The organism is Lachnoclostridium sp. MSJ-17 (genome assembly GCF_018918205.1).
In the GTDB taxonomy this organism is placed as follows: Bacteria; Bacillota; Clostridia; order Oscillospirales; family Acutalibacteraceae; genus Ruminococcoides.
In genome coordinates, this window is the sequence record NZ_JAHLQB010000017.1 from 1 (window position 1) to 44,626 (window position 44,626).

Consider the following 44,626-nt stretch of genomic DNA (forward strand, 5'->3'; position numbering starts at 1 on the left):
ACTCTGGGGGCGGATTACAGCGACACAAGCCCGCTCTGGACATACTGGGAGAAGATCGCCGTCAGGTCAACAGACTCGAACGGACAGATCACGTTTGAAGGTCATATGTTCGGCACCTACGTGTTCTACGAGGTCAAGGCTCCCACGGGCTTTGAACGCGATTACACCTACAACCCGACGACCGCGGAAACTGAGACCAATAAAAACGTTCTCGGTCCCATTTATCTGGATTACCATAACGCGCAGCACGAAACAGAAACGCACAGTCTGACTCACCTCGAGCCGCGAAGCAAGGCGCATACCAACGTGCTGAAAACCGACGAAAACGGCAATCCGCTGAAGGACGCGGAGTTCAAGCTCTACAAGGACGGCGATACTCCTGTTCTTCTGACGACCTTCAAGACAGGCTACGACGGAATGGATTCCGCTGAAAATGTTTATGAGATCGACACCTCATCATACGCGTGGGGTCAGAAATTCTACCTTATCGAAACGACTCCGCCGATCGGCTACGACGCGGACAATATGCCGGAGCAGCCGACAAAGATCGAGTTCACACTCACGCCCGAGCTTGCCGAGGAAGTTGTACACGTCGTGAGAGCAAACGACGTGCGGCTCAAGGGCAAGGTCGACCTCACCCAGGTTTCGTCGTCGCAGACCACGACAGTCAGCGCGGGCGATCCTCTGGGCGGAGCGGTATTCGAGCTCTACGCAAAGGACGGCACAAAGCTGAGCCTTTATCCGCACACGACAAATATTAACACCTACCGCGTTTTCAGCGCGGCCGATGTTCCCGCCGATATCACGGCTGCGGGCTTCGACCCGAACACGACGGTCACAACGCTTACAACAAGCGCAGCCGCCGAGCTTGGCAAGCTCCATATCGAGGGTCTTGACTGGGGCGACTACTACCTGCTCGAAACGCAGGCTCCCACGGGCTACAAGATCCCCTCGGGAGAGGACGCGAAGGTTTACTTCTCCGTCGGCAGAACGAACAGCGGCGACACCGCACAGCAGCTGACAATGAAGAACGACCCCGACACGGCGGCTCTCAATATCATCAAGACTATTGACAAAAAGAACGTTTCGGCGTGGGGCAACCCGGTATTCATCTTCAAGGTGAAGCAGACCGCAGGCTATGACTACGACACTGAGAGCTTCGTTGCTCTCGCGGCGAACAAGCAGCGCACGCTGACAAAGTCGATCACTATCAGCGACGGCTTGAGCGGAACTACCGGCAAGTTCGACGTTGAACCCGGCACGTATGTCATCACCGAAATGCGCGTCGCGAGATACTCAGCAAGCTCAAACGCCGTTATCAGGGAAAATTCCTCTGACAAGGTGCTCGGAACCTACGTTACAAAGACGACAGCGACATTGAGCGTCAAGCCCGGCGGCGACGCTGAGATCACCTTCTCAAATCAGCTCAAGACCTACGAGAAGCTCAGCCACACCGACAAGAAAACCAACAGCTTCAACGGCTTCAAGGCGCTTGAGGTTCACGACAAGGACGGACTGATTCTTAGTCTAGACGTCGACGGCGTAAACTACACCGTGACGGTTCCAAAGTCAGATCTGAATCCGCAGCTTATCCGCAGCGACGGCACAAAGACTGCGATCACTTCTGATTTCAGCAAGCTCGCCGTTACAAAGAAAGCGGCGGACACCGAGTTCACGCTCATCGACAACGGCGCGTCTATAACAATAAAGGGCCGCAGAGAGGACCTCGCGGGCAGCTCGTACAAGCTCACCGCGACCTACGACGGCAAGTTCACCGATGAATTCGAGCTGAGGATTCCGCCTGTTCAGCTGTTTGACAAGACCGAGAAAACCGTTGAGTTCCGCAACGATACGCTCAACCGCTCGCACTACATGGACGGCGCCAATCAAACGAATGTCTATTCGCTGATGTTCATTCTGAAAGCGGTCGGTTCGACGACGGTTGTAAATCAGATCCTCCACAACGGAGTTGCTACAGGCAAGTTCAATGAGCAAGCGTTCCCGGCGCCCGTTATCGAGAGCGATTACAGCGACAAGTGGGAGTTCGACAAGTGGTCGTATTCCTACGACAATGCAGGCACACCTGTTACAGGCACGGCGAGCAGCGCAGAGCTGATCGATGTGATCAAAAACGCGCCGGATAACGCGAAGATAACCGTCACCGCGGTTCTCAAAGAAAAATCATCATAAGGAAAGGAGTTGATGACTGTGGCACATAAGATTCAGAAAAAGCATCTAAAGTCTTTGGCTGTTATCGCATCGGTAACGGCGCTGATAGTCATCAGCTCCACCATGGCTTACTTTACCTCAAAGGACAACACAACCAATAAATTCGTCGGCAGCCGCTTTGACGTTATGCTCCTCGAGACCAAATGGGATCCCGAAAAGGCGAAGAACGTCATTCCCGGCGAGGAGCTTGACAAGAATCCGCAGGTCACCAACACCGAACGAGCGAACTGCTACGTTTACCTGAGAGTGACGGTGCCCTGCGACACGACGATGGTCGATAACGCCGACGGCACACCGATGGATTCTTCCACCGACGCGAACGTCCCGATGTACAAGTTCATGATAAAGAATTCCGACGATACCTATGTTGCCGACGAGACCTTTTCGCCGAATCAGCGTGTAAACGACCATTGGCAGCTTATTGACAGCGAAAACAAGGGCTACACCGAATTTGACAGCGAAAACAAGGACTATGTGTACGTCTACGCCTACGCGGAGGGCAACACTCCGACGATAATGGAGCGCAACGACATCACAAATCCGCTCTTTGACAAGCTCCTGCTCTGGAACTTCAACGAGAAATTCGACAAAAACAAGCCCCACGACGTGAAGGTCGAGGCGCTCGGCATTCAGACGGATATTCCCGCAAACGACATCTACGGCGTGTGGGATATCCTCTCGGGGGAGGTAAGCGGCTAATGAAGAAGCGTAAAATCCTCATCATCGCCGCGGCAGCCGCACTGGTCGTCACTCTTGTTGCGATAGGGGTGATCAGGGCGTATTTCACCGAGGTCGAGGTAAAGGACAACAAAATCACGATAGGAAACATCAGCATCGAGCTCACCGAGGGCAGCTTTGACCCGGACACCACATATCCCGTAGTGCCGGGCAGCGTGGTCGAGAAGGCTCCCAAGATCAAAAACGACGGCACACGCGACGAGTTCGTGTTCATGACCGTCACCGTTCCGAAGGCGCAGGTCACTCTGCTCGACGAGAGCGACGCAAACAAGGGCAATCCCAAGGGGCTGGACGGCGCGCAGCAGCTTTTCAAGCTCATTGCAAATCCGACTGACCCGGATACCGCGTTGCAGGTTCCGGCAGTCAGCGGCAGGGATATCGATTTTACCTACCATTCCTGCTCGGATACCGGCAATGGCGCTGACGGCTGGGTGCTGCTCACTTCCGAGTGCGATACCAACGGCTCAGACTATGACCTCTATGTGTTCGGCTACAACAAGAAAATGCTTCCCGCAAACGAGACAGTCACCCTGTTCGACAAGGTTCAGCTCAAGAGCTTCATCGACGGCGAGAAAAAGGACGGAGTGACGATAGGCGTCAAGGCGTACGGCATTCAGGCGGATTACCTCAGAGGTGAGGCGGTGGAGGACGTGGATTTCACAAAGGCGCACTATTCCGCGGCGGATTTGAATGAAATCTATTCCATCGTCAAGAACAAGGCGGGCATATGAAAGGCGGTCGGCAATGAAAAAGAGAACTTTAATCATCATTGTTGCCGCGGTTCTGGTTTTGGCGGCGGCGACGGTCACCGTTTACGCGTACCTGCAAAACACCGCGCAGAAGTCCAACGAGTTCAGCATAGGCGAGGATAAGGCGGAGGTCACCGAGGCTTTCACCGAGCCGCCCGAAATGCACATGAGCGACACTTTTGAAAAGGTCGTAATGGTGGAGAACACCGGAAGCACCGACGAGTTTGTCAGGGTGTATCTCGACTTCTCCGACTCACGGGTGCGCGACAACGCGAAAATCGTGTACACGAAGAACGGAACCCAGACGGCAAAAAGCTGGAGCGAATTTCTAGGCGACCTGCCGGCTGACTGGGCGTATGTATCTGAGAACGACGCGACCGACGGCGAGCTGCTCGGCGGATATTTTTACTGCACGAAGAAGCTCAGCGCTGGTCAGACCACACCTCCGCTGATGGAAGGTGTGCAGACGAATTTCGCCGCTTCCGAGGGCGACTCAAACGCCGGCAATATCGACGACTTCGACATCGTAGTCTACACCGAGACCGTTCAGACGACGGAGATAGACGCCGACGGCACTGTATATACGGACAATGACTGGAAGCCCGCATGGAGAAGCTTCCTGACCTTACCTACAGAATAATACAAAAAAACGCCTTCCCCGAGGGGAAGGCATTTTATTTGCTCAGCAGCCTGTACAGACGGAAGCTGCCGGTTTTTATTAACGCGCGTTTTTTGCGCGGACAGGTTTTTTCGCTGACCTTATTCACCGTTTCCCTGAAAGAGGGGTCGCGGAAGATTTTTTGGCAGTAGCTCAATTTTTCGCGGTCGCTCTCGGTGTTTCTCTCGTCCCAGACGATATCGACGGTTTTCATGAAGCGGACGAAGGCGTCGTCGTAAAAATCCTGCATGTAGCGGCTATTGTATTCTTTTACTTGCCCCGTTACCCTCGAGGAGGTTCCCGTCTGGGAGCACGATTCAAATGTTATCACCAAGTACAACGGCGAGGACTCAGATGTTACTGTACCTTCCGAGCTTGACGGTTATACTATCACCGCAATCGGCGAGGGAGCGTTCAGTAATAACAATGTCATCAAGCGCGTAAATATTCCCGCTTCCATCACCTCGATCGAAGACGAAGCGTTTTACGAATGCGAAAATCTTTCCGTTGTCCACTTTGCGGAAGGCAGCGAACTGACGACGATCGGTCAAGGCGCTTTTTGTTACTGTCCGGAGCTTGCCGAGGTCAATTTTGAGGATCTGAAGAACCTTAAAACCATAGGCTCCTCAGCGTTCGCCGCCGAGCAATATAGAAAGAATAAGCTCACCTATGTCAACCTTCAGGAGGGCTTGACTACTATCGGCGTGGGCGCGTTCAACAACAGCGGCTCCGGTAAGGGCTTCATTATCATTCCTTCCACAGTTACAGACGCCGGCTGCGGCTATACCAACCAGACCGCGTTTTACATGGCGCGTTATAACACCATAATAATTAAACCAACAGAGAATATTTTTGATATCGACTTCGACGCCGCAATGTATATTCCGTACGCGGCATGCTATGAAGGCTCGCCGGTTGAGTATCAGCTTGAGCACGGCTCTAATACATCGCCGAGCGTAGGCTCCGCGTATCATATCAAATCACCGTACACGGTGACCTACGACGCAAACCTTCCCGACAGCGTTCCCGCGACCGTTCCCGCCGCGCAGGAGTTCACAGACGACGTTATCAACATTTCAAGCGAAGTTCCCACCGCGGGCAGCAAGCGCGAATTCCTCGGCTGGAGCACCACCCCGAATGACGCGACTCCGAGATTCCAGCCCGGAGATAAGGCGGCGTTCTGCGCGGACGTTACACTCTACGCTGTCTGGCGCGACGCCGTGACCTTTATCGACGGCGATGATACCGTTACAAATGATATCGCTCTTATGGACAAGCCCGGCTCAGGCAAGTTTACTTACGATAACGTAACCGCTGTCAAGGACAGTAAGGTGCTTATGGGCTACTTCACCGGGGAGAACGGCGAAGGCACTCTGATGTTCGTAAAGGACTACGGCGACGCAGAGGTCACTCTCGCGGACGGAGTTGCGATCGAAACCGTTATGTCTGCCGCCGACAACGAGGGCGAGGTAAAGTTCTACGCCTACTGGCTGGACGCTCCTGAAATCAAGGGCACCTCGATCTCCCTCAACGGAGACGTTACGACCAATATCTATGTAAGCCTTTCCGCGGATATCTCCGAATTCCAGTCGGCTGTAGTGAAAATCAACAGTTACACTAAGGAATTCGACCTCAAGGATCCCAAAGAATGCACTGTTGAGACCATAGACGGAAATCAGTATTACAAGGTCTCCTACAAGCAGTATTTTACCGAGATGACGTCCGACTTTGACATTGATCTTGTCTGCAACAATACCATATGCAATAATGTCGGGGGCTTCTCGGTAAAGAGTTACGCCGACGGCATCATACGCGGCGATGAGGACGATTACCTTAAAAATACCGCAGGTCTGTCGGACGAGAAGATTGAAGAGCTCAAAGAGCTGTGCAAATCCATGCTCAACCTCGGCGCAATGGCGCAGCTGGAGTTTGACGTCAACACATGGGACCTCGCAAACGAAAATATTGATTATTCCGCTCCGGCAATCGATCCCGAGACTCTTGTTGAGCCGGTTTACACTGTCGAAGGCGCGAAATGCCACGCGACGGCTATGTATCTCACCAAGGATATCACCGAATATTCCATTATGTTCATCAACAAGAAGAATTGGAACAAGGTTTATCTCCGGTATTATGACGACAACTGGAATGAAACTTCTGTCGAAATGGAAAAGACCGGCAAGCAGAAGGACGGATCCGACGTTTACTCGGCTGTGATTCCCGGCGACTATACTGGCGACATTTGGTTCACCGACGCCGAGGATGACGACAGTTGCCAAAATAAAACCGAAATGTATTATCCCTACGACTCAAAGGGCTACAGCAACTATTATTACCCCGGCGAAGGAGAAGATTATGAAGAATACTACTACTGGTATCTGGAGTATGAAGATCTCGAAAGGGAAATAAGATTCATCAATACCCTGAATTGGGAGAACGTCTATGTTCGGACAGTCGACAGCGATAAACCCGTACAGATGACTTATCTGGAAACAAACAAGGACGGCGATAAGGTCTACACCACGGAGGTACCTAACTCGGACGCGGAGCTTGTTTTCTCCGACGGAACCGAAGAGAACGCCGCATCTTCGGTCAAGCTTGTCACCTATTATCAATACCCTGACGACGAGAACGCTTCCAAGTCTCTCGGAGGCAATATGATCCCCGCGTGGAAGGCTGTGCCCGGCGATGTATTCTCGGATTACGGCATCACCTACGAGGGCTCCAACGTCGGCTTGTTCAACCAGACGGCGTACGGCATAATGCTCCGCAGCGACTCCGCCGAGGGTCTTAAGGTCTACAGAAACGGCGAGGAGGTAGCCGCTACTCAGATCATGTTCAACCTCGACGGCAGCTACAGCATGTACAGGTTATTCGATATTCCCGCGGCTGAGATCACCGACGGCGTTGAGCTGAAAATACACGTCGACAAGGTGACCGACGCTTTGACCAAAAACGAGACAACTCCCGACGATCTGACCGTGAAATTCAGTCCTGTCAGCTACATCAAGAGAGCGCTTACGCTCGGGGGCAGCAGCTACGAGAACCTGAGAAATACAGTCACCGCGCTGTATGACTTCGGTCAGAAGGCGAAAGCATATTTCGAGGCCGAATAAGGAGGGGATAGAGATGATGGAATATGAGCGTCCTGTAATGACAATAACACAAGTTAATATTGACGATGTGATCCTGACGTCAAATCAATCTCCCATGGAAAGATTCGGAGACAGCGTTATATATGATGGCAGCGAAACCACCGGCGGAGAGAACTGGACTCCGTGGCTGTACTGATAAAAAATCACAGTTGACAAATTCGCGGCTGCGGGAACGTCCTGCAGCCGTGTTTTTTCGGAAAATTTTTAAAAACCCTGCCTTTTTTCACCTGTTTGTCATAGTCTTGTTATACTCTGTATGTTATAATGTACTTGCAAAAGAAGAATCCATACTGCTTATCTTACAGGAAAAGGAGGTACGATATATGAAAAAGCTCATGGCGCTGCTGCTCGCCGCCGTATTGACGCTGACGGTCTTTACCGCCTGCGGAAAAAACGAGCAGCAGATATTTCTTAACAGCATGCTTGAGGGTACGGATTTCAGCGGAGTAGTGTATGTGACAAGGAACGGACACACGGTCTGCGAGACTGCTAAGGGCGTTGAAAACAACGACCCGAAGCGCCCGATAACTACCGACACAAAATTCTGCATAGGCTCCATATCAAAGCAATTCGCCGCCGCGGCGATACTGATGCTCAGGCAGGACGGCTTGCTCAGCGTAGACGACAAGCTGTCGAAGTTCTTCCCCGATTACAAGTACGGCAACATTCTGACCGTGCGTCACCTGCTCGAAATGCGCTCCGGAATCAAGGAGTTTTACGACGTTGAGTTTATCGACGACGCGTTCACAGAGCTTCCGACGGGCGAGCTGCGCGGACGTGTCACCAACGATAATACGATCGAGGAGAACCGCCGAATTCTCGAGGACTGGCTTCTCGATCAGGAGCTGGAGTACGAGCCTGATTCGGCGTTCGAGTACTCCAACTCAAACTACTTCCTGCTCGCGAGGATAGTCGAGATAGTCTCCGGGCAGAGCTACAGCGACTTCATGCGCGACAGGATATTCAAGCCCCTCGGAATGAACAACACCTCGTTCATCGACGACGGTGATATGAACGGGCTGCAGCACTTCGCGATGCCGAGCGTCAATCCGCAGACGGTCTACGTCGGGGTGACGATGGGTCTGGGCGACATGATATCAAACGCCCGCGATATCGACAAATGGCTCACCTCGCTGAGGACTAACAAGCTGCTCACCGAGGAGAGCATGGAGATGATGACGACCGACTACACCGACGAGTACGACGAGTACGGCGATGAGGAAAACTACGGCTTCGGAATCCGGCCGTGGGGCAAAGGTCTGTTTCATTCGGGATATTTTTCGACATATCTGACGATGGTCTACACCGACCCCGGTACAGGACTGAACGTTTTCGCCGTCACCAACGACGACAAGAACCCGAACATCAGCATTCCCGAAATAAGCTGGAATCTGGTAGATCACCTCGGGGAATAAAGCCTTCCCTTCATTGGGAGGGCTTTTTGGTTTTTAGTAGGTAGTTGGTAGTAGGTAGTAATCGTAGTGACAGGGCTTGTCCCTGTCAGCAGTAACGGCAGATATTTACCGGAATATGTTGCGTCGGAAAATGCACGTTTATCGCAGTTAAATACATATCAAGGTAAAGTTTGATTCACGTTCCCTGACAGCCGCAAGGTGATTCCCCTTTCAAGGGGAAATGTCGCCACAGGCGACAAAAGGGTTGCCGGCTGGCTACAGCTGTCGCTACGGAGTTTATCAAAATGTCGGATTCTGTTCTCTGCCAACTACCAACTACCAACTACCAACTACCAACTACCAACTGCCAACTACCCAACTACCAACTACCAACTGCCAACTACCAACTGCCAACTACCCAACTACCTAACTACCAACTACTAACTGCCAACTACCTACTACCCAACTACCAACTATAATACAAAAAATTTCGGTTTTGTAATCAAAAAATCCAAAAAAACAGTAGGCTAGCGGCGAATTATATGATATACTTAATATAAACTATATCATTTTTCCGAAATGGAGGCTGTCGTTTTGCTGTTCAACATCTCTTACACAACGCTCAATTTTCTCTGCTTTGTGTTTGTGACCATGCTGGTCTACTTTTTATTTCCCGCAAAGAAATATAAATGGACTGTGCTGCTCGCGGCGAGTATGTTCTTCTACGCCGTTGCCGGTTACAAGTACGCCTTCTTCATCTTGTTCACTACCCTGAGCACCTACCTTATCGCTCTCTGGATCTCGCGGGTCTCCTCGCATTCCAAAAAGCTGCTCAAGGAAAAGAAAAAGGAATGGGACAAGGATCAGAAGAAAAAATACAAAAACACCGTAAAAATCCAGAAGCGCCTTATCATGACGCTCGCTCTGCTCATCAACTTCGGAATCCTCGCGTTTCTGAAGTACTACGGCTTCTTCTCGGGCAGTATCAACGAGCTTCTCGGCAGCTTCGGCATGTCCTTCTCAATGCCCACCCTCAAGCTGTTTCTGCCGCTCGGTATCTCGTTCTACACCTTCCAGTCAATGGGCTACATTGTCGACGTATACCGCGAAAAAACCGAGGCTCAGCGCAATCCGTTCAAGCTGCTGCTGTTCGTATCGTTCTTCCCGCAGATCATTCAGGGACCTATCAGCATCTACGATCAGCTCGCGCATCAGCTTTTTGAGCCGCACGAGTTCGACTTCACGCGCATGAAGCACGGCATGGAGCTTATCCTCTGGGGCTTCTTCAAAAAGCTCGTCATCGCCGACAGAGCCTATATCCTCATCGGCGCGGTCGAGCAGGACTACACGAAGTTCGGCGGCACTACCCTGACCTTCACGATTTTGCTCTACGCTCTGCAGCTTTACGCCGACTTCTCGGGCGGTATCGATATCTCCCGCGGCGTTGCGCAGATCTTCGGAATCGATATGATAGACAACTTCAAGCGTCCGTACTTCTCGCGCTCGATCAACGAATACTGGCGCAGATGGCACATTTCCCTCGGCGGCTGGCTCAAGAACTACCTGTTCTATCCCGTCGCGATGTCGAATGTGTTCATCAACGCGAGCAAGAAGATGAAGAATACCCGCTTCGGCAGAACTGCCGCAGGCTCGCATATCTCTAAGGTGCTGCCTACAAGCGTCGCGTCGCTGATAGTATTCCTCGTCGTCGGTATATGGCACGGCGCCGACTGGAAATACATAGCGTTCGGTGTGTGGAACGGCGTTATCATCATGATAAGCATTCTCATGCAGCCGCTCTTTGACGGTATCATCGACAAGCTCCACATCAAGCGTCAGAATCCGTTCTTCGTCGGCTTCCAGATCTTCCGCACCCTGCTCATCGTTCTCGTGGGCTATGTGTTCGACGTAGCTCCCTCGTTCGGTGAGGGCATGCGCACCCTGACACTGTTCTTTACGGGACAGGATTTCTCAGCGGGTATGGCGGAGATCAGTAAGCTCGGTCTTGTCACGGCGGACTATATCATTCTGCTCGCGGGCGCTATCGTCATTCTCGTCGCGAGCATTATCCAGGAAAGACACCTCGACACGGATATCCGCACCATGCTCGACCAAAAGCCGCTTGCTCTGCGCTTTGTGCTGCTCTACCTCGGAATTATGACCGTCATCATCTTCGGCATCTACGGTTCGGGCTACAACGCCGCGGACTTCGTATACATGCAGTTTTAAGGGAGGGGTGAAGCGATATGAAATTTCAGAATTACGTAACACGTACCGTAAAAACAGCCTGCTTCTTCCTCGCGGTCATGATGTCCTGCCTTCTTTTGCAGCAGTATGTCCTGCGCAACGTCGACCACAACAGCCTGAGAGTTGAGGGCTTCTATCAGGAGGAGCGCGATTCGCTCGACGCGGTATTCATCGGCGCGAGCGATATCTACACGAGCTTCATGCCCGGCAGAGCCTACGAGAAATACGGCTTTACAAGCTATCTTCTGGCGTCTGAGTCGATCACCTCAGAGGGCGTTATCACCGCCGTCAAGGAGGTCGTCCGCACACAGCACCCGAGCCTTATCATCATCGAGGCGAACGCTTTTCTGTACGGCGACAGCGACAACGAGACCAACGAGGCGCATGTCCACAAATTCTTCGACAACCTGCCTTTCAGCATAAACAAGCTCAATTATATCAACAGAAAGGTGCCTGTTGACAACAAGTGGGAGTATATGTTCCCGCTGATAAAATACCACGGTCTGTGGACGGAGCTGCCCGACCGCGTCAACATGATGCAGAGCAATTTCAACCTCGACCTGCGCGGCTACAACTACCTCAAGGGCTTCCGCACCACCGCAAAGGTATTCAAGTCCGACACGCCGAGCCTCAACTCACAGCTCCCGTATGAGACGGGCGAGCTTGACCTCGACCCCGAGCTTCAGCAGAACCTGTTCGATCTGCTCGACTACAGCAAGGAGAACAATCTGAACGTCATATTTGTGCGCGCGCCGCACTATGTTACGAAGGATACCTACGACCGCGTCAAGCGTTCAAACAAGATGGAGTCGATCCTCGAGGAGCGCGGATTCGACTACTACGCGTTCGAGAACTATTCGGAGCTGATCGGAATCGACGACAGCCGCGATTTCTACAACGAGGATCATATGAACGTCTACGGCGCGATCAAATTCACCGATTTCCTCGCGGAAGGACTTGCAAACGACGACGACCTTAAAATCGGCGAACAGTCCGAAGCCCAGCAGGAGATGTGGAAAGAGGTCTCCGCGACCACGAACAGGCTCTACCGCTACTGCGACGACCTGATGACGAACGGCGAGGAAAAAGGCGCGCAGGAGGACGTTATCACGCTCGACGCGCTTGAAAACTACTCGGACGCGCCGATCGAGCGCTGATTACGGAAGGAGGAGCAATATGAGATTTCCAAAAGGATACGCGGGCGTAAATAAGCTTTTTGCGTCCGAAATAATCAACATCTTCTCGTCGGTAATGTTCTTTGTAGCGTCGGTCTTTGCCGTTTTCAGCAGTCAGAGGATAGTTAATCCGCAGTATCTCCCGATAATCGTCATTCCGCTTATCGCCGCGGGTCTGATGTCGGTAGTCGCGTTTATTTTACAGCTCGTCGGACTGGGTCAGGCTAAAAAGGACGACCAGATGTTCAAAACGGCGTTTGCATTTGTCTTTGTGGGAGTCGCGGCTTCCGTGGTGTCCTTCATGTCAGGCGGCACGCTGAGCAATATCTTTTCGAGCATCAGCGAGGTTTCCTCACTGATCGTCAGCGTGTACACTATCCTCGGCATCTACAACTTCGCTGAGAAGATGGACAACGCAAGCATCATGCTCAACGCGAAGATAACCATAATCATCGGCGCGTCGGCATTTGCCGTGGCGGTAATTCTGCGCATGGTTCCGGTTTTCTTCCCCAGAACGGAGTACATGCTCGACCTCTTTGTCTCGGTAACGGAGCTGACGGCGTACATCATATTCCTGATCTGCCTCGGCAGAGCAAGAGGTATGCTCGCGGAGAAGAAGTGATTTGGTTTGTTGTGAATCAAATTTGTAGGGGCGTGCATTGCACGCCCGAATCATCGACAAAACACAACACCCTCGGGCGACCAATGGTCGCCCCTACTCTAAAAAAAGCACTTCCAAACGGAAGTGCTTGATTTTTTTAGGATTTAATTTCTACCCTACTACCAACTAAAACTCCACTCTACCCCAAGTCCTCCAGCAGATCTCCGACAAGCCCTGTCATGCTCGGGGGATAGACTGTGTTGGACATTACTACGAGGGTCCGGTTCTTGTCTGTGTTGACGTAGTCGAAGGACGAGTAGATCTGGATCGCGCCGTAGTGACCGACGCCGCCGTTGAGCTTTAGGTACAAGCCGTAGCCGTAGTGCTCCTCGGGAGAGTAGTCGGTAGTCATCGCCTTGTACGACTCGTCAGACAGCACCTTGCCGCCGCTGAGGGCGTTGAGCCACGCGGTCACGTCCGCGGCGTTTGAGATAAGATCTCCCGCGCCCTTTGTGAGCCCGGGCTGAGTGTCGACCTGCTTGTAAATATTTCCCTGTGCCCATGCGGGATTGGCGCTGAGCTCGATGATCGCGCCTGTGTGGGTCATTCCGAGCGGCTCAAAGAATTTTTCGCGCAGGAAATCGACGTACTTTTCGCCCGAGACCTGCTCGACGATATCCGCGAGAAGGAAGTAGTTCGCGTTGGTGTAGGCGTAGCTTGAGTCCGGCTCAAAGTTCAGCGGCTGACTGAATATCCATTTCTTGATCGCCGCGACGTTCTCAGCCTCTGTCGCGTCGTCGCTGATGATATCGCCGGCTTCCTCGGTCGGTTCTGTAATGCCCGAGCGCATCGAGAGAAGGTTGTGCAGGCTGAGCTTTTTGCCGTCGGCGTATTCGGGGTAATACTTGTCGAGAGTGTCGCTGACGCTGAGCTTGCCCTGCTCCTGCAAGAGAAGAACAGCCGCGGCGCAGAACTGCTTTGATACGGAGCCGAGCGGCATAGGCGAGTCGATGGTGATCTTTTCGCCGTTTTCGAGGGTTCCGCTCGCGAACGAGGCGACTGCCTTTCCGTTTTCGACGGCGTAGATAACGCCCTCAAATTCGTTCTGCTTGATAGTGTCCGCCATGCCCGCGGGAACCGTGGGGTCTGCCGCGGCAGCAGTCGCTTCCGGGGCGGCTTCGGTCTGAGCCTGAGTCGTCTCCGTCGCGGACGGGGTGTTCTGAGCGCCGCATCCCGACGCCGCGCACACTACCATTGCCGATATGATTATTGCGAGTAATTTTTTCATATTGATGACCTCCAAAGTTATTATTACTGCAAGACGTCGACGTGTCCGAACATCGCCGCCTCGAGGAATTCCGAGAATACCGCGCGCCAGAACGGAACGCTGTGGCCGCCGTTTTCGTTGTAGTGGAACACGAGCCTGTCCTTAGGATATCCCATATCCGCGAGACGCTCGTACATCTCCTTTGCTTCCTTGCCCGTGTCGTTTTTGCCGCCGGTATAAATATATATGAAGGGCGCGGTCTCGTCAAGAGTCTTTTCCCCTAGATAACTGCGCCACGCGTCGTCGTTATACGTCCAGAACGAGGGCGACAGAGCGCCTGCGGTGCCTATCTTGTCGGGATTTTCCATTGCGATATAGAACGCGCCGAGTCCGCCGAGAGACGTGCCCGCGATTGAGGTGTGCTCGGCGTCGGCGTAAACGTTGTAGTGCTCCCTGACGTAGGGAATGAGCGTGTCCGCGATGAAATTTGAGGTCGACTTCGCGAGTTTTCTGGAGGTTCCCTCCTGATGAGCCATTTTGCCGAGGTCGGGAATCAGCTCGTCGTCGCGGCTGTAATTGTTGTTGTCGCCGAAGGTCTCGACAGCCACAACGATAGCCTTTTTGCCGGTTACGGAGGACATCGCCCTGACCTGCTCGTTAGCTACCTCGCTGTCAGAGACGGACATTCCGTCAAAGCCGAGGTACACCATCGACGTGCCGTCGAGAAGATATATAGTAGAATACTTTTCCCCGGAATTCGCGTCGTAATCGTCGGGCTTCCAGATGTGTACGGTCTTGTCATAACCGCCGCAGTCGAGGGTCACGTTATCGAAGCGGTCGTGATAATCGGTGCCCGAGCCGTAGGCGTAGGGAAGAAAGCCGAGGTCTGAGCTGAACCAGCCGCTTACGCATTTGTTGAAGGCGAACTTCTCGGTGGAGATATTATCATATGTAATATACGCCATATTGTACGCCGAAACGTCTCCCTCGCAGGAGAAGGTAATTGCCTCGCTGTCCTCGCCGCAGACGGACATCTTCACGTCCTCGGTCTTGCCGCTGTCGCTGTTGAAGAAGGTCGCGACAGCTTCCTTGCTCTTTGAGGAGTCGCGGAAATACAGGGTGTGACGCTCGCCGCTCTCTTTGGCACCGCAAGCCGTGAACAGACCTGTGACAAGTGCCGCCGCAATGATTGCCGATAATACTTTTTTCATATTAACGATTCCTTTCCTTTGTTCTGACTTCATTATAGTACGCGAATCTGAAGATAATCTAAAGATTTTCAGGTTTTGTGTAGTACGTCAAAATCAACTACCAACTACCCAACTACCCAACTGCTTCTCTCCCTTGATTTCGCGGAAATATTGACGAAAAATATTGACATACCGTCAAAAAAATCATATGATTATACATAGGAATACCCCGCAAAAAGGATGGTGCGATAATGGAGAGATATCAGTTTGACAGCGCGACCAAAGCGGCTCTCGAAAAGCTGCGGGTACCTCTCGCCGTTTATCAGTTTATAGACAAGAGGGTTGTGACGATACTGCTTTCCGACGGCTTCTGCGAGCTGTTCGGTTTTGACGACAAGGATGAAGCGTATTATCTCATGGATCACGACATGTACCGCGACACACACCCCGAGGACAGGTCGAGAGCCGCTGACGCGGCGTACCGCTTTGCCACCGAGGGCGGCAGGTACGAGGTCGTCTACCGCACCCTGCCCCAAAACAAGACTGATTACATAATCGTACACTCGCTGGGCGAGCACGTTTATACCGAGGAGGGAATCAGACTCGCGTACATATGGTACACCGACGAGGGCAGCTACACCTCCGACGGCGACGGAAAAGACAACGAACTTAGCGGCGCGATGAAGAAGATCATGCGCGAGGAGAATATGATAAAGACCGGCTACTACGACTACCTCACCGGACTGCCGAATATGTCTTATTTCTTTGAGCTTGCGCGCGAATCGCGCAAGACGTTCTGCGAGAGCGGCAAAACCGCGGCGCTGCTGTACATGGATCTGTGCGGAATGAAGTATTTCAACCGCAAGTACGGCTTTGCGGAGGGCGATAACCTGCTCCGTTCCTTCGCGGATATCCTCAAGCTGCGTTTCGGCAACGAGAACTGCAGCCGCTTCGGCTCCGACCACTTCTGCGCTATAGCGGACGCGGACGGTATCGAGGACGTTATTTCAGAGATTTTTACAAGCTTCCGCGTCGATAACGGCGACCGCTCGCTTCCCGTGCGCGTCGGAATCTGTCTTGACAAGGACGGCGGCGAGGATATCAGCCTTGAGTGCGACCGCGCAAAATTCGCCTGCGACACCATGCGCAGCAGCTACCTTTCGAACTACCGCTATTTCGACGGAGAAATGCTCGCAAAAACCGAGAGGCGCAGGTATTTTATTGACAATCTCGACAAGGCTATCGAGGAGGGCTGGATAAAGGTCTACTATCAGCCGATCATCCGCTCGGCAAACGGCAACGTCTGCGACGAGGAGGCTCTTGTCCGCTGGATAGACCCCGTCGAGGGCATGATTCCGCCTTCGGAGTTCATTCCCGTCCTCGAGGAAGCTAATCTTATATACAAGCTCGATCTGCACGTCACCGATCAGGTGATCGCAAAAATGAAGATGCAGGCTGAGACGAATCTTTACGTCGTGGCGCATTCGATCAACCTCTCGCGCGCGGACTTTGACGCCTGCGATATCGTCGAGGAGATACGCAAGAGGGTAGACGCCTCGGGTCTGAGCCGCGACAGGATAAATATAGAGGTGACAGAGAGCATAATCGGCACGGATTTCGACTTTATGAAATCCCAGATCGACCGCCTGCGCTCTCTGGGCTTCCGCGTCTGGATGGACGACTTCGGTTCGGGCTATTCAAACCCCGAGGTGCTCCAGAGCATTCACTTCGACGTTATCAAATACGACATGCACTTCATGAAGGAATTCGAGGGCGGCGGCAAGAACAAGATCGTGCTCACCGAGCTGATACGCATGGCTGTTTCCCTCGGCTGCGACACCGTATGCGAGGGCGTCGAGACACAGGAGCAGGTCGATTTCCTGCGTCAGATCGGCTGTACAATGATGCAGGGCTACTACTTCTGCCGCGCCATTCCGTACGAGCAGATACTTGACCGTTACGCAAACAACAGGCAGATAGGCTACGAGAATCCCGAGGAGGCTGACTATTTCGCGTCCATCGGCAAGGTCAACCTCTACGACCTCACCATTCTCTCAAACGACGACAGCGAGTCCTTTGAGAACTATTTCAACACCGTTCCCATGGCTATCCTCGAGATCAACGAGGACCGTCTCAAGCTTATCCGCTACAACGACTCCTACCGCGCCTTCATGAATAAGGTCAAAAAGGACTGCTTCCCGTTCGGCTCATGGCTGAGCTACACCGAGAGCTGTAACAGGGTAGGCAGAACTGTTGTCAACGCGATCTGCGAGTGCGCGGAAACGGGCGAGAAGATGGTCATTAACACCGAGATGCCCGACGGCTCCGTCGTTCACAGATTCTGCAAGCGAATAGCCTTCAACCACGTGACCGACACAAGGGCTGTCGCTATCGCGGTTCTCGCGATCACAGATTCCGGCAAAGCCCCGATCATCTATAACTATATCGCCAAAGCCCTGTCCGCGGACTTTGTCGGCATCTACTACGTCAACATCAAGACAAATGATTTTATAGAATACAGCTCCGACACGACTGCAGAGGAGCTTGAGGTCGAAAGACACGGCACCGACTTCTTTAACGCGAGCAGACACGACGCCCGCAAACGGCTTTATTACGAGGACGTCGAGATGTTCCGCGCCGCGTTCAAAAAGGAAAAGATACTCAACGAGATCGAAGCCACAGGCGTTTTTACGCTCAGCTACCGCCTGATAATCAACGGAGTTCCCAGATACGTAAACCTCAAGGCGGTGCGTATCAATTCCGACCCCGACCACATCATCATCGGCGCGAACAACGTCGACACGCAGATGCGTCAGAAAAAGGCGTTTGAGCGCATGAAGCAGGAGCGTATTGCCTATTCGAGGATAACAGCTCTGTCCGAGGGCTTTATCTGCCTATACACGGTCGATCCCGAGACCGACGACTTTATCGAATACAGCGCGATCAAGGAATACCACACGCTCAATCTTCACACGGAGGGCAGCGATTTCTTTGCGGCGGCGCGCAGAGTCGCGACAGGCAACGCCGTCCCCGAGGACGTGGAGCATATCAAGAGTGAGCTGACAAAGGAAAAGGTAATGAGTCAGGTCAAAGAAAACGGTATCTACCGCATATTCTACCGCATTATCTTTGACGGCAGAGTCATTCCCGTCTGTCTAAAGGCGGCTCTCGTCGAGGAGGACGACGGACCTCAGCTTCTTGTCGGAATGGCAAAGGCAGAAAAACCCTGAAGCACCCCTGCGGAGGTGAACTTTAATGTATTACGCAATAATCGGAATAATGGCAGTTGTGATTCACCTTGTCATCAACCGTGATCTGTTCTGGCACCGAAGCACGTATACCGTCATGCCCGCGAGGCGGGAATACCGCGACTATATCGTCAGCGCGATCATTTTCTGTGCGGTCGACGCGCTTTGGGGCATTATGTACGAGTATCAGCTCGCCATTCCGCTCTACGCGGCATCGGCGATATTCTTTCTTGCGATGATGACGGGCTTTGTGCTCTGGACGCGCTTTGTCACCGAGTATATGGAGGAGCGCAGCCTGTTCAGCAGGGTGGTGTCGTTCCTCGGAGCGGCGATGCTTCTGAGCGTCGTCATAATGCTGATAATCAATTTCTTTAACCCGATACTCTTCTGGATAGACGGGGACGCGGGCTATCACCCGGGAACCGCGAGGTACTCGACGCTCCTGATGCAGGTGCTGCTCTTTGCCTTGGCGGCGGTCAATACCTTTGTCACAAAGCAGAAGGACGCTGTCGCGTCAAAACGTCTGTGCCACACCATCGAGCTGAGTACGCTGGGCTTTGCCGTGCTTATCAGCGTTCAGTTTTACCACCCGATGCTGCCGCTGTACTCAATGGGCTTTCTGTTCAGCAGCTGCCTGCTGCACTCTCTCGTCGTCGAGGACGAAAAGGAGGAGCAGCACAGGGAGCTTGAGGAAATGCTCAGGCGCGAGCAGGAGCAGAGCGCTGAGCTGGGTTCCGCCAAAAAGAAGATATACACCGACCCGCTCACGGGCGTAGGAAGCAAGCAGGCTTACCTGGAGGACGCCGAAAGGATCAACCAACTGATCCGCAGGAATCAGGCTGAGGATATGGCAGTCGCCGTTTTTGACGTGAACGACCTCAAAACCGTCAACGACACAATGGGTCACGACACCGGCGATATTTATATTTACACCGCCTCGATGCTCATCAGCGAGTTCTTTGAGCACAGCCCCGTATACCGCATCGGCGGCGACGAGTTCGCCGTTATCCTCATGGGCGAGGACTACAAAAACCGCGAGGGTCTGCTTTTGTCGTTTGACTGTCAGTCCGAGGAAAACCAGCGCGCCGGCAGGGTAGTCGTCGCCTCGGGTATGGCTGAGTACATCAGGGAGATTGACCACAATATCCGCGATATATTCGAACGCGCGGACAAAAACATGTACGCGCGCAAGAGCGAGCTGAAGAGAATGCACTGGCAGGAGCAGTCGGTAAACGAATAGCCGTCAGGCATAGTCCTCCAGCCAATTGATCTCCTCAAGCTCCCCGATGTCGTAGGAGGGCTTGAGCTTTTCAGCGGCATTGTGCGCTTTTCCGACGTCCTCTGTCAGCCAGTCGAGCAAGGTCGCGTAGTGGTTGGAATAATTCCTGCCCTTGCTCTCTATCACGCGCGAGAGCCTGTCGATCTTGTCCATATAGTGAGAAGGATACTTTTCTCTGAGATCCCTTACCTCAGAATCAGACAAAAATACATTCATAAATGTTCCATGCGGAGAGAGCTCACCCCTCTCTCCATTCTTATTCTTTCTTTTTCTTTCTTTATCTTTCTTCCATTGTTGCCCTTCGTTTGCCGTTGGCTTGCCGATGGTTTGCCCTTCGTTTGCCCTTTCGATTGACACATGCTGATATAAATCGTAGTTTTTTATAGTAATAATCGAGAATTGCGGGGTTGTTTGGATTGCCACCTCGTTTGTCGATTTCAGGTGTTTAAGCGCAGTTCTGATTGACTTGACCGAAAGCTTTAGTTCCTGCGACAGCCTGCTCACGCTCGTCACGCACTGACCGCGTTCGATCGTTCTGCCCTCAAAGCCGTGGCTCTCGTAGTTCGCCGACAACAGCAGATGAATAAACACGCGGAAGGTGTTCGCGTTGCGGTACCATTCCCATTTTGTAATTTTTCTGTGAAGCTTTATGAATCCGCCCTCAAGCACGAAACCACCTCCGCCATTTTAATTGAGTAAAATATATTCATAAAAATGATTTCCCCTTTCACTAAGGGTACGAAATCGGAAAAAATTGCATATTTTTATGCAATTTTTGGGTAGTTGGCAGTTGGTAGTTGGGTAGTTGGTAGTTGATTTTAACGTTCTGATTTACACCGTAGCGACAGCTGTAGCCAGCCGGCAACCCTTTTGTCGCCTGTGGCGACATTTCCCCTTGAAAGGGGAATCACCTTGCGGCTGTCAGGGAACGTGAACCGAACTTTACCTTATATGAATTTAACCGCGATAAACGTGCATTTTCCGAATATAAATCCTGTGCATGAAAAAAGCCTTCCCGCCGTGGGAAGGCTTTGCTTTTATATTATTAAAAAATCACAGATCTCTTATCGCGTCCTTCATGGACTTTACGTATTCGCCGATGTGCTCCGGCGCGTCCTTGCCGTGCTTTTCGAGGAGCCTGACGATCGCCGAGCCGACTATCGCTCCGTCGGACACGGACGCCATAGCCCGCGCCTGTTCGGGAGTCGAAATGCCGAAGCCTACCGCGACGGGCACGCTTGTGTTCTCACGGATAGTCCTGACGATATCGCTGAGGTCGGTGTTTATGCTGCTGCGCTCGCCCGTTACGCCGAGGCTCGACACGAGATAGATGAAGCCCTCGGCTTCCCTCGCGATCATGCCGACGCGGTTTTGTGAGGTCGGAGCGATGAGCGAGATCAGATCAACTCCGTACTGATGACAGAGCGGAAGGAATTCTTCCTTCTCCTCGTAGGGAATGTCCGGCAAAATCAGACCGTCAATGCCGATTTCGGCGCAGGTCGAAATGAATTTTTCCGCGCCGTAGGAGAACACGACGTTCGCGTAGGTCATGAAAACCATCGGAACAGTCACGTCGCTGCGCAGTCCGCGCACGAAGGAGAAGATCATGTCGGTGTTGATTCCGCCGCTCAGCGCGCGCAGGTTCGCGCCCTGAATAACGGGACCCTCTGCTGTCGGGTCGGAGAAGGGTATGCCCAGCTCGATCAGGTCGGCGCCGTTTCTCACGGCTTCTCTCACTGCCGCCGCCGTGGTCACGAGGTCGGGGTCGCCGCAGGTGATGAACGGAATGAACGCCTTGCCGTTTTGGAATGCCTTTGCGATATTACTCATGGATATCCTCCCCTCTGTAGCGCGCGATAGCCGCGCAGTCCTTGTCGCCTCTGCCCGAGACCGTGACGACGATTATCTTGTCCTTATCCATAGTCGGCGCGAGCTTGATCGCGTGAGCAAGCGCGTGTGAGGACTCGATCGCGGGAATGATTCCCTCGGTTCTCGAGAGGTACTCAAAGGCGTTTACCGCCTCGTCGTCGGTGACCGCGACGTACTCAGCCCTGCCGGTGTCGTAGAGGTGAGCGTGCTCGGGTCCTACGCCCGGGTAGTCAAGACCCGCCGAGATCGAGTATACGGGAGCGATCTGACCAAAGGCGTCCTGACAGAAATATGACTTCATGCCGTGGAAAATTCCGAGACTGCCGGTCGAGATCGTCGCGGCGGTCTCGAAGGTGTCGATACCTCTGCCCGCGGCTTCGCAGCCGATCAGCCGCACGTCCTTGTCGTCAATGAAATTATAGAAGCTTCCGATAGCGTTTGAGCCGCCGCCTACGCAGGCGAGAACGGCGTCGGGCAGTCTGCCTTCCTTCTCGAGCATCTGCTCCTTGATCTCCTTTGAGATCACCGCCTGAAAATCGCGGACGATAGTGGGGAAGGGGTGAGGTCCCATGACCGAGCCGAGACAGTAGTGGGTGTCGGAGATCCTCGTCGTCCACTCTCTCATTGCCTCGCTTACCGCGTCCTTGAGGGTGCGCGTGCCTGTCTTGACGGGAATTACCTCAGCTCCGAGCAGGCGCATGCGGTAGACGTTGAGAGCCTGACGGACCGTGTCCTCCTCGCCCATGAAAACCACGCACTCCATGCCCATGAGAGCCGCTGCCGTGGCTGTGGCTACGCCGTGCTGACCCGCGCCGGTCTCGGCGATGAGTCTTGTCTTGCCCATTTTCTTGGCGAGCAGAGCCTGTCCGAGCACGTTGTTTATCTTATGCGCGCCCGTGTGGTTTAAGTCCTCGCGCTTGAGGTATATCTTCGCGCCGCCGAGATCCTTTGTCATCTTCCCGGCGTAGTAGAGCCTTGACGGTCTGCCCGCGTAGTCGTTGAGCAGCTCCGTCAGCTCGCGGTTGAATTCGGGGTCGTTTTTGTAGTGATAATAAGCTTCCTCCAGCTCGTTCACGGCGTTCATCAGCGTTTCGGGAATGTACTGCCCGCCGTGAATGCCGAAGCGTCCCTTTGGATTTGTCATTTTTCTTCTCCCTTTCTTACGGCTTCCACGAATGCCGTCATTTTATTCTTGTCCTTTACTCCGTCTGTCTCGATGCCCGTGCTCACGTCCACCGCGTATGGGTGCAGGTCGGCTACGGCAGCCTCGGCGTTACCGGGGTTCAGTCCTCCCGCGAGGAAGAACGGGCGTTTTATCCTTTCGAGCAGCTCCCAGTTGAAGGCTCTGCCCTCGCCCTTGCCGCCGTCGAGAAGAACGTAGTCCGCAGTGCTTTCCCCGGCGCGCCTGAGGTCGTCGGCGGAGTTGATGATGAATGCCTTGATGATCGGCTTGTCGGTGATCGCGCGGAGCTTTGTGATGTATTCCTCGTCCTCGCTGCCGTGGAGCTGTACCATGTCGACGATGCCGAGGTTCATCAGCGCGCCTACGGTGTCGAGGTCGTCGTCGAGGAACACGCCGACCGCCTTTGTGCCGGGGTTGAGCTTGCTCTTGAGCTCAGCCGCCTTGAGGTGCGAGACCCTGCGTTTGCTCTTCTGAGCGAAAACAAAGCCGATGAAGTCGGGCTTGAGTTGGTTCGCGGCTTCTATATCTTCGATGCGGGAAAGTCCGCACAGCTTTATCTTAGTCATATTATACCCCTCAGTTCGTTAAGTTTTTGCTTTTTGTCCGCGGCTCTCATCAGCGTTTCGCCTACGAGCACCGCGTCGGCGCCGATTTCGCTCAGTGAACGCGCGTCAGCTGCCGTTTTTATTCCGCTCTCCGCGACGAAGATAATATCCCGCGGTATCAGCTTCCTCAGCCGTTTGCTGTTTTCGGTGTCGACCGAGAAGTCCTTGAGGTTGCGGTTGTTGACTCCGATTATTCTCGCTCCGGCTTTTACCGCGCTGTTTACTTCTTCCTCGTTATGCGCTTCAACGAGAGCCGACAAGCCGAGCCTGTCGCAGATATCTATGTATTCTTTCAGCTGACCTTCGCTCAGTATCGCGGCTATCAGCAGCACCGCCGACGCTCCGAGGAGCTTTGCCTCGTAGATCATGTACTCGTCGACCGTGAAGTCCTTGCGCAGACAGGGGATATTCACCTCGGCGGCGATCTCTCTGAGATATTCCTCGCTTCCGAGGAACCACTTCGGCTCGGTCAGGACGGAGATGCAGTCCGCGCCTGCCTGTTCGTACTCCTTGGCTATTTCGAGGTACGGAAAGTCCGGTGCGATCAGCCCCTTTGACGGAGAAGCCTTTTTGCACTCGCAGATGAATGATAATCCGGGCTTTTTCAGCGCCTTCTCAAAGGCGAAATCGCCCTTGGGAGCAGCTTCCGCGAGAGACTTTATTTCTTCAAGAGAAATATTCTTCTTTGCCGCCTCGCAGCGTTCCCTTGCGTGAGCGGCGAGCTTGTCAAGGATATTCATGCGTTATCCTCCGGGCGGTTGCTGACTTCTATGACCTTTTCAAGCGTCTCCAGAGCCTTGCCCGAATCGATGATTTCAGCCGCGAGCTTGATTCCGTCGCTCATTGACTCAGCCTTGCCGCCGATGTACAGAGCCGCGCCCGCGTTGAGAAGCACGGCGTTGCGCTTGTGACCCTGCATTCCAGAGAGAATGTCGCGTGTGATCTGAGCGTTCTCCTCAGGAGTGCCGCCTTTGAGGTCGTCCTTTGTGCAGCGCTCAAAGCCGAAGTCCTCGGGCTTGATGTAGTAGGTCTTGAACCAGCCGTCCTTGATCTCGCAGACCTTTGTCGGCGCGCTGAGGGAGATCTCGTCGAGCTTGTCGGTGCCGTAGACTACCATTCCGCGCTTTACGCCGAGGCTTACAAGAACCTGAGCGAGCGGCTCAACGAGGTAAGCGTCATAAACGCCGAGGAGCTGCATTGAGGGAGAAGCCGGGTTGGTGAGAGGTCCGAGAATGTTGAAAACCGTGCGGAAGCCCAGCTCGCGGCGGATCGCGCCGACGTACTTCATCGAGGTGTGGTACTTCTGCGCGAAGAAGAAGCACATTCCGGCTTCGCTGAGAAGCTCGACGCACCTTTCGGGGCTTTGATTGATATTCACGCCGAGGGCTTCAAGGCAGTCGGCTGTGCCGCTGCTCGACGAAGCGGCGCGGTTTCCGTGCTTTGCGACCTTCATTCCGCCTGCCGCCGCGACGAGTGCCGAGGTGGTGGAGATATTGAAGCTGTGGGCGTTGTCGCCGCCTGTGCCGACGATCTCAAACACGTCCATGTCTGTCTCGACCTTCGTGGCGTGGTCGCGCATTGCAGCCGCGCAGCCCGCGATCTCGTCGGTGGTCTCAGCCTTCGCGCTCTTTGTCGAGAGAGAAGCGAGGAACGCCGCGTTCTGTGTGGGCGTGGTCTCGCCGTTCATTATCTCGTTCATGACAGCGTATGCCTCCGAGTATGTCAGATCTTCCTTGTTGACGATTTTGACGATTGCTTCCTTGATCATAATTATTACTCACTTTCTATAACCTTGTTATCCGTATATAAAATCCCTGAGCATCTGCTTACCGTCGGGAGTCATTATCGATTCGGGGTGGAACTGCACTCCGTACACCGCAAAATCCCTGTGCTGCACCGCCATTATCTCGCCGTCGGAAGTCCTCGCTGTGATTTTTAGGCAGTCGGGCATGGTGTCAGCGTCTGCCGCGAGGGAGTGATACCTCGCTACGGGCGCGGTCTCGGGGCAGTTCTTAAAGAGAATGCAGGTCTTGTCGAACTTAACGCCGCTCTGCTTGCCGTGCATGAGCTGCTTTGCGTAGGTGATCGCGGCTCCGTATGCCGCGCAGATTGCCTGATGACCGAGACAAACGCCGAGTATCGGTATCTCGCCGCCGAGCTGCTTTACAACGTCGATGATGACTCCGGCGTCCTCGGGACGTCCCGGACCCGGCGAGAGGATTATTCTGTCGGGTTTCAGGGCGCGTATTTCGTCAACTGAAAGCTCGTCGTTGCGGATAACCTTTATTTCCGGCTCGAGCTCGCCGACGTACTGGTAGAGATTGTATGAAAAGCTGTCGTAGTTGTCGATAAGCAGTACCATTATTCCACCTCCTGCGCAAGCTCAAGCGCGCGTAAGGACGATTTCGCCTTGTTGAGGCACTCCTCAAATTCCTTTTCGGGGTTCGAGTCGGCGACGATTCCCGCGCCGCTTCTGACGAATACCCTGCCGTTTTTCTTGTAGGCGATGCGTATCGCGATGCAGGTGTCCATGTTGCCCGTGAAGTCGATGTATCCGATAGCGCCGCCGTAGATGCCGCGCTTGTTGTTCTCGAGGTCGCCGATAAGCTGACAGGCGCGTATCTTGGGCGCGCCCGAGAGCGTTCCCGCCGGAAGCACCGCTTCTATCGCGTCGAGAGCGTCCTTGCCGGGGCGTATCTCACCTCTGACGGTCGAGCCGATGTGCATTACGTGGGAGTAACGCTCGATAGAATGAAGCTTTTCGACAGAGACGGTGCCGAAGCTGCTGATTTTGCCGAGGTCATTCCTGCCCAGATCGACGAGCATGTTGTGCTCGGCAAGCTCCTTCTCGTCCGCGAGCAGCTCGCGCTCGAGCTGTAAATCCTCCTTCTCGGTCTTTCCGCGGGGTCTTGTTCCGGCTAAGGGGAAGGTGTGGAGAACTCCGTCCTCGAGCTTTACGAGGGTCTCGGGCGAGGCTCCCGCAACCTCGACGTCCGTTCCCGAGAAGTAGAACATGTAAGGCGAGGGATTTATCGTGCGCAGAACCCGGTAGGTGTTGAGCAGGCTTCCCTCAAACGGCGCGCTCAGGCGGTTTGAGAGCACTATCTGGAAGATGTCGCCCTCGCGGATATGCTTTTTCGCACGCTCTACCATGCCGCAGTATTCGTCCTTATTGAACAGCGGAGTGACCCCGCCTGTGAGCTTACCGCTCTTTTCCTGGGATTTTTTGCCGCTTTTGAGCAGTCCGGCGAGGTTATTGAGGTCTGAAACGGCTCTGTTGTAGCCGTCCTCGCCGTCGTCGAGCCGCATATTTACAATGAGAATTATCTTCTGTCTGACGTTGTCGAAGGCGATGACCTTGTCGAACAGCATGAGGTCGACGTCCTTGAAGGCTTCGCTGTCCTCGACGTTCCGCTTTACGCTCGGCTCGCTGTAGCCGAGGTAGTCGTAGGAGAAGTAGCCCACCAAGCCGCCCGTGAACGGCGGAAGATAATCAAAGCGCGGGCTTTTGTAACGCGACAGAAGCGTGCGCAGGTAGTCAGACGGATTGTCGGTATGCATCACGGTATCGCCTGCCTTCATCTCGCCGTCGATGCAGGTTATCTCCATTTTCGGGTCAAAGCCGAGGAAGGTGTAGCGTCCCCAGCGGTCGTTTGCCTGGGCGGATTCGAGCATGTAGCAGTGTGTGGAAACCGATTTGAGTACCCTCATCGTCTCGATAGGCGTGGTGAAGTCCGAGAGCAGCTCAAAGCTCAGCGGCAATACGTCGTATTTGCCCGTCGCCGCGATTTCGAGCGCTTCGGAAAGCGTTGGCAAAACCTTCATAATAATGACCTCCAAAAAATAAAAAATCCTTAACAGAATACAAGCTCTGTTAAGGACGAATAAACGAAATTATCCGCGGTGCCACCTTAAATTCACGGCGTGACCCGTGCGCTTAGCGGGATACCTGCATATCCCCGGCAAATGACGTCTGCCTTCAACGTCGCAGAATACTCCGCGCGTAAACGCGTTTGACTGCGCCCTCAGCGGTCCATTTGACAACTTGTTTCTCACCCGGCTCTCAGCGCCGCGGGCTCTCTGTAAAGGCATGATTGCCGTTATCTCCGCTTCAACGGTTTAATTTATGAAATTGATAGAATTATAGCACGGCGAAGGTAAAAAGTCAATAGGTTTTTGACATCTTTTGTAGACAAGACCGACAGGGTTTGATATAATAACTTAATAGAAAAGGGGGCTTTCTCATGCGTTTTATGTCAATATCCGCGCGGCTTTTTCTCGCCTGCGCCATGTCCGCCGCTGTTCTTGCGGGCTGCGTGACAAATGCGGAAACCTCCGTTCCCCAAACGACCACAGCTGCAGCCGTTGCCGCAACCGCTGATACCGCGACCATAGACACCGCGACCGCCGACACTGCGGCTGACGGCACCGCTCCCGCTGCTGACGAGTCCGCGCCCGATGTTCATCAGATAAAAATCGAGCCTATGCTTCAGGACGAGCTTGAGTCGGGCTGCGAGATTTACGCGGCGGTGACTTTGCTCGGCTTTTACGGCTATGAAGCCGACGCTCAGGATTTTTCGCAGAATTACATACCCGTCCGCGAAAATTATTCGGACGGCTGCGGCTACTACGGCCCCGATTTGTACAGCGCGTTCGCCGGAGAGCCGGAGTTCGGCTACGGCGCGTACGCTCCCGTGCTCACGAACGCGATAAATGATTATCTCGGCGACAACGACTCTGACGACAGGGCTGAAACCGTGTACGGCCTCACGCTCGGCGGGCTGTGTGAAAAATATATTTCCCGCGGCATGCCCGTCATGGTCTGGATAACCACCGACATGGAGCTGCCCGAGGAATTCATCAGTTGGACTGTGGACTATGCCGACGAGAACGCCAAAACCGAGGTCGGCGGCGAGTTTTCGTGGCCTGTTAACGAGCACTGCATGCTCCTGACCGGTTACGACGACGAAAACTTCTGCTTCGCGGATTCGCTCGACGCGGCAACGGTATGGTATGAAAGGGAACAGTGCGAGAGCGTTTTTGCAGAGATGGGCTCGCAGGCGGTTGTCCTGTTACACCCGACGGAGGACTGAGTATGGCGTATTTCGGAAAATTTTATCTTGACAAGGAAAAGGATATCATCGTTGAGCTTGACCTGACCGACGGCGTTATGAGCTATCTGCTGCGCACTCCGTACCACGCGAAGGGCAATCTCATCACAAACCTCGCCAACCTCTGTTCGCTTCCTCTGAGTAAGGGCGAGGACGGCTTGAAGGTCATAAAGGGCGAGGTTCCCTGTTATGTCGACGAGCGCAACCGCGAGGTCTATGTGCTCAGGCTTGCGGACACGAAGGTCGCGAATATCTATCCCGGCGGCGAAATAGAGCGCAAGGCGTACATTCCAGCCATTTCAAAGACCCTGATGAGCCAGACCAAGGACTACCGCCTCGACGTCAGGAAAACTCTCGTCAAGACCTATATCCGCCGCGAGTACAAGTTCCGCACCGACCTGCACACCCACATGAGCGCGAACCTCGACGCGGATTTGCTGATAGCCCTCGGAATTTACCACCGGATCAGATATCCGTTATACTATATAAAAAAGCTTAACCTGCGCTGCACTCAGGAACAGCGCGAACAGCTCGCTCAGCGCAGAAAGGAAGCCGCCAAGCAGTTTGAGGACAGCCCGCTCAGCGGCAAGTACCTCACGCGCAAAATCGACGACAACACCTTCATCAATTTCGCGGACTTTATTTTGAACAACCTTGAAAACGCGGAGTACAACATACCCAAGATTCGCGCGTCGCTGACGATACTCAAGGACGGTCAGGCGGTGTTCACGAACCTCGAGAAGGTCTATCTCTACCGCTACGTCTTTACAAAGGGCGTTCCTTACGGCGAAAATATTTCTATCGATAATTACCGCGATATCCCCGACGCGGACGTCGCTGACGCGGTCGGAAAGATGATCTCCGACGGCAAGAGCGAGGATTACCGCAATCTGACTCTGTTTCAGAACAAGCTGCTCTGGATCGCGCGCGGAGCTAAAAAGCGCGGAGTCAGCTATCTCGAGATATCCGACACGAGCCTTGCAAAGCCCGAAGCGGCGGCTCACACCCTCGCTCAGGCTCACGATATCCTGCCCAAGGTCGAGCGTGAAACAGGGGTTACCCTGCGATTTCTGGCGGCTCTGCGCAGGATTCCGCTGACTATCGTGCGCGACAGAGCAGGCGCGTTTGAGGATACTCAGCGGCAGCTGAGCACTATCAGCGCCATAGCCGACGACCCTTATGTCGCGGGAAGCGACATCGTCGGCGAGGAGATAAACGATATCCGCGAGCTGCGCGCCGTGATAAATGAGCTTGTAAAGATCGCGGCGGAGCACAGCGGGTTTGTGATACGCATTCACGCGGGCGAAAACGACGGACTCCGCGACAACGTGGCGAATTCCCTCGCCTGCGTGCGCGAGGCTCTCGCCGAGGGTCAGCCCATGCCGCGCCTGAGGATAGGCCACGGTCTGTACACCGCGAATCTCCGTTCTCAAAAGGGAAAGCAGCTGATCAACGACCTGCGCGAAAACAAGGTCGTGCTGGAGTTCCAGCTGACCTCAAACGTCCGGCTCAACAACCTCAGCTCGCTTGATAACCACCCGATACGCCGCTATCTGCGCGGCGGAGTGTTCTGCGTTCAGGGCACCGACGGAGGAGCGCTCTACGGCACCGATTCGATCGACGAACAGCTCGCGCTCGAGCGTTTGCTTGACCTCTCGTATGAGGACATGCTCGCGATGAAGCATGCCGAGGAGGTGGTGCGGAAGTCGAGCATGCGCGATTTTGAGGAGAAAAAGAGGACGTTTGAAAAGCTCCTCACCTCAGGAGTTGAGGAGTATCTGAGCGAAAAAATCGCGCAAGCCGTACCCGAGGAGCCGGATATAGTTATCGCGCCGCAAAAGCTCGACAGCGCGGTCTGTCTGAGCGGACAGATACGGGAGATACCCGCCGGAAAGGTGCCTGTAGTCGTGCTCGGCGGAAGCTTCAACAGCAGCCGTCACTCAACGCGCGTAAAGGAGCCGATGCTCGGACTGCTCAGGGAGCTTACCGGGCGGCTCGACCCTGAGCGGTTCTGCTTTGTGATAGGCAGCCGTCTGACGGGCTACGAGCGCGAGCTGCTAAGACTCTCGGACGGAAGGTTCGAGGTTTTCGCGATCGTCCCGACAAGGATAACCGCCGCCGAAGCCCGCCGCCTCCAAAAGAGCGGGGTAGGAGTGCGGGTGTCGATAGAGCCGACGAGAATGGGACTCTACAAGAGCTTTGCCTACGAGATATTCAAGCGCAGACCGTCCGTGGTCATTGCTCTCGACGGCAATTCCGCCGGCGCGAACACTATTCAGGAGGCGAAGAACGGCAAAAGAGAAGCGCGGATATTCGTCAACCGGCACGCGCGGATTCTCTGCGAAAAGGCGAGAGCCATTCAGGGCTATGTGAGCTTCATCGAGGACGAGAGCTCCGCTCAGGCGATTCTCCGCGACGCGCAGAGGGTCTGGGAGAGAAACAGCGAATAGAGAAATTATTTTTTAGGGGTCAGTTTTGTCTGTCCCCTAAAATTTTTCTTGACATTGTCGTGCAATACTAATAATATTATATTATACAAGCAGTTTATTTTGTCCGAATCGGGGAGGGTTGTTTATGCTTGAGTCAAATCAGGCGCGCATCGGCAAAAAGAAAAGCTTATTGATGTTCGCGGGGCTGACTGCCTGCGGCATACTTATCAATATTCTCGGCGCGAGGCTAAACGTATGGTTCAAACTGCCGTTTTACCTCGACAATATCGGCACGATACTGACCGCTCTTGTCGGCGGATATCTGCCGTGCATCGCGGTCGGCTTCTTGTACAACATTATCGCCGGCATCGGCGACAACATGACGACCTACTACTGCTTTGTCAGCGTGCTCATCGCGTGGGCTGCGGCGTTTTTCGCGAGGACGGGGTGGCTGACGAAGTTCCCGAAGGTTCTCGCCGCAGTGCTGACCTTCGCCGTGTTCGGAGGAATAGGCGGAGGAATATTGACGTGGTTTTTGTACGGACTCAGCTCCGGCGAGGGAGCTGCCGGTATGCTTGCGCAGAATATCGTAAGCATTACGGGAATGAGCCGCTTCACCGCCGACCTGACGGCGAACTTCCTGATCGATATCGCGGACAAGGCGATCTCAACCGCCGCCGCTCTCCTGCTGTGGAAGCTCCTGCCAAAGAGATTCATCGCCTACTGCGGGGTTTTCAAGGAGCAGATAGCGTTTTTCAGCGGCAGCAGCTCAAACGTCAAGCGCAAAAAGCTCTCGCTGCGCGCCAAGGTGCTGCTTCTCGTGGGCGTCTCGTCGACGCTCGTCGCGGTATCTGCCGTGACGGTCTGCATTTTGCAGTACCACCACGCGACAATTGACAAGTATATCGACGAGGGCAGGCGCGTGACCGCGATGATGGCGCGGAACATCGACCCCGACAGGCTCGATATTTACATTGAAAAGGGCAGGGACGACGAGGAGTACGCCGACATCGAGGATATGCTCTACAGCGTCAACGACAGCGTTCCCGACGTCACCTATATCTACGTTTACAAGATCACCGAGGACGGCACCACGGTCGTCTTTGACCTCGACACGCCCCAGCTCAAGGCTGACAAGCACGGCGACAGGCTCGAGCACAACATCACAATGCGGCAGCAGCTCGATGACTTCCTCGCGGGAAAGGAGATCGAGCCGGTCATCACAAACGACGAGTACGGCTGGATGCTGACGGTCTATCAGCCGCTCGGCGAGGGCGATAATCTCTGTTACGCGGCGGCTGACATGTCAATGGAACGCATGCGCGGCAACGAGGTATCCTTCCTGACGCGGCTTATCTCGCTGTTCATCGGCTTCCTCTCGCTGATAATGATATTCGCGATGTGGATATCCGACCGTTTCATCACCGAACCCATAAACCGCATAACCGAGGCGACCAACGACTTTGCCTACGACACCGCCGAGGCCCGCGAGGAGAGCGTTGAGCGGCTGAGAGATCTGAATATCCACACCGGCGACGAGATCGAGAACCTCTACACCGCTATCCTGAAAACTACCTCCGATACCATGGGCTATATCGGCGAGGTTCAGGAAAAGGGCGAGCAGATATCGAAGCTCCAGAACGGTCTTATCATGGTTCTCGCTGACATGGTCGAGAGCCGCGATCAGTGCACCGGCGACCACATCAAAAAGACCGCCGCCTACACCAAGATCATCATGGAACAGATGAAGCGCGAGGGCATTTACGCCGAGCAGATGAACGACGGATTCATCGACGACGTTGTTCATTCCGCGCCGCTTCACGATATAGGCAAGATACACGTTCCCGACGCGGTGCTCAACAAGCCCGGCAGACTGACCGAAGAAGAATACAAGCAGATTCAGGAGCACACCACCGCCGGAGGAGAGATCATCGACAGGGCAATCGCCTCTATCTCGGGCGATTCGGGATATCTGCGCGAGGCAAGGAACCTCGCCGCCGCGCACCACGAAAAATGGAACGGCAAGGGCTATCCGCTCGGTCTAAAGGGCGAGGAGATACCTCTGTCAGCGAGAATAATGGCGGTCGCCGACGTGTTTGACGCGCTGGTTTCGCGCCGCAGCTACAAGACGCCGTTCTCGGTCGACAAGGCGATCGAGATCATAGTCAAGGACGCAGGCACGCATTTTGACGAGAAGGTAGTAAAGGCGTTCATCGACGCCGAGGACGAGATCCGCAGAGTCGCGGAGGAGAATAGCGAGGAATAGGGGATAGTAGGTAGTTAGTAGTAGAAAGAGTGTACTACCAACTAAAAAAACAGAGGCAGCAAGCCTCTGTTTTTTTTCACCCTGCCTCGCTCTCGAGGAGGGATATCAGGTTTTCTGCCTTGAACCTCTCGTCCGAGTCGAAGGCTGAGTTGAGCGCTTCGGTGTTGTCGTAGGAGTGCTCGACTTCCTTTGAGTACCGCTGCAGTATCCTCATGCGCGGATACGGGTAATTTCTTTCGCAAAACAGCGCGTCGAGCTTTCCGGTGACAAGATACGCGCAGACGATTCGCTTTATCGAGTAGAGCACGTCGCCGGAGTTCACCGCCTCAAGGTAGTAGCGGTAGACATAATACAGCGCGAATTTCTCAAAGTCACCTGCAAAGCTCTCGCTGATTCTCAGCTCCTGAGCGATCGCGGCGGTTTCATCGAGAGCGTCCTTCCACTCTCCGCTCATTATTTCAAATTCCCTGTGCATATCAAAGATAAAGCCGCAGCCGTCGCTTTCGGCGCTGCCGAGGTCGAGCGGCTCGGGTTCCTCACCGTCGAGCACAGCCTGAACCTGAGCGTTGAACTCAAGGCAGTCGGCAAGGCGGTAGGCGAATGGCTCGCCGCTGTTCAGAAGATAATCAAGGGTTTTCCCGCGCGCCTTGAGCAGGAAGCTCATCACCTCGTCGTCTGAGCTGATGCTGAGCTCTGTGGAGCTTCCGAAATCGGAGTAGGCTTCCCTTGAGTTTTTAAGCATGAACCTCGCCGCCTCGGGGCAGGCGAAGGAGAGAAGGTGCTCGCGGAAATTGCCGTAATCAACGGCGACCCTCGGGAAATTCGCGCAGGTCCGGCTGAGGTGTTCCTCGCCGATACCGATATATATGTCGCAGAGCATGTCCTTGTTCCAGAACGGACACCTGCCGTCGGTGCAGGGAAATATCCGCTCGCCGTATTCGTCGGTAACGAGGAGCCTGCGCATTTTGTCGCCGAGAGAGCCCTCTACGGTCTTGTAAAACTCCTCGGTGGCGCTGTCGATGTCGATATCCCAGTCCTTGCAGCAGCTGTCCTCGCAAAGATTCGCGATACACTTGAATTCGCGGTAGAATGAGGGGTAGATTTCATGCATTTTATGTCACTTCCTTACGGCAATCATACCATAGTTTCCGGGGTTTGGCAAGGGATAGGACAATGGACAATGGACAATTGACAATTGACAATGGACAATTGTAGTCAGCAGTAACGGCAGATGTTTACCGGAATATGATACACCGGAAAATGCACGTTTATCGCGGTTAGTATCATATTACAATAACGTTCTGTTCACGTTCCCTGACAGCCGCAAGGTGATTCCCCTTTCAAGGGGAAATGTCGCCACAGGCGACAAAAGGGTTGCCGGCTGGCTACAGCTGTCGCTACGGTGTAAATCAAAACGTCGGATTTAATTTCTACCAACTACCAACTACGAATAATGCCCCCTAAACCCTTGACATCCTCAGAACTTTATATTATGATAAACATGTATTAAATTTACTAATACAAGACTTTCGATTGGTGACATTTTTGAGGGGGAGAGAGAATGTTTCAAATTGATTTTGCGGCTAGAGAACCTATTTACGAGCAGCTGTACAACAGCGTGATAAGGCTTGCGGCTGCGGGCGTCATTCAGCCGGGCGACAAGCTTCCGCCCGTGCGAAGTATCGCGTCTGATCTGGGCATCAACCCGAACACCGCGGCTAAGGCTTACCGTGAGCTTGAAAACGAGGGATATATCTATTCCTCGGTAGGCAGGGGCAGCTTTCTCACCGACAAGCTGACCGCTGATTCGGCTCAGAAGCTGATGACGCTCGACGAGTTCAGAAGGGCGGCAAAGAACGCCTTCGCTCTCGGAGCGCAAAAGGAAGAGCTGCTCGGCATCATCGAGGAATTGTACAGAGGGAGGTATTGTTTTGATTGAAATCAGAGGGCTGACCAAACGGTTCGAGAAGGTCGTCGCGGTAAACCGCCTTGATCTCACCGTCCGCGAGGGAACCGTTACCGGCTTGGTCGGCAGCAACGGCAGCGGTAAATCTACCCTGCTGCGAATGCTCGCCGGGGTTTTCAGAGGGGAAGAAGGCACGATTCTGCTCGACGGCAGGGAGCTTTTCGACAATCCCGCCGCGAAGGGCGAGTGCTTTTTCATTCCCGACTTTCCGTTCTTCTACAACAACAGCACTATCGAGAACACCGCTGTGCTCTACCGCGAGCTTTATCCGCACTGGAGCGACGAAGCGTACATGCGCTACTGCTCGGTTTTCCCGATTAACACGAAGGACAGGATAATCAACATGTCAAAGGGCATGCAGCGTCAGGCGGCGCTTATCCTCGCGCTTTCGACCTGCCCGAGGTATCTGTTTCTCGACGAGATATTTGACGGCCTTGACCCCGTTGTACGGCACCTGCTCAAGCGCATTCTTATCGAGCACGTCGCCGAGCATCAGATGACGGTCATCATCGCCTCGCACAATCTGCGCGAGCTTGAGGACTTGTGCGACCGCATCTGCCTTATGCACCGCGGTTCGGTGCTCATGGAGAGGGATATCGATTCTCTGCGCCACGAGTTCAGAAAGGTTCAGATAGCCTTCAAACAGGTGCCAAACGTGCCGAACCTCTTTGAGGGCATCAACGCCATAAGCGTCTGGCGCAACGGAAATGTATTCAACGTTACCATCAGGGGAACGGAGGAGGAGTTTATGCCGAGGCTCAACGCCCTGCAGCCCGCATATATCTCAGCCATGCCGCTGACCCTTGAGGAGATTTTTATCAGTGAAATGGGGGCTGCGGGTTATGACACAAACAGTATCCTCTAAGGGCAGATTCAGGCAGTGCCTGACGACCTTCAAGTGGGAGCTTTACAACTGCTCGGGCGCGCTGCTGATATTCGCGATATTGGCGGCAGTGTTCACCACGGTCATTCTGACTATCTGCCTTGTCGCGGGCTTTACCGAGGCGACGGATTCTTGGAGTACGGCGAATCCCTCGTCTATCGATTTCGACGCGATAAAGGGAGCGGTAAAGATTTTTCAGATCGTCGCGTCCTACGCGGTTTTCGCTCTCAACGCGGTGTTCACTATCATCTACACCATACGCATCTATTCATATCTGCACAACAAGCGCAAGGCTGACATGTACGGCGCGCTTCCGATAAGCCGCCGCACCTTCTACGCCGCCAAGACCGTCTCGGCTTACATATTCTCGATAATTCCGACGATGTTCTTTCTCTCGCTTATCGCGCTGATATCGATATGCTTCGGTCAGCCGCTCGTCAACGAGGTCACGGGAATTTACCTCAATCTTCTGCTCGGCTCGATAGCCTGCATCTCGTTCTACGGACTGCTCGCGGTCTGCTGCGGCACCACCGTAAACAGCGTTATCTCGTTCATCGCGATAAACTTCGCCTACGTCGTGGCGGCTCTGTTCATCAAGGGCACGGCTACGTCATTCCTGCGCGGACTTCCGCTGATAATTTACGAGAACAGCTTCATCATGAAGGCTCTCAATCCGCTCTCGGCATACGGCGGCGGAAATATCATTTACTGGATTATCTTCACCGCAGCCTGTCTTGCGCTCGGCATATATCTTGTCAAAAAAAGACGCGCCGAATGCGCCCAGACCTCCTTTGCCTATTGGCTGCCCGCCTACATGGTCAAGGTGCTCGTCGCCTTTGACTTCGGAATGTTCCTCGGCAGCATCTTCGGCGCCCTCGGAGTGCTCTTCATTCCGTTCGCGGGATTTATGTTCGGCTTTGTGCTCGGCAGCGTTCCCGCCTACGTCATCACCCACATGATACTCTACCGCGGAGTTAACAAGCTCGTCAAAACCGCTATCCCTCTCGGAGGTCTTGTTGTCGTCGTCGCGGGCGTGATGTTTGTGCTCAGCTTCGACCTGTTCGGCTACAACCGCTTTGTACCCGACGCTGAAAGCGTAAAAAGCGCGGGCGTTATCGACCTCGAGGACTGCTATTTCAAGGGCAAGCTCAACGCGGTCGAGCTTGGCAATCTCGCCGCCGACGACTGCACCGACGCGAAGAATATCGGCAATATCACTGACTTTCACCGCAGTATCATCAATAACTTCGAGACCGCGGATTACAACCCTTACGCGGATATCTGGTACAACATGATAATGAGCGGCGTCGGCTCGACGTTCTACGACAGCGGCTACATCGTGTCCTACAAGCTCAGCAGCGGCTTTGTCTCGACGCGCTGCTACTACGAGACCGGCGTGAATTATTACGACATCAACACGGTAGCCGTCGACGGTATCCTCGGCAGCACGGAGTATTATCTCCGCTACAGCAGCATTATGAACGCGAGGTATGACGAGATAATTTCGCTGGGCGTGTCGGTTCCCAAGGACGACGGCGACAGGTACGATTACCTTATCAATTCGCCGATTTATATTGAGGAGGACAACAACAATCCCACAGCTAAGGCGGATATCGAGAAGGTCATGACGGCTTTCCGCAAGGACTTTGCCGAGCACGGCGAGGTCAAGCCGAATGACGCCGTGGTGCGGATAGATATCAGGTACGTCAAAAAGGACAATGCCGGCGGAAATTCCTTCCTCGGCGCGATGATCGCCGCTATGTCGTACTCTGCAAGCTCGAGCGGCGACAGGGGATATATCAGCGAGGACTACACCCGGACTCTGAAAGCGATGCGCGAGATCGGCGCGCTCGACGATGACAACAATCTGGAAATACAGAGCTGGTATTATCAGAATCCATACAGATAAGCGAAAGGCGCGGCTCAGGCTGCGCCTTTTTCAGAGTGGAGAGTTAAGAGTGGAGTTTTGAGTGATGCCGCCCAAATCAAACTTGACAAAACCGCCGTAAAGTGAGATAATATAACGGTATTTAAAAAACATTTTCAAGGAGCGATTTTATGGCTAAGGAGATGGCAAAATCCTATAAGCCCTCTGAATTTGAGGACAAAATTTATGATTTCTGGCTCAAGGGGAATTATTTCCACACAAAAGCCGATCCCGATAAAAAACCCTACACTATCGTTATGCCGCCGCCCAACATCACGGGTCAGCTGCACATCGGTCACGCGCTCGACGAGACCTTGCAGGATATCCTTATCCGCTACAAGCGCATGTCCGGCTACGCGGCTCTCTGGGTGCCCGGCACCGACCACGCCTCTATCGCCACCGAGGCGAAGATCGTTGAGGCTATGCGCAAGGAAGGAATCTCAAAGGACGACCTCGGACGCGGGAAGTTCCTTGAGCGCGCGTGGGAGTGGAAGCGCGAGTACGGCGGCAGGATCACAAAGCAGCTGCGCAAGCTGGGCGTAAGCTGCGACTGGGAGCGCGAGCGCTTCACCATGGACGAGGGCTGCTCCGAGGCTGTACGCGAGGTCTTTGTCAAGCTCTATGAGGACGGCAAGATCTACCGCGGCAACCGCATGGTAAACTGGTGCCCGCACTGCAACACCTCTATCTCCGACGCTGAGGTAGAGTACGAGGAGCAGCAGGGTCATTTCTGGCACATTCTCTATCCCGTAAAGGAAACCGGCGAGATGCTCGAGATCGCCACGACCCGTCCCGAGACGATGCTCGGCGATACCGCCGTCGCTATCAACAAGGACGACGAGCGTTACAAGCACCTGCACGGCTGCCACGTTATCCTTCCTCTGCTCGACAAGGAGATTCCGATCGTCTGCGACGAGCATGCCGACATGGAAAAGGGTACCGGCGTTGTAAAGATCACACCTGCCCACGACCCCAACGACTACGAGGTAGGTCAGCGCTGCAAGCTGCCTATCGTAAGGGTATTCACCTACGACGGCCACATGACCGGCAGGGCTGACGTTGAGGCTTACGAGGAGCTCAAGGCTAAGGGCAGACTCGCCGAGAACGAGCCTGAGGTCATCGACTGCGGCAAGTACGCCGGCATGACCACCGCCGAGGCGAGAGAAGCGGTTCTCGCCGACCTTAAAGACCTCGGTCTGCTCAGGCAGGTAAAGCCCCACACCCACGACGTAGGCACCTGCTACCGCTGCCACACCACTATCGAGCCTATGGTTTCAAAGCAGTGGTTCGTCCGCATGGAACCGCTTGCGAAGCCCGCGATCAAGGCTGTACGCGAGGGAGAGACAAAGTTCATTCCCGAGCGCTTTGAGAAGGTCTACTTCCACTGGATGGAGAACATCAAGGACTGGTGCATTTCACGTCAGCTCTGGTGGGGTCACAGGATCCCTGCCTACTACTGCGAGGACTGCGGCGACGTCACAGTCGCTAAGGACGCTCCGGAGTGCTGCTGTCACTGCGGCGGCACAAAGCTCACTCAGGACGAGGACACTCTCGACACCTGGTTCAGCTCCGCTCTCTGGCCGTTCTCGACCCTCGGCTGGCCTGAGAACACCGACGATCTCAAATATTTCTACCCGACCAGCACTCTGGTTACGGGCTACGATATCATCTTCTTCTGGGTCGCGAGAATGATCTTCTCCGCGATCGAGCAGACAGGCAAGGCTCCGTTCGACACCGTATTCATTCACGGCATCGTCCGCGACGAGCAGGGCAGAAAGATGAGCAAATCCCTCGGAAACGGCGTTGACCCGCTCGAGGTCATAGAGAAGTACGGCGCCGACGCGCTGCGCTTCCTCCTCGTTACCGGCAACTCGCCCGGAAACGATATCCGCTACTCCGAGAAGCGCATCGAGGCTTGCTCGGGCTTTGCGAACAAGCTCTGGAACGCATCGCGCTACGTTCACATGAATATCGACGACTACGACGTAAAGAACGAACTGCCCACGACCCTCACCACCGAGGACAAGTGGATTCTCTCAACCCTCAACTCCGTAGCTAAGGAGGTCAACGAGAATCTCGGCAAGTTCGAGCTGGGTATCGCGGTTCAGAAGGTCTATGAGTTCATCTGGGACTGCTACTGCGACTGGTACATCGAGCTTACAAAGGCTCGTTTGCAGAGCGACGGCGAGGACGCTCAGAACGCGCGTCAGGTTCTGCTCTACGTTCTCGATCAGATACTCAGGCTCCTGCACCCCTTCATGCCCTACATCACCGAGGAGATATGGCAGACGATTCCCCACGAGGGCGAGACCGTCATGCTCTGCGCTTATCCGACCTACAAGCCGGAGCTTGACTTCCCCGAGGCGGCTCAGGAAATGCAGCGCATTATGAACGCTATCCGCGCAATCCGCAACCGCCGCAACGAGATGAACGTTCCGCCCTCACGCAAGGCGAAAATCTACGTCGCCACAAGGTTCCCCAAGACCTTTGAGGACGGTCAGGCGTTCTTCATCAAGCTCGCGTCAGCAAGCGGCGTCGAGGTAGGCGAGAGCTTTGACATCGACGGAGCGGTGACTATCGTCACTCCCGACGCGAAGGTCTACATTCCGATGGACGAGCTTGTTGACAAACAAGCCGAGCTCAAGCGCCTCAACAAGGAGCTCGAGCAGGTCAAGAAGCGCCTTAGTCAGTCCGAGGGCAAGCTCAATAATCAGGGCTTCGTCTCAAAGGCTCCCGCGGCGGTAGTCGAGAACGTCAGGAAGCAGGCTGAAAAGGAAAGAGAGCAGATCGCGCTGATCGAAGCCGCGATCGAAGCACTGTAATAAATATCAAAGGGACAGAGCGATTCTGTCCCTTAATTATTTTTAAAAACCGATTGACAAACCCTTTTTCTTGTGATATACTCAAATTAATAAATGAACATATATTCATATGTACAAACATTGAGGTGATAATATGGACAACCGTGAAATACCAGATCTGGATATGCTCTTTGAGCTTGCGGACTTGTTCAAGGTGTTCGGCGACTCGACCCGTCTGCGCATTATGTACGCGATTTCCGACGGGGAGCTGAGCGTTCTGAGCATCGCGGAAACCCTCGGAATGGAGCAGAGCACTATCTCGCATCAGCTCCGCGTTCTCCGCAACAACAAGCTCGTCCGCGCGCGCCGCGAGGGTAAGCAGATATACTACTCCCTCGACGACGACCACGTCAAGAAAATAATTGAAATGGGTATCGACCACCTTATGGAGTAGCGCCATGAAACATACATTGATATTGGAAAACCTCAACTGCGCCCACTGCGCCGGGAAAATCGAGCAGGCGATAGCCGGTACTGACGGCTTCGAAAACGTCAGCTTCAACTTCGCGACAAAGGCGCTGAGGTTCGACAGCGAAAAAAAGAACCCCGTTTCAGAGGTTCAGCAAATCTGCGACAGCATCGAGGACGGTGTGACCGTAAAGCAGACCGCCGTAAAGGAGAAAAAACGCGTTGATATCGAGCATGCTCTGCTTATCATCGCTCTCGTGTTCGGCGCGGCGGCTCTTGTTTTTCACCTCGCCGTGCATAATGAAGCCGCCGACATAGCTGTGCTGGCGCTCAGCCTTTCCGCGACCGTTCTCGCGGGCTGGAAGGTCTTTGTAAAAGGCTTCAAAAATCTCATAAAATTCCGCATAGAGGAAACCGTGCTGATGAGCGTGGCGGTTATCGCGGCGTTTATCCTCGGCGAGTACGTCGAGGGCGCGATGGTGACTCTGCTGTTCACAGTCGGCGAGCTGATCGAGGACTTCGCCGTCGACGCGTCGCGCCGCGATATCGAGAAGCTAAGTCAGATCCGCCCGGACACCGCGATCATTCTTCACCACGGTCACGAGGAGGAAGTAGCCGCCGAGAGCGTTAATGTCGGCGACGTCATCGTTATCAAGCCGCACGCGAGGATTCCGATCGACGGAGTCGTCGTTGAAGGCAGCTCAAGCGTTGATAACGCCGCTCTGACCGGCGAGAGCATTCCCGTTGCCGTCGGTATGAACGACGAGGTGCTCAGCGGCGGCATGAACGGCGACGGTCTGCTGAAAATCCGCACGACAAAGGCGTTCGGCGACAGCACCGCCGCGAGGATTTTGCAGATGGTCGAGGACGCGGCGGCTCAGAAGGGCAGAAGCGAAAAGCTGATCTCGCGTTTTGCCGCCGTATACACCCCGATAATGGTCGGACTTGCCGTGCTTATCGCGGTCGTGCCGCCGATTATCGGCTTCGGCACCTTCGGTCAGTGGGTCTACAACGCGCTTGTCGTACTCGTCGCTTCCTGTCCGTGCGCGATCGTTATCTCGGTTCCGCTCGCGTACTTCTCGGGCATAGGCGCGGCTTCAAGGCAGGGCGTGCTTATCAAGGGCGGCAAGTACCTTGAGGCTCTCGCGGCGGCAAAGAACTTCGTTTTTGACAAGACAGGCACCCTCACCACCGGCAAGCTCAGGGTCGCGAAAACCGTCACGCTTTCTGATTATTCCGAGAGCGAGATACTCAGCCTTGCGGCGGCTGTGGAGGAGTATTCCTCGCACCCGGTAGCGCACGCGATTTGCAGTGAAGCGAATGCCGCGGATATTACTCTGAGCAATTTCACCGAGACCGCCGGCAAGGGCACCTCGGCTCTTTACGAGGGAAAAATCCTGTGCTGCGGCAGCTTTGGCGGCGATATTCCCGGGAGCGCGGCTGACTGCAACGTCTTTCTCACCCTCGGCGGCGAGCTGATAGGCGCGATAAAGGTCGCCGACACCGTCCGTGACGAAAGCGCGGAGGTAGTATCTCAATTAAAAGAACTCGGCGTGAAAAACACGATGATGCTGACCGGCGACAGAGATAATGCGGCTCGGTCAGCGGCGGCAGAGACAGGAGTCGATTCATACAAAGCTCAGCTTCTGCCCGCCGATAAGCTAAGCGCCGTGAAGTCGCTCGACGGCGGCGTGTGCTTTGTCGGCGACGGAATCAACGACGCGCCCGTACTCACGGCGAGCGACTGCGGTATCGCGATGGGTCTGGGCAGCGAGGCGGCGATAGAGGCTGCTGACGCTGTGCTCTCGTCGGGAACCTTACACGCGCTTCCAAAGGCGGTCAAGACCGCGCGGAGAACCATGCGCACTATCCGCACAAATATTATCTTTGCCCTCGCGGTAAAGGCGGCGGTCATTGTTCTCGCCTGTCTGGGACTAGCGGCGATATGGATGTCAGTCGTCGCGGACACGGGAGTCTGCGTTATCTGTGTGCTCTACACGGCGCGGCTTCTGAAAATAAGGAAATAAAATAACGGGCGTGTTTGCTGCACGTCCGCTATTTTGTCTGAAGGTGATCATTTCATTCGTTCGAGCCGGGGAAACGTGTTTGTCTGCTGCGTTCCGTCCAAACAAGAATTGCAAGATCGATGTATTCATTAACTCTATCTATTTCTAAGATTGGCTTCTTGCCCGATTGTATTAATTTATTTACCAAATATTTGTTTTGAATAAAGCATAGCTTTTCGCAGAAGTCATAAACGTCGTCAAAGCTGTTAAGGGTATCACGGAGAATACGACGGTTTTCAACAGCCATATTACCGCCCTGACAAAGCGGCAGCTCTCCGCCGTTATAGAATAAATCCAGAGTATAAATAAATGTATCAAACCGATCGTTTCCGAATTTTTGCTTGGCTGCTTGCAGGTTGCCCGTTACCGGCATAAGTGAAAAGTTTATCGGTTCATAGTTGTGTAACGCGCAACAGTTCAGGAGATCATATGTGTTTTGTTTTTCGTTGTCCGACAAATTGCTGTTCCGGACAATACTGCGAAAGTATTTGTGGCTATCGTAGCCGAAATTAAAACTTACGTCGCCGTTTACCTCAATCGTTTCGTTGTAATAATATGCGGAATTTTCGCTTGTCAAGGAAGTGCCGCACATATTTTGATAATATCTCCAGGCTTTAACGGAACGGTCGTGATCACAAGCAAAGTCAAACTCCTCTGATTCCGGCAAACTCAGGCAAATCAGGGTCGTTTCTTTGGATTCCGTGGATAATATCTGATAATACTCCGTGTAAATATACTTTATAATCTTTTTTACTTTATTTGACTGATTGTTGATTTCAATGTAGTATTTACCGGATTCTTTATCACAAGAAGTATATTCTATCGGAGTTGTTTTTCCGTAAATGGCTGCTGCCGACAGAAATTTGTCGAGACGTTTTTTGTCTTCTTTCGTAAGCTCCACCTTGCTCACCCTTTCTTCTTGTACGCTTCCTTAAAGGGTACGACGGTGCCGTCCTTTTCCTCGACGGACACATTGTCGAGGGTCGCGCTGAACTGCTGTCGGATCTCGCCGAGATAGATTTTGTAGAGCTTTTTCTGCTCAGCCTGCTCCTCAGCCGTCAGACCGACGGTCTTTTTCTTTTTGGCAAGCTCGTTTATGCGCTGCAATAAATTCTGTTCCAT

Annotated in this window: 36 protein-coding genes; 21 read left to right on the forward strand and 15 right to left on the reverse strand. The window is 53.9% G+C overall.

Features of this window, described 5'->3' with window-relative positions:
- The 4 genes from KQI64_RS01015 to KQI64_RS01030 all read left to right on the forward strand — a co-directional run.
- On the forward strand, window positions 1–2,190 hold a 2,190-nt coding region (locus KQI64_RS01015), incomplete at its 5' end, for an MSCRAMM family protein (RefSeq protein ID WP_216522918.1).
- Between the two features lie 18 nt (window positions 2,191–2,208).
- Window positions 2,209–2,928: a SipW-dependent-type signal peptide-containing protein gene (locus KQI64_RS01020; RefSeq protein WP_216522919.1), complete on the forward strand. Its 720-nt coding sequence runs from the start codon at window positions 2,209–2,211 to the stop codon at window positions 2,926–2,928.
- Window positions 2,928–3,698 (forward strand): TasA family protein, encoded by a 771-nt coding sequence (locus KQI64_RS01025; RefSeq protein WP_216522920.1) that lies wholly within the window; start codon window positions 2,928–2,930, stop codon window positions 3,696–3,698. Before KQI64_RS01020 ends, KQI64_RS01025 begins: the two co-directional genes overlap by 1 nt.
- Window positions 3,699–3,711: 13 nt before the next feature.
- Complete coding sequence (locus tag KQI64_RS01030) at window positions 3,712–4,356, forward strand: hypothetical protein (RefSeq protein ID WP_216522921.1); 645 nt, start codon at window positions 3,712–3,714, stop codon at window positions 4,354–4,356.
- Window positions 4,357–4,390: 34 nt separating this feature from the next.
- On the opposite strand, the gene KQI64_RS01035 is transcribed toward KQI64_RS01030, so the two are convergent.
- Window positions 4,391–4,624, reverse strand: coding sequence for a hypothetical protein (locus KQI64_RS01035; protein ID WP_216522922.1), 234 nt, complete (start codon window positions 4,622–4,624; stop codon window positions 4,391–4,393).
- Between the two features lie 10 nt (window positions 4,625–4,634).
- On the opposite strand from KQI64_RS01035, the gene KQI64_RS01040 reads away from it, so the two are divergent.
- The 6 genes from KQI64_RS01040 (at window position 4,635) to KQI64_RS01065 (ending at window position 12,967) form a co-directional block, all read left to right on the forward strand.
- The gene (locus KQI64_RS01040) at window positions 4,635–7,490 is read left to right on the forward strand and encodes a leucine-rich repeat domain-containing protein (protein ID WP_216522923.1); all 2,856 of its coding nucleotides are present in this window, start codon (window positions 4,635–4,637) and stop codon (window positions 7,488–7,490) included.
- A 13-nt stretch (window positions 7,491–7,503) separates the two neighbouring features.
- Window positions 7,504–7,665: a hypothetical protein gene (locus tag KQI64_RS01045; protein WP_216522924.1), complete on the forward strand. Its 162-nt coding sequence runs from the start codon at window positions 7,504–7,506 to the stop codon at window positions 7,663–7,665.
- A gap of 187 nt (window positions 7,666–7,852) precedes the next feature.
- On the forward strand, window positions 7,853–8,944 hold the full coding sequence (locus KQI64_RS01050; RefSeq protein WP_216522925.1) for a serine hydrolase domain-containing protein: 1,092 nt from the start codon (window positions 7,853–7,855) through the stop codon (window positions 8,942–8,944).
- A 573-nt stretch (window positions 8,945–9,517) separates the two neighbouring features.
- A complete protein-coding gene (locus KQI64_RS01055) occupies window positions 9,518–11,152 on the forward strand; it encodes an MBOAT family O-acyltransferase (protein ID WP_253289137.1) in 1,635 nt (544 codons plus the stop codon).
- Between the two features lie 17 nt (window positions 11,153–11,169).
- Window positions 11,170–12,327, forward strand: coding sequence for a hypothetical protein (locus KQI64_RS01060; RefSeq protein WP_216522926.1), 1,158 nt, complete (start codon window positions 11,170–11,172; stop codon window positions 12,325–12,327).
- 19 nt (window positions 12,328–12,346) lie between these two features.
- Window positions 12,347–12,967 (forward strand): hypothetical protein, encoded by a 621-nt coding sequence (locus KQI64_RS01065; protein WP_216522927.1) that lies wholly within the window; start codon window positions 12,347–12,349, stop codon window positions 12,965–12,967.
- Window positions 12,968–13,145: 178 nt separating this feature from the next.
- Here KQI64_RS01065 and KQI64_RS01070 read toward each other — a convergent pair whose 3' ends face one another.
- On the reverse strand, window positions 13,146–14,234 hold the full coding sequence (locus KQI64_RS01070; RefSeq protein WP_216522928.1) for a serine hydrolase domain-containing protein: 1,089 nt from the start codon (window positions 14,232–14,234) through the stop codon (window positions 13,146–13,148).
- Window positions 14,235–14,257: 23 nt separating this feature from the next.
- Complete coding sequence (locus KQI64_RS01075) at window positions 14,258–15,424, reverse strand: alpha/beta hydrolase-fold protein (RefSeq protein WP_216522929.1); 1,167 nt, start codon at window positions 15,422–15,424, stop codon at window positions 14,258–14,260.
- A 230-nt stretch (window positions 15,425–15,654) separates the two neighbouring features.
- Between KQI64_RS01075 and KQI64_RS01080 the strand changes: the two genes are divergently transcribed.
- Together KQI64_RS01080 and KQI64_RS01085 are read left to right on the forward strand one after the other, a co-directional pair.
- Window positions 15,655–18,633, forward strand: coding sequence for a GGDEF and EAL domain-containing protein (locus tag KQI64_RS01080; RefSeq protein WP_216522930.1), 2,979 nt, complete (start codon window positions 15,655–15,657; stop codon window positions 18,631–18,633).
- A 25-nt stretch (window positions 18,634–18,658) separates the two neighbouring features.
- Window positions 18,659–19,891: a GGDEF domain-containing protein gene (locus KQI64_RS01085; RefSeq protein WP_216522931.1), complete on the forward strand. Its 1,233-nt coding sequence runs from the start codon at window positions 18,659–18,661 to the stop codon at window positions 19,889–19,891.
- A gap of 3 nt (window positions 19,892–19,894) precedes the next feature.
- Here KQI64_RS01085 and KQI64_RS01090 read toward each other — a convergent pair whose 3' ends face one another.
- The 9 genes from KQI64_RS01090 to KQI64_RS01130 form a co-directional block, all read right to left on the reverse strand.
- Complete coding sequence (locus KQI64_RS01090; protein ID WP_216522932.1) at window positions 19,895–20,599, reverse strand: hypothetical protein; 705 nt, start codon at window positions 20,597–20,599, stop codon at window positions 19,895–19,897.
- A gap of 384 nt (window positions 20,600–20,983) precedes the next feature.
- On the reverse strand, window positions 20,984–21,760 hold the full coding sequence (gene trpA, locus KQI64_RS01095; protein ID WP_216522933.1) for a tryptophan synthase subunit alpha: 777 nt from the start codon (window positions 21,758–21,760) through the stop codon (window positions 20,984–20,986).
- Window positions 21,753–22,943, reverse strand: a complete 1,191-nt coding sequence (gene trpB / locus KQI64_RS01100; protein WP_216522934.1) for a tryptophan synthase subunit beta — start codon at window positions 22,941–22,943, stop codon at window positions 21,753–21,755. Before trpB ends, trpA begins: the two co-directional genes overlap by 8 nt.
- Window positions 22,940–23,548 carry a phosphoribosylanthranilate isomerase gene (locus KQI64_RS01105; protein WP_216522935.1) on the reverse strand — a complete coding sequence of 203 codons (609 nt, stop codon included), beginning with the start codon at window positions 23,546–23,548 and terminating at the stop codon, window positions 22,940–22,942. Before KQI64_RS01105 ends, trpB begins: the two co-directional genes overlap by 4 nt.
- Window positions 23,545–24,327, reverse strand: a complete 783-nt coding sequence (gene trpC, locus KQI64_RS01110; protein WP_216522936.1) for an indole-3-glycerol phosphate synthase TrpC — start codon at window positions 24,325–24,327, stop codon at window positions 23,545–23,547. Before trpC ends, KQI64_RS01105 begins: the two co-directional genes overlap by 4 nt.
- Window positions 24,324–25,355 carry an anthranilate phosphoribosyltransferase gene (gene trpD, locus KQI64_RS01115; protein WP_216522937.1) on the reverse strand — a complete coding sequence of 344 codons (1,032 nt, stop codon included), beginning with the start codon at window positions 25,353–25,355 and terminating at the stop codon, window positions 24,324–24,326. Before trpD ends, trpC begins: the two co-directional genes overlap by 4 nt.
- A 27-nt stretch (window positions 25,356–25,382) precedes the next feature.
- Window positions 25,383–25,949 (reverse strand): anthranilate synthase component II, encoded by a 567-nt coding sequence (locus KQI64_RS01120; RefSeq protein WP_216522938.1) that lies wholly within the window; start codon window positions 25,947–25,949, stop codon window positions 25,383–25,385.
- Window positions 25,949–27,412: an anthranilate synthase component I gene (gene trpE / locus KQI64_RS01125; RefSeq protein ID WP_216522939.1), complete on the reverse strand. Its 1,464-nt coding sequence runs from the start codon at window positions 27,410–27,412 to the stop codon at window positions 25,949–25,951. The genes KQI64_RS01120 and trpE overlap by 1 nt, the downstream gene beginning before the upstream one ends.
- A 69-nt stretch (window positions 27,413–27,481) precedes the next feature.
- Complete coding sequence (locus KQI64_RS01130; protein WP_216522940.1) at window positions 27,482–27,679, reverse strand: hypothetical protein; 198 nt, start codon at window positions 27,677–27,679, stop codon at window positions 27,482–27,484.
- Window positions 27,680–27,831: 152 nt separating this feature from the next.
- On the opposite strand from KQI64_RS01130, the gene KQI64_RS01135 reads away from it, so the two are divergent.
- The 3 genes from KQI64_RS01135 (at window position 27,832) to KQI64_RS01145 (ending at window position 33,393) form a co-directional block, all read left to right on the forward strand.
- The gene (locus tag KQI64_RS01135; protein ID WP_216522941.1) at window positions 27,832–28,680 is read left to right on the forward strand and encodes a C39 family peptidase; all 849 of its coding nucleotides are present in this window, start codon (window positions 27,832–27,834) and stop codon (window positions 28,678–28,680) included.
- Between the two features lie 2 nt (window positions 28,681–28,682).
- The gene (locus KQI64_RS01140) at window positions 28,683–31,148 is read left to right on the forward strand and encodes an adenosine deaminase (protein WP_216522942.1); all 2,466 of its coding nucleotides are present in this window, start codon (window positions 28,683–28,685) and stop codon (window positions 31,146–31,148) included.
- Between the two features lie 124 nt (window positions 31,149–31,272).
- Complete coding sequence (locus tag KQI64_RS01145) at window positions 31,273–33,393, forward strand: HD-GYP domain-containing protein (RefSeq protein ID WP_216522943.1); 2,121 nt, start codon at window positions 31,273–31,275, stop codon at window positions 33,391–33,393.
- A 76-nt stretch (window positions 33,394–33,469) separates the two neighbouring features.
- Here KQI64_RS01145 and fliB read toward each other — a convergent pair whose 3' ends face one another.
- Complete coding sequence (gene fliB / locus KQI64_RS01150) at window positions 33,470–34,504, reverse strand: flagellin lysine-N-methylase (RefSeq protein WP_216522944.1); 1,035 nt, start codon at window positions 34,502–34,504, stop codon at window positions 33,470–33,472.
- Window positions 34,505–34,954: 450 nt separating this feature from the next.
- On the opposite strand from fliB, the gene KQI64_RS01155 reads away from it, so the two are divergent.
- The 6 genes from KQI64_RS01155 (at window position 34,955) to KQI64_RS01180 (ending at window position 43,465) form a co-directional block, all read left to right on the forward strand.
- The gene (locus KQI64_RS01155; protein WP_216522945.1) at window positions 34,955–35,332 is read left to right on the forward strand and encodes a GntR family transcriptional regulator; all 378 of its coding nucleotides are present in this window, start codon (window positions 34,955–34,957) and stop codon (window positions 35,330–35,332) included.
- Complete coding sequence (locus tag KQI64_RS01160) at window positions 35,325–36,224, forward strand: ABC transporter ATP-binding protein (RefSeq protein ID WP_216522946.1); 900 nt, start codon at window positions 35,325–35,327, stop codon at window positions 36,222–36,224. The genes KQI64_RS01155 and KQI64_RS01160 overlap by 8 nt, the downstream gene beginning before the upstream one ends.
- Window positions 36,202–38,151, forward strand: a complete 1,950-nt coding sequence (locus KQI64_RS01165) for a hypothetical protein (protein ID WP_216522947.1) — start codon at window positions 36,202–36,204, stop codon at window positions 38,149–38,151. The genes KQI64_RS01160 and KQI64_RS01165 overlap by 23 nt, the downstream gene beginning before the upstream one ends.
- A 149-nt stretch (window positions 38,152–38,300) precedes the next feature.
- Window positions 38,301–40,991 (forward strand): valine--tRNA ligase, encoded by a 2,691-nt coding sequence (locus tag KQI64_RS01170; protein WP_216522948.1) that lies wholly within the window; start codon window positions 38,301–38,303, stop codon window positions 40,989–40,991.
- Window positions 40,992–41,124: 133 nt separating this feature from the next.
- Window positions 41,125–41,424: an ArsR/SmtB family transcription factor gene (locus KQI64_RS01175; protein ID WP_216522949.1), complete on the forward strand. Its 300-nt coding sequence runs from the start codon at window positions 41,125–41,127 to the stop codon at window positions 41,422–41,424.
- Window positions 41,425–41,428: 4 nt separating this feature from the next.
- Entirely contained in the window at window positions 41,429–43,465 is a 2,037-nt protein-coding gene (locus KQI64_RS01180; RefSeq protein ID WP_216522950.1) for a heavy metal translocating P-type ATPase, read from the forward strand.
- Between the two features lie 52 nt (window positions 43,466–43,517).
- On the opposite strand, the gene KQI64_RS01185 is transcribed toward KQI64_RS01180, so the two are convergent.
- Both KQI64_RS01185 and KQI64_RS01190 read right to left on the reverse strand, forming a co-directional pair.
- The gene (locus KQI64_RS01185; RefSeq protein WP_216522951.1) at window positions 43,518–43,961 is read right to left on the reverse strand and encodes a hypothetical protein; all 444 of its coding nucleotides are present in this window, start codon (window positions 43,959–43,961) and stop codon (window positions 43,518–43,520) included.
- Between the two features lie 449 nt (window positions 43,962–44,410).
- On the reverse strand, window positions 44,411–44,626 hold a 216-nt coding region (locus KQI64_RS01190), incomplete at its 5' end, for a DUF896 domain-containing protein (RefSeq protein ID WP_216522952.1).

What these genes read in the sequence shown, in the direction of transcription:
- KQI64_RS01025 (WP_216522920.1), top strand. Translation starts at nt 2,928, where the DNA reads ATGAAGAAGCGTAAAATCCTCATCATCGCCGCGGCAGCCGCACTGGTC.
- KQI64_RS01030 (WP_216522921.1), top strand. Translation starts at nt 3,712, where the DNA reads ATGAAAAAGAGAACTTTAATCATCATTGTTGCCGCGGTTCTGGTTTTG.
- KQI64_RS01035 (WP_216522922.1), bottom strand. Translation starts at nt 4,624, where the DNA reads ATGCAGGATTTTTACGACGACGCCTTCGTCCGCTTCATGAAAACCGTC.
- KQI64_RS01045 (WP_216522924.1), top strand. Translation starts at nt 7,504, where the DNA reads ATGATGGAATATGAGCGTCCTGTAATGACAATAACACAAGTTAATATT.
- KQI64_RS01050 (WP_216522925.1), top strand. Translation starts at nt 7,853, where the DNA reads ATGAAAAAGCTCATGGCGCTGCTGCTCGCCGCCGTATTGACGCTGACG.
- KQI64_RS01060 (WP_216522926.1), top strand. Translation starts at nt 11,170, where the DNA reads ATGAAATTTCAGAATTACGTAACACGTACCGTAAAAACAGCCTGCTTC.
- KQI64_RS01065 (WP_216522927.1), top strand. Translation starts at nt 12,347, where the DNA reads ATGAGATTTCCAAAAGGATACGCGGGCGTAAATAAGCTTTTTGCGTCC.
- KQI64_RS01070 (WP_216522928.1), bottom strand. Translation starts at nt 14,234, where the DNA reads ATGAAAAAATTACTCGCAATAATCATATCGGCAATGGTAGTGTGCGCG.
- KQI64_RS01075 (WP_216522929.1), bottom strand. Translation starts at nt 15,424, where the DNA reads ATGAAAAAAGTATTATCGGCAATCATTGCGGCGGCACTTGTCACAGGT.
- KQI64_RS01080 (WP_216522930.1), top strand. Translation starts at nt 15,655, where the DNA reads ATGGAGAGATATCAGTTTGACAGCGCGACCAAAGCGGCTCTCGAAAAG.
- KQI64_RS01085 (WP_216522931.1), top strand. Translation starts at nt 18,659, where the DNA reads ATGTATTACGCAATAATCGGAATAATGGCAGTTGTGATTCACCTTGTC.
- trpA (WP_216522933.1), bottom strand. Translation starts at nt 21,760, where the DNA reads ATGAGTAATATCGCAAAGGCATTCCAAAACGGCAAGGCGTTCATTCCG.
- trpB (WP_216522934.1), bottom strand. Translation starts at nt 22,943, where the DNA reads ATGACAAATCCAAAGGGACGCTTCGGCATTCACGGCGGGCAGTACATT.
- KQI64_RS01105 (WP_216522935.1), bottom strand. Translation starts at nt 23,548, where the DNA reads ATGACTAAGATAAAGCTGTGCGGACTTTCCCGCATCGAAGATATAGAA.
- trpC (WP_216522936.1), bottom strand. Translation starts at nt 24,327, where the DNA reads ATGAATATCCTTGACAAGCTCGCCGCTCACGCAAGGGAACGCTGCGAG.
- trpD (WP_216522937.1), bottom strand. Translation starts at nt 25,355, where the DNA reads ATGATCAAGGAAGCAATCGTCAAAATCGTCAACAAGGAAGATCTGACA.
- KQI64_RS01120 (WP_216522938.1), bottom strand. Translation starts at nt 25,949, where the DNA reads ATGGTACTGCTTATCGACAACTACGACAGCTTTTCATACAATCTCTAC.
- trpE (WP_216522939.1), bottom strand. Translation starts at nt 27,412, where the DNA reads ATGAAGGTTTTGCCAACGCTTTCCGAAGCGCTCGAAATCGCGGCGACG.
- KQI64_RS01130 (WP_216522940.1), bottom strand. Translation starts at nt 27,679, where the DNA reads ATGCCTTTACAGAGAGCCCGCGGCGCTGAGAGCCGGGTGAGAAACAAG.
- KQI64_RS01135 (WP_216522941.1), top strand. Translation starts at nt 27,832, where the DNA reads ATGCGTTTTATGTCAATATCCGCGCGGCTTTTTCTCGCCTGCGCCATG.
- KQI64_RS01140 (WP_216522942.1), top strand. Translation starts at nt 28,683, where the DNA reads ATGGCGTATTTCGGAAAATTTTATCTTGACAAGGAAAAGGATATCATC.
- KQI64_RS01145 (WP_216522943.1), top strand. Translation starts at nt 31,273, where the DNA reads ATGCTTGAGTCAAATCAGGCGCGCATCGGCAAAAAGAAAAGCTTATTG.
- fliB (WP_216522944.1), bottom strand. Translation starts at nt 34,504, where the DNA reads ATGCATGAAATCTACCCCTCATTCTACCGCGAATTCAAGTGTATCGCG.
- KQI64_RS01155 (WP_216522945.1), top strand. Translation starts at nt 34,955, where the DNA reads ATGTTTCAAATTGATTTTGCGGCTAGAGAACCTATTTACGAGCAGCTG.
- KQI64_RS01165 (WP_216522947.1), top strand. Translation starts at nt 36,202, where the DNA reads ATGACACAAACAGTATCCTCTAAGGGCAGATTCAGGCAGTGCCTGACG.
- KQI64_RS01170 (WP_216522948.1), top strand. Translation starts at nt 38,301, where the DNA reads ATGGCTAAGGAGATGGCAAAATCCTATAAGCCCTCTGAATTTGAGGAC.
- KQI64_RS01175 (WP_216522949.1), top strand. Translation starts at nt 41,125, where the DNA reads ATGGACAACCGTGAAATACCAGATCTGGATATGCTCTTTGAGCTTGCG.
- KQI64_RS01180 (WP_216522950.1), top strand. Translation starts at nt 41,429, where the DNA reads ATGAAACATACATTGATATTGGAAAACCTCAACTGCGCCCACTGCGCC.